The organism is Enterobacter cloacae complex sp. 418I7 (genome assembly GCF_050030705.1).
In the GTDB taxonomy this organism is placed as follows: Bacteria; Pseudomonadota; Gammaproteobacteria; order Enterobacterales; family Enterobacteriaceae; genus Enterobacter; species Enterobacter intestinihominis.
The window spans coordinates 2,066,295-2,122,507 of the sequence record NZ_JBLGUU010000001.1 but is presented as its reverse complement, the minus strand read 5'-3'; the positions used below and the strand labels follow the sequence as shown (position 1 = coordinate 2,122,507).

The window sequence follows — 56,213 nt, the reverse complement described above, 5'->3', positions numbered from 1 at the left end:
CATCTATGCGCTCCAGATCGAGCTGCGGGTAACGCGCCAGCAGCGCACGCAGCGGAACGGCCCCTAAGTCATCGGCACGCAGGCTGGATAATCCTCCACCGTAGCGACCGACCGGGGTACGCACACCCTCACAAATAAATGCGTCACGCATCAGGCTTCTCCTGTCACACTGCCGCCGGTGCGGTGGGATTTCCCGCGAAAAAGAGCGACGGTTTTCTGTTGTTGATTCTGAATTTCAATGTCATAGACGCCGGTCAGTTTGCCCTGATGCTTCACCCGCGCGATAGCGGTCAGCTTATCGCCAGCAAAGCCCGGACGCAGAAAATCGATGGCGCAGCCTGAGGCCACCGCCGCCAGCCCCTGACTGTTGCAGGCGTAGGCAAAGGCGGTATCGGCCAGCGAGAATAGCTGTCCGCCGTGGCAGGTTTTATGCCCGTTAAGCATCTGCGGGGTGATGGTCATGGTCACCACCGCGTAGCCCTCGCCCATCTCGATAATGTCCATCCCCATCGCCTGCGCGCAGGCGTCCCGTTCGTACATCGCGCGGGCGTTATGCCAGGCGTTATGACTCATAACTACTCTCCAGAAGCGCACGCTGGCGCAGCAGTGAACAGGGGCGATAACGTTCCTCGCCGTAGTGACGTTGCAGGTTCTCCAGCAGCGTTAACAGACGCTGCCAGCCAAGGCGCTCGCCCCAGGCGATGGGGCCGCAGGGATAGTTGACCCCTAAGCGCATGGCGGTATCGATGTCTTGCTCACTGGCGACCCCTTTTTGCAGGGCATCCAGCGCTTCGTTGGCAATCATCGCCACCGTGCGCCAGATCAGCAGGCCGGGGTAATCCGCAATCTGGACCACCCGTTTCTCCTGGTGCTGCAACCAGTAAATGGCTTTCTGCGTGGCGGCGTGCGGGTTGCCGGGCGCGGCGGCTATAACGGCCACATCCCGCTCGATGCGGTCGACCACCACCACCGGACAGCCGTGGCGCAGCGCCAGCGACTGCGCGGTTTCACCCTGCGTTTCGATCAACAACAGATCGTCAATTTCCGTGACACCGTCACTTCTTCGCTGTGCGCGCATCGGGCTGAAGCTGTGGCTGACCGGGGCGAGCCAGCTGACGGCGGGTTTGTCCTCCTGCCAGCGGTAAACGCCCTGCCCGCTTTTCTTACCCAGACGCCCCGCCAGCACCAGCTCCTGCTGCACCAGCGACGGCAAAAAACGACGCTCCTGCCAGAAGGCGTTAAATACGGAGCAGGTCACGGCAAAGTTGACGTCCTGACCAATCATGTCCGTCAGCTCAAGCGGCCCCATCGGGAAACCCCCGCCGTCTCGCAGGGCGGCGTCGATCACCTCGGGCGCTGCCACCTGCTCTTCCAGCGCGCGCCAGGCTTCCGAGTAGAAAGGACGCGCTACGCGGTTGACGATAAACCCCGGTGTGGACTGGCAGCGTACCGGCTGCTTTCCCCAGCTCAGCGCCAGCTCGCACAGCGCATCGGCCACTTCGGGTGAGGTCGCCAGCCCGCTGACCACCTCCACCAGCTTCATCACCGGGGCAGGATTGAAGAAGTGCAGCCCGGCGACGCGTTCAGGGTGGTTTATCTCCGCCGCAATCGCGGTAACGGAAATGGACGAGGTATTGCTGGCGAGTAGCGTCTGCGGCGGGCAAACCTCTGCCAGCTGGGTAAACAGCGCCTTTTTCACTTCAAGCCGCTCGGAGGCCGCCTCGATCACCAGATCGGCTTTCGCCAGAGCACCGATATTCGTCACCGGCGTCAGGCGGGCGAGGATCTGTTCCCCGGCGTCGGCAGAGAGTTTTCCGCGCGCAACGCGAGAGGACAGCCGCTGGCGAATGCCGTCGACGGCGCGGGAAATCGCCGCAGCGTCAATGTCGTACACCAGAACCGGATGACCGTGGCTGGCTGCCACTTCGGCAATCCCGGCGCCCATGGTGCCGCTGCCAATGACGGCGACCGTATGGATATTCACCATCTTATTTCCCCGTAAAGTTCGGCGCGCGTTTTGCCAGGAACGCGCTGACGCCTTCCCGGTAGTCGTCGCTGCGTCCGGCCAGACGTTGATAGTCGCGCTCCAGATCAAGCTGGGCGTCGAGGGTGTTGGTTTCGGCGGCGTTGATTGCCTGCTTGATCAAGCCCAGGCCATAGGTCGGCTGCGAGGCAAAATGCAGCGCCATCTGTTGTGCGGTGGCGGAGAGCTGCTCGTCGTCCACCACCTGCCAGATCATTCCCCAGGCCTGTGCCTGCTCGGCGCTGAGCTTGTCGCCCAGCAATGCCAGCCCCATGGCGCGGGCGCGTCCGGTCACGCGCGGCAGCAGCCAGGTTCCGCCGCAGTCCGGTACCAGCCCGAGCTTGCTGAAGGCCATCACAAAGCTGGCTGAACGGCCCGCAATCACCATGTCACAGCCGAGGGCCAGCGTGGCACCTGCCCCCGCCGCCACGCCATTAACCGCGCAAATCACCGGCTTCGGCAGTTTTGCCAGGCGGCGCACCAGCGGGTTGTAAAAAGTCTCAACGGACATGCCCAGATCCGGCGCAGGGCCGTTCGGGTCCACGTTACGGTCGTTGAGATCCTGCCCGGCGCAGAAACCGCGTCCTGCCCCGGTGATCAGCAGGCAGCGGATGGCGTCATCGCGCTCGGCCTGCTTCAGGCATTCGGAAAGCTGCTGGTGCATGACGTCGTTAAAGCTGTTCAGGCGCTCCGGGCGGTTCAGCGTAATGGTCATTACGCCCTGCTCAACATGGCTCAGAATAAATTCCACAATTAGCGTCCTTTAAAGTCTGGGGTGCGTTTTTGTAAAAAGGCGTTGATACCTTCCCGGCGATCGTCGGTGGCCGCGAGCAGCGCAAACAGCTGACGCTCCTGCGCCAGCCCGGCCTGAAGCGGCACTTCCTGCGACTGGCGAAGCGCCTGCTTCGCCGCCTGTAACGCCAGCGGCGAGTGGCGCGCCATCAGCCCCGCCTGCTTCAGGGCGTACTCCAGCGTCAGCGAGGCCGGGTAGACGTCACTGACCAGCCCGGCGCTGTGCGCCTGAACCGCCGTGATGCTTTCGCCCGTCAGCACCATTTTGCTGGCCAGCGATTTGCCCACGCTGCGGATTAGTCGCTGTGTGCCGCCTGCGCCCGGCATGATCCCGAGGGTGATTTCCGGCAGGCCAAAGCGGGCGTTATCACCGGCAATCACCACGTCGCAGAGCAGCGCCAGCTCACAGCCTGCCCCCAGCGCGTAGCCGTTCACGGCGGCAATCAGCGGTTTGGTGAAGGCGTTTATCCGCGCCCACAGCTGCGGGCGGATATCGTTCAGGGTTGCGGGCAGGTCTTTCTCCGCCATTTCGTTGAGATCGGCCCCGGCGGCAAAGCAGCGTTCGTTGCCGTAAATCACACAGACGGCGATCTCCGCATCCGCGGCGGCGGCTTCAAGCTGCTCCGCAATTTGCGTGAGCAGGGCATTGTTGAGCGCGTTGCGCGCCGCCGGACGGTTAAGCGTCAGCTGCAACACGCGGCCATGACGGGTGACAATCAGTTCGCTCATGCCATCCCCTTCGCATCAAAATCGACGATAACGTCAGCGGTTAACGGCAGCGCCTGACAGCTCAGCACATAGCCTGCGGCCAGCTCGTCCGGCTCCAGGCTGTAGTTGGTCGCCATGTCCACCTTCCCGCGAAGCACTTTGCATTTGCAGGTGGCGCACACGCCGCCCTTGCAGGCGTAAGGCAGATCCGCCCCCTGACGCAGGGCCGCGTCAAGAATGCTCTCGTCGTCCGCCGTCAGGGTGATCTCCCTGTCGCGCCCGTCCTGACGGACGGTGACCTTCTGCCCGTCGGCCTGCACGCTGACTGTCCGTTTAACGGGGGTTCCCGGCGTGTTAAAGCGCTCAAGATGGATCGCTTTTTCCGGCATACCCAGCGCTTTCAGCGCCGCCTCAGCCTCGTCCATCATCGCCGACGGGCCGCAGATGAAGGCTTCATCGTACTGGCGGAAATTCACCAGCGTTTTTGCCAGCGCCTGGAGCTTTTCCCCGTCAATACGGCCATGGAGCAGATCGCTGTCGAGCGTCTCCTGGCTGAAGATGGAGATCAGCTGCAAACGCTGCGGGTATTTATCTTTCAGGTCCGCCAGCGCCCGGCGGAACATCATGCTCTGGCTGCTGCGGTTGCCGTAAATCAGGGTGAAGTGGCTGTGGGCTTCAGTGGCCAGCGTAGCGGACATAATCGCCAGCATCGGGGTGATCCCGGACCCGGCGGCAATCGCCAGATAGTGGCCTTCGCGTTCGGCCTGCGGCTGGTAGCCAAAATGCCCCTGGGGAACCATCACCTCCAGCGCCATGCCAGGTTTGATCTCGTCCCGGGCATAGCGGGAAAAACGTCCGCCCTCGATGGCTTTGACCGCCACGCTGATCTCACCGCACGCGGTGCTCCGGCAGATGGAGTAGCAGCGGCGCAGTTCATCCCCGCCAGGACTGGCTTTCAGGGTCAAATGCTGACCGGGACGGAAGCGGTACGCCTCCTGTAACGCCTGCGGCACCGCGAAGGTAATGGTCACCGCGTCGCGGGTTTCGGGTTCCACTTTTGCCACTGTTAATGAATGAAACGTTGTCATGGCAGCCTCAAATACATTTGAAATAGTCGAAGGGCTCACGGCAGGTATTGCAGCGGTAGAGCGCTTTGCAGGCCGTGGAACCAAATTCACTGATGAGCGAGGTATCGGTGCTCGCACAGCGCGGGCAGCTCACCTCCGCAGGAACGTGGGCGTGGCAGCTATGGCCGACAGGCGGGCTGATGCCATATTCCCGCAGGCGCCTGCGGGCATCGTCGGTCATCCAGTCGGTGGTCCAGGCGGGCTCCAGTTGCAGCACAATATGTACCGGGGAAAAGCCGTTCCCGGTCAGAGTTTCGCGGATCGCCCCCAGCAGATGCTCCGTTGCCGGACAGCCCGAATAGGTTGGCGTGAAGCCGATGACCCAGCCTTCCCCCTGTGCCTTCACGCTGCGCACCATGCCCAGGTCGGTGATGGTCAGCACCGGCACTTCCGGGTCGGGGATCTGGCTTAACAGCGCCCAAATCTGCGGGATTTGGGCAGGCGCAATGTCGACGAGGCGTTGCATAGCGTTCTCCTTTACCACTGCTGGTCGGGGTAAACGCGCTGGAGATACTGCATCTCAGCCAGCATCGGTCCGAGGTGTTCAGTATGTAGCCCCTTCTTGCCGCCCGAGCGATACGCCACTTCCTCGGGCACGCGGAGGGTAGCTTCCGCCAGCCCGGCAAACACTTCGCGCTCCCACGGTTCCCGCAGGGCGCGCGGATCAACCGCCACGTCGGTGTCAACCAGCGCCAGCTCGACGTCGTCGGCGTCGAACAATTCAGCCGTAAAGCGCCACAGGCTATCCACCGCCTGCTGCATTTTCTGTGAGGAGGTTTCTGTCCCGTCCCCCAGCCGCACCAGCCAGCCGCGGCTGAAGCGCAGGTGATAGCGCGCCTCTTTAATGGCTTTTGCCGCGATGGCGGCAAGCTGACTGTCGCTGCTGTGGATCAACCGTTCGTACAGCGCTACGTTCCACGCATCCATCAGATACTGACGGGCAATGGTGTCGGCGAAGCTGCCGTTTGGCTGTTCCACCAGCAGCAGATTGCGGAACTGACGCTCATCGCGGCAATAGGCCAGGGTGTCTTCATCGCCCTTACCCTCCCGTTCAGCGGTGTAGGTCAGGAAATTGCGCGCCTGCCCGAGCAGATCAAGGCCGATATTGGCGAGCGCCAGGTCAATTTCCAGCTCCGGCGCATGGCCGCACCAGGCGCCCAGACGCTGTGAGAGCACCAGACCGTTGTCGCCCAGACGCAGGGCATAAGCAGATACGTTGTTCATCCCCAACCTCACATATGCTCAATGCCATCAGGGATGGTGTAAAACGTCGGATGGCGGTAGACCTTGCTTTCCGCCGGATCGAAAAACTCCCCGCTCTCTTCCGGCTGGGAGGCGACGATTTCACTCGCCTTCACCACCCAGATGGAACAGCCTTCGCTGCGGCGGGTATAGGCATCGCGCGCGTTTTCCAGCGCCATGCGGTCGTCGGCAGCGTGAAGGCTGCCCACATGGCGGTGCGACAGCCCCTGCTTCGAACGGACAAAAACTTCGTATAACGGCCAGTAAACATTGCTCATGGTTGATTCCTCTTATGCGGCCTGGCGGGCGCGTTGTTTTTCCGCGTGGGCCAGAGCGGCTTCACGCACCCATGCGCCGTCGTCCCAGGCTTTACGTTTTGCGGCCAGACGTTCGTGGTTGCAGATCCCGCGCCCGTTGATCACCTCGTCAAATTCGTGCCAGTCGATTTCGCCGAAGCGGTAGTGGCCGCTCTCTTCATCGAAACGCAGGTCGGGATCCGGCACGGTCATGCCGAGCATCTCCACCTGAGGCACCGTGTTGTCCACGAAGCGCTGGCGAAGCTCATCGTTGCCAAAGCGTTTGATCTTCCAGGCGAGACTGCGGGCGCTGTTTGGGGAGTTGTCGTCGTTGGGTCCGAACATCATCAGCGCGGGCCACCAGAAACGGTTGATGGCGTCCTGCAACATCTGCCGCTGTGCTTCGCTGCCCTGCGCCAGCGCCATGCAGGCCTCAAAACCCTGACGCTGGTGGAAGCTCTCTTCTTTACAGATTTTCACCATCGCCCGGGCGTACGGGCCGTAAGACGTACGGCACAGCGCCACCTGGTTCACGATGGCCGCCCCGTCCACCAGCCAGCCAATGACGCCGATATCGGCCCAACTCAGGGTCGGATAGTTGAAGATGGAGGAGTATTTCATCTTGCCGTCGAGCATCTTTTGATAGATGTCCTCCCGGGCGCAGCCCAGCGTTTCCGCCGCGCTGTAGAGGTACAGGCCGTGTCCGGCTTCGTCCTGAACCTTCGCCAGCAGAATGGCTTTCCGGCGCAGCGTCGGCGCGCGGGTGATCCAGTTTCCTTCCGGCAGCATGCCGACAATCTCAGAGTGGGCGTGCTGTCCAATCTGGCGGATCAGCGTCTTGCGATAGGCATCCGGCATCCAGTCCTGCGGCTCGATGGCCGTCTCCTGTGCGATGCGTTGCTCAAAGCGTTGTTCTTGCGTCACATAACCACCTTTGTGATTCGTTAAATCACCACAAACAGCAAAATGGTGAATCATTTGGTTTCTTAAAAGTTACACAAAGGTTAAATATAACCCCAAGAAGTGTTTGATTATTTTGTGACGACGCTCGCAAGCCTTTTCATTAAAGGCCGATGACACAAGGCTTTCGGGTGGTCAGGCTAAGCAATAGAGATCACAACGTTAACAATTCATTAAAACTCAGCTTGATTTTTATGATTCGCGATCAAACTATTTATAGTGAAATCACGAAACACCTGGAGAGAAGAAATGCAGCAGTTAGCCAGCTTCTTGTCCGGCACCTGGCAATCAGGCCGGGGCCGCGAGCGCACCATCACCCACGCCATCAGCGGGGAAACGCTATTTGAAGTCACCAGCGAAGGGCTGGATATGGCGGCCGCGCGCCGTTACGCCATTGAACACGGCGGAGAAGCGCTCCGCGCAATGAGCTTTATCGAGCGCGCCGCCATGCTGAAGGCGGTGGCCAAACATCTGCTGAGCCAGAAGGATCGGTTTTATGCCCTGTCAGCCCAGACCGGCGCGACGAAGGCCGACAGCTGGGTGGATATTGAAGGCGGTATCGGCACCCTCTTCACCTACGCAAGCCTCGGCAGCCGTGAGCTGCCGGACGATACCCTGTGGCCGGAGGATGAGCTGATCCCGCTGTCGAAGGAAGGCGGCTTTGCGGCACGTCACGTGTTAACGTCGAAATCCGGCGTGGCGGTGCATATCAACGCGTTCAACTTCCCGTGCTGGGGGATGCTGGAAAAGCTCGCACCCACCTGGCTTGCCGGGATGCCCGCCATCATCAAGCCCGCCACCGCCACCGCGCAGGTGACTCAGGCAATGGTGAAAGCGATCGTCGAGAGCGGACTGGTGCCGGACGGCGCCATCAGCCTGATCTGTGGTGGCGCGGGCGATCTGCTGAACCAGCTCGACAGCCAGGACGTGGTGACGTTTACCGGGTCGGCCAGCACCGGGCAGAGCCTGCGCGTACATCCGAATATCGTCGCGCATTCCATTCCGTTTACCATGGAAGCGGATTCCCTTAACTGCTGCGTGCTGGGTGAGGACGTGACGCCGGAGCAGCCGGAGTTTGCGCTGTTTATTCGCGAAGTGGTGCGCGAGATGACCGTCAAAGCCGGGCAAAAATGTACCGCCATCCGCCGCATCATCGTGCCGGAAGCACAGGTTGAAGCCGTCAGCCAGGCGCTGATTGCGCGGCTGGAGAACGTGGTCGTCGGCGATCCGGCCCAGGAAGGGGTGAAGATGGGGGCTCTCGTCAACAGTGAGCAACGTGCTGACGTGCAGGAAAAAGTCGATCATCTGCTTGCCTCGGGCTGCCAGATCCGTCTGGGTGGTAAAGCCGATATGCAGGCGGCTGGGGCATTCTTCCCGCCCACCCTGCTGTTCTGCCCGCAGCCGGACGAAACTCCGGCCGTTCACGCCACCGAAGCCTTTGGCCCCGTCGCCACCCTGATGCCGTACCGCAACAGTGAACACGCCATGCAGCTGGCGCGGGCGGGCGGCGGCAGCCTGGCGGGAACGCTGGTCACGGCAGATTCAAACGTGGCGCGGCAATTTATTGCCGGTGCCGCGCGCGCCCACGGACGCATTCAGATCCTCAACCAGGAATCCTCGAAAGAATCCACCGGCCACGGTTCACCGCTACCGCAGCTGGTGCACGGCGGCCCGGGACGTGCGGGCGGCGGCGAGGAGCTGGGCGGCCTGCGTGCGGTGAAGCACTATCTCCAGCGCACGGCCATTCAGGGCAGCCCTTCCATGCTCGCCGCCATCGGCAAACAGTGGGTCCGTGGCGCGGAGGTGCTGGAAGATCGCGTTCATCCGTTCCGTAAATACTTCGAGGAGTTACAGCCGGGCGACAGCCTGCTGACCCCGCGTCGTACCCTGACGGAAGCGGATATCGTGAATTTTGCCTGCCTGAGCGGGGATCATTTCTATGCCCATATGGACAAAATTGGCGCGGCGGAGTCGATTTTTGGCGAGCGCGTGGTACACGGTTATTTCCTGATTTCCGCCGCGGCGGGGCTGTTTGTCGATGCCGGGGTTGGGCCGGTCATTGCCAACTACGGCATGGAAAACCTGCGCTTTATCGAGCCGGTCAAGCCGGGCGATACCATTCAGGTGCGCCTGACCTGTAAACGTAAAACGCTGAAGAAACAGCGCACTGCCGAGGAAAAACCGACTGGCGTGGTGGAATGGGCGGTGGAGATCTTCAACCAGCATCAGCAGGCCGTGGCGCTTTACTCCATCCTGACGCTGGTGGTGCGCCAGCAGGGTGACTTTTAATCAAAGCAATGGCATTAACCTTGCTGCCTGGAGTGTTTGAGCGCATCAAAATAAACGGAAGGTAATACAGGGACTGGTTGGCTTTGATTAATCGAACCATCCAGTCTGCCTGGTTTGGATAAGTTACAACCGGAAACACTAAGCAAATTGACCGTATAGTTAGCATAGTTATTATTTATCGCCGGGAATATTCCCGCGTTAAATTACATGGATGATTAACAGACTATGGCAATTCCTGTTTACCTTTTCTTGACTGACGATGGTGGTACAAAAATTACAGGCTCGGTGGATGTTTGTTACCGTGAGGGAAGCATTGAAGTCACTGGCTTTACACACAATCTTCGCCTCCCAACCGATCCATTGACCGGGAAAATTACCAGTAAACGTAACCATGCCCCAGTCGTATTTCAAAAAGAAATCGATTCCTCCTCCCCTTACCTGATGAAAGCCGTTGCGACTGGCCAAACCCTTAAAACGGCCGAGTTCAGGTGGTATCGCATTAATGACGCCGGACAGGAAGTAGAATATTACAATATGCGTCTCGATAATATTCGCGTCGTTTCCGTTACGCCATTGATGCATGACATTAAAGACCCGACGAAAGAAAAACATAATCATCTTGAAGTCGTGGAACTACGCTATGATAAAATAACATGGACATATTGCGATGGTAATATACAGTTTGCAGACTGTTGGGCTGAGCGTTAAATATGCGAAATCCTTCCTATTCAACACCCTATAATATTGCATCCTTTGCACCACCTGGCGTGGACGTCGTTAGCCACATGATAATAGCGCGATTTCATGGTGGCCCCTCATTAATGACCTACATATGGTTTTATCAAATGGTCAGAAACCATGGTCCCTGGGATTATAAACAAGGCCGTGCAGAGTATGCCAATTTTGGCAATTTTCATTACGGTGCCGTTGGTGCGGCAGCAGGCATTCCTGAGGGAATTCTGCTCCGGGGGGCAGGCACTGCACAGATTCTTGCCGGGACAAGCGATCCTGCCGAATTTGCAAAATTCCAGAACAATAATAATTACGGTGATGATCCAGTCGATCAGTTATGGATAAGGGCAGGAATAGATTATGCGCGACGTTCGGGTTTTTAACTGGCGAGCTGGAATTATTATCTTTAGTTTTCTCATATTCATTGCATACCCTTTCCGCGATCTTTTTACCGTGTATGAAAATTTGCAGGAAAAAATCAAGGTTAACGATCGTTTAACTCTTTACATCACCCAGGTTGAGACGGGCTCACTGTCTAAAAACAGGTCTCATATTTATCTCTTTGATGCGAAAAAAAGTCCGGAAGAATTCATGTCTAACATTAAGAATATCAATCCCGTCATGATCACCGATGATGATAAAGCTTCAGTGGCAATTAAAAATGGAGACATTTATCTTCGCGTTCGCGGTACGGTTTATTCGTTCACGACGGTAGGTTTCGATGTCTGCATTCATCTCGACAGTTCACCTTACTGAAGCACACTTTCACTTTCACGGGGTGTGATGCACCCCCGGTCTTTTTTTAACCTGGCAAGACTGACAAACAACCTGGCAGATGCAGGCAAACGCTTTTCGTGCGCGCCTGTCAGGATAAGGCTGACACAACACAATAAACACAACAAGATGAGGTCTGCGATGGGAAGCAATTCTTCTTTTTTTGCCCGTAGAACGACACTGGCCATGGCCGTTGCGCTCTGTTGCGCCTGGCAATCCCCTGTTTACGCTCACGGCAGCGAGGCGCATATGGTCCCGATGGACAAAACGCTTCAGGCGTTTGGCGCGGACGTGCAGTGGGATGATTACGCCCAGATGTTCACCATCGCTAAAGACGGTGCCTTTGTGAAGGTCAAACCCGGCGCCAACACCGCCATCGTTAACGGCAAACCGCTGACGCTCCAGGTGCCCGTGGTGATGAAGAACAATAAGGCCTATATCCCGGAGACTTTTATCAACGATGTCTTTCAGTCCGGTCTTGATCAGACATTCCAGGTTGAAAAAAGCCCCCACCCGTTAAACGCGCTGACGGCTGATGAAATCAACCAGGCCGTAGCAATCGTGAAAGCCTCTACGGATTTTAAACCCAATACCCGCTTTACCCAGATTGCGCTGGCGGAGCCAGAAAAAGCCAAAGTCTGGGACTTCGTGCTTAACGGCACGGCGGTGGATGCGCCGCGCCAGGCCAATATCATTATGCTTGACGGCAAACGCATCATCGAAAGCCGGGTGGATCTGAAGGACAAAAAGATCCTCCGCTGGGAGCCGATCAAAGACGCGCACGGCATGGTGCTGCTGGATGACTTCAATACCGTGCAGCAGATCATCAATGAAAGCCCGGAGTTTGCCGCCGTGCTGAAAAAGCGCGGCATTACCGATCCGAAGAAAGTGATCACCACCCCGCTTACCGTCGGCTTTTTTGACGGCAAGGATGGGCTGAAACAGGAAGACCGCCTGCTGAAAGTGATCAGCTATCTCGACGTGGGTGACGGTAACTACTGGGCGCACCCGATCGAAAACCTGGTTGCGGTGGTGGATCTTGAGCAGAAGAAAATCCAGAAGATTGAGGAAGGCCCGGTCGTGCCGGTGCCGCTCACCCCGCGTCCTTATGATGGCCGTGACCGCGTTGAAACGGTGAAAAAACCGCTGGAGATTATCGAGCCGGAAGGCAAGAACTACACCATTACCGGGGATATGGTGCACTGGCAGAACTGGGATTTTCATCTGAGCCTGGACTCGCGCGTCGGCCCGATGATCTCCACCGTGACCTATAACGACAACGGCAAAAAGCGACAGGTGATGTATCAGGGATCGCTCGGGGGCATGATTGTGCCGTACGGCGACCCGGATATCGGCTGGTACTTTAAGGCCTACCTGGACTCCGGTGATTACGGCATGGGTACCCTGACCTCCCCGCTGGTGCGCGGCAAGGATGTTCCGTCTAACGCCGTGATGCTCAACGAAACCATCCCGGACTATACCGGTGCGCCAATGGAGATCCCCCGGGCGATCGCCATTTTCGAGCGTTACGCCGGGCCGGAGTATAAGCATCAGGAGTTAGGTAAACCCAACGTCAGCACCGAGCGCCGCGAGCTGGTGGTGCGCTGGGTCAGCACCGTGGGTAACTACGATTATATCTTCGACTGGGTATTCCACGAAAACGGCACCATCGGCATTGATGCAGGGGCCACGGGCATTGAAGCGGTGAAAGGCGTGCAGACGAAAACCATGCATGATGCCACCGCGAAGGATGACACCCGATACGGTACGCTGATCGACCATAATATTGTCGGCACCACCCACCAGCACATCTACAACTTCCGTCTGGATATGGACGTGGACGGCATCAACAACAAGCTGGTGGCCATGGATCCGGACGTCAAACCGAACACCGCTGGCGGTCCGCGCACCAGCACCATGCAGGTGAATCAGTATGATATTGATACCGAACAGCAGGCGGCGCAGAAGTTTGATCCGGGCACCATCCGCCTGCTGAGCAACACCAGCAAAGAGAACCGCATGGGCAACCCGGTCTCGTATCAGATCATCCCTTACGCGGGGGGCACACACCCGGTGGCGACGGGCGCGAAGTTTGCCCCGGACGAGTGGATTTATCACCGCCTGAGCTTTATGGATAAACAGCTGTGGGTGACGCGTTACCATCCCGACGAGATGTACCCGGAGGGAAAATACCCGAACCGTTCCACGCATGATACGGGCCTCGGCCAGTACAGCAAAGATAACGAGTCGCTGAACGACCAGGATAACGTCATCTGGATGACCACCGGCACCACCCATGTCGCCCGCGCCGAGGAGTGGCCGATAATGCCGACGGAATGGGTGCACACGTTACTCAAGCCGTGGAACTTCTTTGACGAGACGCCAACGCTCGGTAAGAAAAAAGAGCAGAAATAACACGTTGACCGGGCACGATGCCCGGTTTTTCATTCGCTTTCTTGCTGAATACCACTCCCCGATTATAGTTAATGTTACTTCGCTTAATGCTTTTGCAACATCTGAAACATTTTGTAGATATCGAAGTGTCCATGAACAACGCTATACATAACCGAGAGGTTTTAGGATGAAAGTCAATGAGATAGCAAGAAGCCTTGCGCTGGCCGGTTTTTTCATTTCCGCCAGTTCAGCCTGGGCCGCAGAAGCCCCTAAGGATGCAACCGCAGCAACTCAGCAGGCCAACAACGCACTCTTCAACCAGCTTCCTTTCTCCGATAACACCGATTTTACCAATGCCCACAAAGGGTTTATCGCCCCGCTACCTCAGGAAATTATCAAAGGGGAGCAAGGCAACACCGTCTGGGATCCACAGCAGTACGCCTTTATCAAGGAAGGCGATAAAGCGCCCGATTCGGTTAACCCGAGCTTATGGCGTCAGTCCCAGCTGATTAACATCAGCGGCCTGTTTGAAGTCACCGAGGGCGTGTACCAGATCCGTAACCTCGACCTGTCAAACATGACCATTATTGAAGGTAAAGAAGGCATTACCGTGGTCGACCCGCTGGTGTCGGCGGAGACGGCCAAAGTCGGGATGGATCTTTACTATAAAAATCGCGGCAAGAAACCTGTCGTCGCTGTTATTTACACCCACAGCCACGTTGACCACTATGGCGGCGTGCGCGGCGTGGTGGACGAAGCCGACGTGAAGTCCGGCAAGGTTAAAGTCTACGCGCCAGCCGGATTTATGGAGGCCGCCGTCGCGGAAAATATCATGGCGGGCAACGTCATGAGCCGCCGCGCCAGCTATATGTACGGCAACCTGCTGAAGCCGGATGCGAAAGGCCAGGTGGGTGCGGGGCTCGGCACCACCACCTCCGCCGGGACGGTGACCCTGATTGCCCCGACCAATATCATCGAGAAAGATGGTCAGAAAGAGGTGATCGATGGCCTGACCTATGATTTTATGCTCGCGCCGGGCTCCGAAGCGCCTTCTGAGATGCTCTGGTATATCGAAGAGAAAAAGCTGATCGAATCTGCGGAAGATGTTACCCATACCCTGCACAACACCTACTCCCTGCGCGGTGCGAAAATTCGTGAACCGCTGCCATGGTCGAAATACATCAACCAGGCAATTGTACGCTGGGGTGATAAGGCCGAAGTTATCATGGCGCAGCACCACTGGCCGACCTGGGGCAACGAGAATGTGGTTAACCTGCTGAAAAGCCAGCGCGACCTCTACCGCTACATCAACGACCAGACCCTGCGCATGGCGAATGAAGGGCTGACGCGTGACGAGATCGCCGCCAACTTCAAGCTGCCGAACTCCCTGGCCAATACCTGGGCCAACCGAGGCTATTACGGTTCAGTCAGTCATGACGTCAAAGCCACCTACGTGCTCTATTTAGGCTGGTTTGACGGCAACCCCGCGACCCTGGATGAACTGCCGCCTGAAGAAGCCGCGAAGAAATTTGTGGAGTATATGGGAGGCGCGGATGCCATCCTGAGTAAAGCTAAAACCGATTTTGACCAGGGCAACTATCGCTGGGTGGCTCAGGTGGTCAGCAAAGTGGTATTCGCCGATCCAAACAACCAGGCCGCACGTAACCTTGAAGCGGATGCCCTGGAGCAGTTGGGTTATCAGGCTGAATCCGGCCCATGGCGTAACTTCTACCTGACCGGCGCGCAGGAGTTGCGTAACGGCGTGGTGAAAGGTCCCACCCCGAATACCGCCAGCCCGGATACCGTGCGCGCAATGACGCCAGAAATGTTCTTTGACTATCTGGCGGTGCATATCAACGGTGAAAAAGCAGCGGATGCAAAATCGGTGTTTAACATCGACCTCGGCAGCGACGGCGGCAAATACAAGCTGGAGCTGGAAAATGGCGTGCTGAACCACACGGCGAACGCCGAAGCGAAGGATGCTGACGCGACCGTGACCCTCAACCGCGATACGCTGAATAAAATCATCCTGAAAGAAGTGACGCTTAAACAGGCTCAGGATAATGGCGATATCAAAGTGACGGGCGATGCCGCAAAACTCGATGCCATGCTCGGTTACATGGATAAATTTGAATTCTGGTTTAACATTGTGACCCCGTAAAGGCATGCACTCGCGGGCGGTCTTTCCGCCCGCCACAGGGACATTCTCTCTCATGGAAAAAAGACACAACGCCACTCCGGAGCCCGCGACCTGGCCGACCCGTAACGCCATGGTTGTCCACGGGCTGGCCATGAACCTGCCGTGGCTCGCCTTCGTCAACGCGAGCTTTGCGCTAATGATCCTGCTGCGCAATTCCCTGTTCGGCCAAATTGATACCCTCTTACACGTCAGCCCACCTCTCACACAGATGATTGACGCTTCCATGCTGGGGGTAGTCATCCTTTCCGTGGCGCTGGTAATAATGGCCTGGCGCCACATCCGCGGCGTCAGCACCGTGCTGTTAATGTGTAGCCTGCTATGGTCGATAAGTTGTTACTGGTTTATCAACGTGATACAGCTTCCTCATCCCTGGCCGATATTCGTTACCCTGCTGATGGCCGGTATGACCGCGCTCTATTTTCATCCGGTGGGGCTGGTGTGCTTTATCGCGCCGCTGTGGATCACCATGCCCGTTGCCAGCATGCTGCTGAATCAGGAGATGAACCTTCGCTTTGCCGGGCTGTGGGTGGTGTTCACGTTCATTCTCGTTTGCGGACGCTACATCCTCTTAAGCTGGTTTGAAGAGGCCTGGCGTCGCAACCAGCAGAATCAGCGTTTAATTTCGCGGCTGGATGCGCTGGCCCATCAGGATCCGCTGACGAAAACGGCCAACCGCAGGGCGATGGAGCTGGTGCTGGAAAACGCGGTGGAGCAAGGCAAACGCTTCACGGTCCTGATGCTGGATGTGGACTACTTCAAACTGTATAACGACACCTATGGTCACCAGGCGGGAGACGCGTGTCTCGCGCGGGTCGCGGAGGTGCTGAACACCTCGGTGCGCACGCCAGAGGATGTGGTTTCGCGCTACGGTGGTGAGGAGTTCGTCGTGATCCTCTTTGACTGTGAAGAAAGCGTTGCTGAGAAAGTCGCCGCGCGGATCCAGGCTGGCCTGCGCACCGCAGCCATTGCGCACAGCGCGTCGAAGGTGAGTGAATGTGTGACGGTGAGTATGGGCATTGCCGGCTATACCCCAGGACTGGCCGGCCCGGAAATCATCGCCCGCGCCGATGCGGCGTTGTATCGGGCGAAGGAGTCCGGGCGGGATAGGTGGTCGCGTTAAATAATGCCGGGTGCTGGCTTCGCCTTACCCGGCGTTTTATTAATACCGCACACACACCGACTTGGTTTCACACCAGCCATCCAGCCAGTCGGGGCCGAAATCGCGCCCGGTGCCAGACTGCTTCATGCCGCCGAACGGCAGGTTGGCGTCTATCAGCGTGTGGCTGTTCACCCACACGGTTCCGGCCTGTAGTCTGTCGGTGTACTCCAGCGCTTTACTGATGTTCTGCGTCCAGACGCTGGCCGTTAAGCCGTATTCAGTGTCGTTCGCCAGCTGAAGCGCCTCTTCCCCGTCAGCTACACGGACCAGATTCACCACCGGCCCGAAGACCTCTTCACGCGTCAGTCGCAGATGATTATCCGGGTTGACCACCAGCGTTGGCGAAACGTAATAGCCTTTGCCGTCTGGCCCCCGGTTCCCGGCGATCAGCTCCGCATTGTGCGCCTTCGCCTCATCCAGAAACGCCTGGACCTTATCGCAGTGGGCGCGCGACACCAGCGGGTTGATAAACGCATCCGGCGACATGCCCGGCCCGACGCTCAGGGATTTCACGGCCTGTTCAAAGCCGCTGACCAGCGTGTCGAACAGCGGAGCTTCAATATATATACGTGAACTGGCCGCGCAGACCTGCCCCTGATTCAGGAAGCTGCCGGTCATCAGCCCTTCAATCACCCACGCCGGATCGGCATCTTTCAGCACGATGGCCGGGTTTTTGCCGCCCAGTTCCAGCGTCACGCCCGTTAGCGTATCCGCCGCCGCGCGGGCAATCTGCTTGCCCGTCGCCGTCGATCCGGTAAAGCTCACTTTGGCAATGCGCGGGTGCGAGGTCAGTGCCGCGCCACAGACGGCGCCACTGCCGGTCACCACGTTGAAAACGCCATCCGGGATCCCCGCCTCGCTCGCCAGTTCCGCCACCCGTAACAGGGTGAGCGGCGTGGTTTCCGAGGGTTTGATCACGATGGAGCAACCTGCCGCCAGCGCGGGCATCACTTTCCACATGCCAATCATCAGCGGGAAGTTCCACGGCACAATCCCCGCCACGACCCCAACCGGCTCTTTACGCGTCCACGCCTGATAACGCGCGCCCTGCGGCAGTGGAATCGAGAGATCGAGGGTTTTACCGGCAATTTTGGTGGTCAGCCCTGCCGTGTAGCGCATCCAGTTCAGGGTGCAGCCCACCTCGAAGGCGCGGGAAATGTTAATCGATTTCCCCTGCTCCAGGGTTTCGAGCTGTGCCAGCTCTTCGCCATGCTGTTCCACCAGATCCGCAAACCGCAGCAGGATGCGTTCCCGCTCTGCCGGAAGCCGCCCGGCCCAGCTTCGGGCGACAAAGGCGCGCCAGCCAGACATCACCGCACGATCGACATCATCAACGCTGGCATCGGCGGTGGAGGCAATGACCTCTCCGGTCGCCGGGTTATAGACGTTCAGACGCTTTTCGCTATCGGATGCCGCCTGACGCCCTTCGATCCACAGGCCGTGCTGGCGATCTAAAAACTGCTGCACGCCAGGCAGGACGGCGACGTGTGATTCGGACATAGGATACTCCTTCGTTATGCTTCGCAGGGTGTGTATGCAGTCTAAGAGGGGATTCGCATTCCTGCTTTTGTCTGTGTGACATTCGCTTTGCCAGCTGTGACAGGCTCCGCAAATCGTGATAATTCCCGCTTATATCGCTGTAACCGTTGAGTGTTCTTTCCTATAGTCAGCCTCGTAGCCCTGACAAAATGCAACATAAATGCAACAATGCGAAAACAGTGACGGTGCAGCGAGAACATCAATGGCATGTGCAAGCGAACAGGACAATTTTCAGCAGTGGCTGGCGCAAATTAACCAGGTTTGTGGGCGCTTTGCGGCACGTCCGTTAGAGGGGACGTTTCTCGGCGAACTGGAAACCAGCTATACCCAAAGTCTGAAGCTGAGCACGGTGACCGCCGCAGGCGTTAACCTGTTTCGCACCCGTCAGGAGATCAAAAACGGCAACGATGCCTGGTTCTACACCGTGTTTCAGCTGGAAGGCAGCGCCGGAATCGAACAGGACGACCAGCGCGCGCTGCTGAAAGCCGGGGATATCACGCTGATTGACGCCTCCCGCCCGTGCTCCATTTACTGGCAGGAGCGTTCCCGCCAGATTTCGCTGCTGCTCCCGCGACAAATCATTGAGCAACACGCGCGTTTTCAGGAAGTGAGGTGCGCGTTGCCCCTCTCCCGCAGTTTGCCTACCGTACAGCTGAGCTACCGACTGTTACAGGAGAGCATGGGCAATGCCGATCTCAGCGCCAGTGAAAGCGAAGCGGCGCTGGAGGCGATGGTGTGTCTGCTGCGTCCGGCCTTCCAGCAGCATGACGAGGTGCTGCCGCGCAAGGAGCGTCAGTTCCGCCACGTTCTGTCCCTGATTGACGATCATATTCAGTCGGAGGCGTTAAGACCGGAGTGGATAGCCTCAGAGAGCGGCATGTCCGTGCGTAGCTTGTACCGCATGTTTGCCGGGAAAGGGCTGGTGGTAGCGCAGTATATCAAGAACCGTCGCCTCGATTTATGCGCTCAGGCGCTGCGTTCCATCGGCGATGACGAAAAGCTGGCGGGCATTGGCTACAGCTGGGGCTTTACCGACCATAGCCATTTTTCCACCGCCTTTAAGCAGCGTTTCGGGGTTTCGCCGGGCGAATACCGTAAGCGTTACCGCTAGTTACTTTTTCAGCCATTTGCCGTTAATCCCCTTCACGTACTCACCCGGCTGCGCGCGGGCCACCAGCTTTTGCCCCGCCATTTTCGCCACCTCGTCGACGGGCAAATTATTGCTGTCAGCAAGCTGCTGGTAACTTTCCGTGCGTGCGGCGTTGATACGGTTCACCAGCGCCAGGGTTTCAGCGTCGTGCTGAACGGGCGCAAGATAGCCGCTCAGGGTTTCCCCTACGCGCCCCTGGGTGCGCGCATCGTTGAGCGTAAGCGTGGCGGCGTGAACGTTCATCCCCAGCGCCAGTAACATCAGAGCTAATCGTTTCATGGCATCCTCAGAACAGATCGCTGCGGGATTTCAGCAGGGCTTCGACGTCTTTATCCACCTTGATATGGATTTCATGCTCGATTTTCACGTTCATGTTGATGGTGATCGGCTCTTTGGGCGCCGCCACTTCAATGCGCGGCGTGCAGCCTGACAGCAGCGCGACGACGGCCACGGTGAGTACACCAGCCCTCTTTTTCATTGTTGTTCCTCACTTTCCTTGCCTGTCGAACTGCGGAGAAGGGGTATCGCCGCATGTTGCTCAAACCATGTTTGCAGATTGTCCCCAAAGCGCAGGCTGCGCCAGAGGGTAAAAATGTTCTCTTCATGGGTGTAATTCAGGTTAACGAAACTGCTTTTGCCCTCGACGCGGCTGGTGCCTTTAATGGCCGCCTGCATGGTTAACACACCCAGATTATCCACATTGAGTTTTGTCCACGACTGCGAAATTTCCATATAGCGGAGCCAGTTGATCGCCGCCCCGGCAACCACGTTGTCTTTCACAATGGCATCCGCCGTGTCCTGGTCGATGCGCAGTGTCATCGGCCCCGGGTTGGTCAGCCAGCCATCTTTAATGATCCATTTCTCATTGTCCAGCCAGAACGGCAGCGCGCCGCTCACCGGGCCGGACATGGCAAACTGCTTCGGATTTACCGCGCTTATCAGTTCGCTGGAGGAAATATTATCCACGCGCAGTAAAGCCGGATCGTGCTGCGGCATTCTCAACTGCTGCATGGTGATTTTCCCGCCGAGTGCTTCCACCTTCACGTTGGTGAGCAGGAGCGGGTTCGCTTCGGTCCAGGGATAATCGCCCTGAAGATCCGCGGTGATATTTCGGGCTGTGACCAGGTTTTTCACCTCGTCAATTCGTAACGTTACCGGTCCGCGCGTGCCCAGTGACCAGGTGCCCTGGCTTAAGCGGAACGGCAGAACAAAATCAACGCCGTTGATTTCGTTATCCGGCATCCACGCGCTGCCCGCTTTCAGCACCCCGTGCCCCCCGGCCTCAAACCCCTGGTCGGGGGCCGCTGAGAAAGCCACCTGCGCGTACATTTCGCCGCCGCGCAGGGTCATTTTCCAGTCTGGCGGGATCAGCGGCTGGAACACTGTAAGAGACTGTTTTGGCCACCAGGCCTGACCGCGGAGGCGTTCGCCGTCCCAGCGTCCATTCACCTGGACCGGGCCGATGTCATCCGCATGAAGATTCCCTTTAAACTGGAACACCGTCGGGTCTGTCCCGTCAACGCTGAAGGTCAAAACGGACGGCGGCAGCACGCTTCCGCCTGAAAAGCTTGTTTGCCCGGCATTGAGCGCGAGCGCGCCGCTAAAGGTGGGGTTATCCGGGTCCCGCGACCAGCGCACCGGGTGATCCAGCACCAGGCGCGGTTTGCTGACCAGCATCGTGCCGTACTGCAATTTGTCGAACCCCGTGGAAAGATCGGTCAGTTCGATAACGTTGTCGCGCCACTCCCCGGTTCCCCGGACATCCCAGCGCGCGTTCATCGGCGTGAAGTTCCCTTTACCCCAGTAGCGCCACTGCCACAAACCGTTGTCCGGTAAAAAGTCGTTAGCCTGGCCGTCCAGATGCAGCTCAAAATTGCCCATCTCGTTTTCATGCGCCCGCAGAATGGCTTGCAGGCGGCCGTCCACGCCCTTTTGCGTGAGCTTCACGCCCGCCAGCGGCCAGCGGATCTCATCGATATCCAGCGAGTCAATGATGCGTCCGCGCGAGCGCAATAGTGCGCCGGGTTCAAACGTAAGCTGCGGATCGTAAAGGCTGCCGGTCAGCTTCGCCGGGAGTCTGGCATACAGGATCAGATCGTTTTGCTTGGCTTCCCCGCTCAGGTGCAGCGGCATAGCGCTGTTTTCCATACTGAGCGAGCCGGGACCGATATTCAGTACCGCGTTGCCCTTACCCGCATCTCCCTGGGTCAGCACGTTGAGCCGCCCCGTGAAGGTGGCTTTCTCCAGCCCCTGCTGCCAGTTATCCACCTTCAGGCCGATGCGACCGCTCATCGGCATACCGGAGGCTGACCAGTTCCAGCGCCCGTCGCTGATGGTCAACTGCTGAGCGGTGATCTGCCACGGTAAATCGAGCAGCGGATCGGGGTTGTCCCGCGCCATGACCACCAGCTGGCCCTGATTATCCTCCCAGTCCAGATCGGCATCGACCAGCGAGGATAACTGTGGCACGTTAAAGGTCGCGACCGTATGCCCTTTCACCGGTACGCCGTCCGGCACCAGCGGCAGGGTAAATTCACCGACCAGCTTCACGGGCTGCGACTGGTCCGGCAGCTGCACATCGAACTGGCTGATGGAGAGCGTCTGGCCGCGCAACTGCCCCTTAATGCTCACCTGCTCGCCTTTATAGGTGATGTCCTGGCGGGCTGGCGTCAGTGAGGCATGCAGCTCACCCTCCCACTGCTGCCAGGGAGAAAGGGTAAAACGGTGGATGGTCAGCCAGGTGTTGGGCAGGATGGCCTGCCACTGCGCCAGCGTTTTCGGCGCCACCGTAGACGGCGCCGATTGCGGTAATTTGCTCAGGCAGACAGAGTTAAGTTCAAGTGCGCCAATATCCAGATCCCAGCGGCTGGGGTGTGACAGGGTCACGTTTTCCACGCGGGCAATTTCGCACTCTTCTACCAGATAACGGAGATCGGGGATGATCAGGGCGTGGCGCATGAGCCGTGGGCTTTTTTCAAACGCGATGCGTGTTCCAACGGGAAGCCAGATCCCCGCGAGCGTGGGCACCCACTGGGCGAGCGTCATCAGCAGCGTCAGCGGCACAAGAAATAGCAGCAGTAATAGCGCGATTGCGGCTTTGTATTTACCCTTCATGGGCAGTTAATATCCTGATTTTGCGAAATAAATAAGCCGTTCTTGCCGCTCATTGTCGCATGTTTAGCCAGTCAGTTGAAGGTAATGCCATTTTTAAGAGTAGATGCTCTACAATAATTCATAGAACTTATTGATTTCAATGAATTTTGAAAAATTGTAAGATAATTTTAAACATGCTAACGTGGTTCCAAAATCACTGGAGAAAGTCTTATGAAACTCGCGGTATATAGCACAAAGCAGTACGACAAAAAGTATCTGCAACATGTTAACGAGACGTACGGTTTCGATCTTGAATTTTTCGACTTTCTGCTGACTGAAAAGACGGCTAAAACCGCCCACGGCTGCGAAGGCGTGTGTATCTTCGTTAACGATGACGGTAGCCGACCGGTACTGGAAGAGTTGAAAAAACAGGGCGTGAAATACATTGCCCTGCGCTGCGCGGGCTTTAACAACGTCGATCTCGATGCCGCCAAAGAGCTGGGTCTGAAGGTCGTTCGCGTTCCGGCTTATTCTCCGGAAGCCGTGGCAGAACATGCCGTCGGGATGATGATGTCGCTCAACCGTCGTATTCACCGTGCTTATCAGCGTACCCGTGATGCCAATTTCTCTCTGGAAGGGCTGACTGGCTTTACCATGTACGGTAAAACCGCAGGCGTGATCGGTACCGGCAAAATTGGTGTGGCCGCCCTACGCATCCTGAAAGGATTTGGCATGCGCCTGCTGGCGTTTGATCCGTACCCAAGCGCCGCTGCGCTGGAGCTGGGCGTGGAGTATGTCGATCTGAAAACGCTCTTCTCGCAGTCTGATGTTATCTCCCTGCACTGTCCGTTGACCCCGGAAAACTATCACCTGCTTAACCAGTCGGCGTTCGACCAGATGAAAGACGGCGTGATGATCATTAATACCAGCCGCGGCGGACTGATCGACTCTCAGGCCGCTATCGAAGCGTTGAAAACGCAAAAAATCGGCGCGTTGGGTATGGACGTGTATGAGAACGAACGCGATCTGTTCTTTGAGGATAAATCTAACGACGTGATTCAGGACGACGTGTTCCGTCGCCTGTCGGCCTGCCACAACGTGTTGTTCACCGGCCACCAGGCGTTTCTGACCGCCGAAGCGCTGATCAGTATTTCGGAAACCACGCTGGGGAATTTACAGCAGCTTGATAAGGGCGAAGCGTGCCCTAACGCGATCGTTTAAGACCGTCAGGCCGGGTGGCGGTAACCTCTGCCCGGCCAATAATAAGCCCATCAGAAAAATAAGCACAGGTTAACTATTAAGATGGCTAACGTTCATCGTAAATATAACAATCAAGGATATGACTGTTCCGGTGTGACCATATCAGAATGAGGCTCTGCTGAAGGCTGCGTGATTTGCTGCACTATCGTAACCAGTTGTTCAAAAACAGCTCTCATTTGCGTCGGGTAGGTTAAAGACAACCAGGTTGCCAGCACTGCTCCAGCCAAAAAGCCCAACTTCATACACCATCCCTAATAAATTTAGCGAGATACAAGCTTTAACGTATGTGTGGTGCCGGGTGCCTCCCGGTGAGTCGTTGGTCAGCCACCTTGACCCGCTACTGATTGCCTAAGCTACACGTGCTGTTTAGCCCCTCCGCACAGGGGGATTCACCACGCGAGAAAAATAACACAGTGCCCCGGCTGGTTTAGGGGATATTTCGTTTAAAAATAAATAATGACCATACAAAATTAATCTATAACTGTTTTCAGGAACCCTTCTACACTTTAAGCGGATATATCAGTAATAAGATTAATATAAGTCAGTTTTATTACGTCCCTAAATGCTGGGCTATTTACTTAGCCTTCACACATGTTGCCATTAGCAGAGGAGTCTGAAATATGGCATTCGTAACAACGAAAGATGGTGTCAGTATTTATTACAAAGACTGGGGTCCGAAGGATGCGCAGCCGATCGTTTTCCATCACGGCTGGCCGCTGAGCGCCGATGACTGGGATAACCAGATGCTCTTTTTCCTTGCAGAAGGCTTCCGCGTCATCGCCCTCGACCGTCGTGGTCATGGTCGTTCCGATCAGGTAAGTGAAGGTCATGATATGGATCATTATGCCTCCGACGCATCAGCCGTGGTCGAAAGCCTTGATTTGCGTAATGCCGTGCACGTCGGCCACTCCACCGGCGGAGGCCAGGTCGCCAGATACGTTGCGAAGTACGGCCAGCCTCAGGGGCGGGTGGCCAAAGCGGTACTGGTCAGCGCCGTTCCTCCGCTGATGGTAAAATCAGACACGAACCCCGGCGGTACGCCCATTGAAGTGTTCGACGGCTTCCGCCAGGCGCTGGCCGCTAACCGCGCCCAGTTTTACCTCGACGTCGCCAGCGGTCCTTTCTATGGATTTAACCGAGACGGAGCAGAGGTTTCGCAGGGAACAATCCAGAACTGGTGGCGTCAGGGTATGATCGGTAGCGCCAAAGCCCACTATGATGGCATTAAGGCATTTTCAGAAACCGACCAGACGGACGATCTCAAAGCCATCACGGTTCCCGTCCTGGTGTTGCAGGGTGATGACGATCAGGTCGTCCCGTATAAAAATGCCTCCCTTCTGCAGGATAAGCTGCTCGCAAACAGCGAGCTTAAAATCTATCCAGGCTTCCCGCATGGGATGCATACCACGCATGCAGATACCATAAATGCCGATATCCTGACGTTTATTCGCTCATAAAGACGTTGATTATCCATAAAACAACCGGGCACCACGCCCGGTTCTCTTTTGCGGCAAGAATTGAGCGACCATTTCAGGAAGAAACGCTTACAGGAGTTTGATTTTTACTTCATACCCCTCCAGGCCTGTCATGGCCTCACGAGCGATAAACTCAATTTCAGATACTTCCTGCCCTGTTTTTTTTCGTAATTCTGCAATTTTTTTGGCTATAAGCGCTGAAATTTCTTCCTCTGCCTTTTGCGTCATTGCGTCAACTTTCATATTTACCTCTTGCGGCCGTTTACTGTTTCCAGTATCTAACTGGTTTTAACCATAACCCTATGTAAAGCGTAGACTATCTGCGTTACGTATGCTGCCTTCACCTTGAGATGAGCAGCAGATGGGGCCATTGCATTTAAATATGCATTTAGATTGCATTATTTGAATAAGCTGTTATTGTGCCAACGCCTTAGAGCACATAAACATAAGAAAAGATTTGACTCAAACTCGCCCCGCACCAGGGGCATTTTTTTTGCTCTCTATAAAGCAAAAAACCCGCTATGAGCGGGTTTCTGCGTTATTCGGAAAGATTATTTGAAGACTTCTGCTACGGCCTGGAAGTTAGGGCCATGCTCTCGAGCGGCGATGATGACATAGTATTTCCCGCCCTTCTCATCTGCCAGTTTCGAGAGTTTTTGATGAAGATCTGAAGGTGAAGAAATTTGTCCACCTGAAGCCCCTACAGATACATTGCCCAGGTATTCAAGTTTGAAGTGGTGCGCTTCATCTTTGGAAATCATATCTGCCGCAGATGCGCCAAAGCTTGCAACTGTTAAAGCCAATACACTCCCTAATAGTGCTTTTTTCATATCACTCCTCCTGTTGATGAATCTATATATTTAACATTAGCACCAAATATGTAAATGATCCGTATCAATATTGTAGAAGGATTGAGCATCACTTCCAGCCATCACTGACCTGAACAGCGGGTGCAGCAGGTTCATCTACTATACTGACCCATGTAGTGAGCATTTATCTGCCCGGTTGCGCCTGAAGCAACCGAAACTTACCTGTACCATGACCATCAGGAGAACAATATGCACACGAGTAAAACCCTGAAAAGGCTGCTAGCCGTATCAGCAGTTGCAGCAATGTTCAGCACCGTTGGCGTACAAGCCCAGACGACAAGCGCCGCGCAAACTAACGCTGCGGGCCAGGCTCAACCGGACGCCAGACTCAGCTCCGGCGACGAGAAAGCGTTGAAGGACATGGCGCAGGCCAATATCAACGAAGTCGCCGCCGCCAGGCTCGCCCTGGACAAGGCCCAGACCAGTGAAGTGAAAACATTCGCCCAGAAAATGGTCGACGACCACGGCGCCGCCCTGACCAAAGTGCAGGCCGTTGCCCAGAAAAAGGGCGTAGAGCTGCCGACCGAGCCAGACGCCGCCCATAAAGCCCTGAACTCAAGGCTTGAAAACCAGCGCGGTGACGCTTTTGACAAAATGTATATGGAATATGCTGGCGTGAAGGACCACGAGAAGGTGCTGTCGAAGCTTAAGAGCGACGCCAGTAAAATCGACGATCCGGATGTGAAGGCTTTGGCCAACGAGCACACGCCGGTCGTTGAGCAGCATCTGAAGTCCGCCGAGCAGATGTCAACGCGTGCTGGCGCATCAGCCGATAAATAACGCGTCGGTGAAACGACTACTGCAAAATAAAGTGGGGCCCGCAGGCCCCACGCTTATTTCACCTTCCTGATGAATTATTCCGGCAACGCGTAGACAACCACCTGATCGCCTACCTGATCCTTCAGGATCGTGTTCCCGCCAGCCACGAAGGCCACATACTGCCGACCCTTATATTCATACACGGACGGGTTCGCTACCGCTGGCGCTTCTGCCTGATCGGACCACAACTCTTCTCCGCTCTCTACCGAGTAGGCACGCACTTTGGCATCCATTGAAGCACCGATGAAGATCACGCCACCCGCCGTCACTGCCGGGCCACCAATGGTAGGCGAACCCCAGCTTTCCGGCATGAAGAAGCCATACTGCTGTGAGGCGCCAACCGGACGACGCCATTTCACATCGCCCGTGTGCATGTCTATCGCCACGATTTCACCAAACGGCGGTTGCCAGCACGGCATGCCCAGCCAGTTGCTCGCCACCAGCAGACGCATACCGTACGGGGCGCCTTCCTGTGGGGCAAAGCCGCTTTCGTTGCCGGAGTCTTTGTCCGCGTTATCGTAATCCTCACGGCTGTAGAGCTTCACGTACTGAACGATATGCGAGGTGTTGACGATGGCGATCTGTTTTTGCGGATCGAACGCCACCCCGCCCCACTGCACGCCGCCGGCGCTATCGGGATAGGTGAGCGTACCTTCGCCTTTGGTGGTAGGCGGAGTATACATTCCCTCATAGGTCAGGTTATCCCACAGGCGAGAGCACTGGCCGCCACCGACGATATCCGCCAGCTTCCAGATTTCCGGCTTTTTCGACTGGTCGAGCAGCGGCGCAGGTTTGGTCGGGAACGGCTGTGTAGGCGAGAGAACTTCGCCCTGGACCGAACCATCACCCTGCGGAACCGGACGCTCTTCGATTGGCCATACGTCCTCCCCGGTCAGGCGGTTAACCACAAACAGGAAGCCCTGCTTGGTGGCCTGAACCAGCGCCGGGATCTGCTTGCCGTCTACGGTGATATCCATCAGCGTCGGGGCAGAGTTGATGTCGTAATCCCAGACGTCGTGGTGTACCCACTGACGGGACCAGACCACTTTACCGGTGTTGATGTCCAGCGCGGTGGTGGAGGTGCCAAGCGGAATTGCGTCGACGCGGTTGCCGCCCCAATAGTTGGGAGACGGCGATGAGACCGGGAGATAGACCAGCCCATTGGCCTCATCGGCGGACATGTGCGTCCAGACGTTGGCGGTACCGGTACGCTTGCGGATCTCTGCCGGTATCGCCTCAAAGGTCCATTCAAGCTTGCCGGTCTGGGCGTTGACAGAAAATACGGTACCCGGAGGCGCTTCGGCATAGGCCCAGTCTTTCCCGGCCCAACCCACCAGCAGATGGTTGCCGACGACGGTTGGCGGTTGCAGGACAGAGAGCGGATACTTGGCGTTAATGGTGTTCCACTGATTCAGATCCAGCACCCCATTGTCCGCAAAGCCGCTGCACGGTTTGCCTGAATCGGCGTCCAGCGCAAAGAGCTTGCCGTCAACGGTGCCCATATAGACCATCTTCTGGCACGCCTCTCCCTTCACCGGATTTTTGGCCTGCCAGTAGGAAACGCCGCGGTTTTTCAGCACCGGTTGGGTCAGTGCCTTGCGCGACGATTTGGTGTCATAGTGCCACTTCTCTTTACCCGTGCCCGGCTCCAGCGCAATCAGGCGATCGAAAGGGGTGCCGATGTAGAGCGTGTCGTTAGCGAAAATGGGCGTTGCGGACCACACGGTCGCTGGCGTATCACCTTTACCATCCGAGACGTCGCCGGTATGGAACTCCCAGACTTTCGTTAATTTACTGACGTTATCCGCCGTGATCTGGGTAAGCGGGCTGTATTTCTGCGCGTTAAGCTGGCCGTGGAAGCTGTCCCAGGTTGGCGTGCCGGGCACCAGCGGCGTCGCTGGCTGGCTGGCCGAGGCGACTTTCTTTCCGTCACCGCTACCGGTTGAGGCATCGTCTGTGGTTTTTGTGGTTCCAGGCGCCTGCTGATCGGCCGCATCAATATTCAGTGATTCCTGGGTCCCCTGAGAGGCCTCAGCGGCTTTATCCTGCGCCTGCAGCGCGAACGGGGTGACCAGCAGCGCCAGCGCCGTCATGCTGACTTTTATGAAGGGATAATGCTTATCGTTATGCACGGGCGGCTCCTCAGGTTCTGACGGAATGGTTGTAACGGGCGGAATGGCTGCTCAGCATAATCAGACCAATCAGGCCGACCACCATGGCTGCCGTTATGATGTACTGGTGCAGCAGCGCGGCGGCAAAACCAATACCCGCCAACACCACCAGGGTGACAATAATCAGGAAAACACGCGCCCCGCGCCCCGATGCCGCACGTAACACAAAGATCAGTATCGCCAGCACCGCGCTGGCAATGGCCACGCCCAGTGCGCCAATGGTGCCTGTGACGCCGGTAAGCGGCGTCCACCAGGCGTATAGCGCCACCGCGAAGCCTATAACCGCGGCCAATAGCAGCAAAATAGTGCCGACGCGCGAAGATTGAGAATGCAACATACCAGGAATCCCCCTCTAAAAAATGCAAAATGGACCAACATTAAGGCGTTTTCGTGGATATATGTCCCTGCTGTTCGCGCGTGCAATGGCTATTAAAACAACGCGACGTGAAAAACGGCGGCATATTTCCCTAAACGTAACTGAGTATAGAAGAGGATTTTTTAAAGGGGCGTTTATCCGGCGAGTACCCTTCCTCACGTTGAGCCCATAAGGCAGTGTGTTTCGCTAAAAACGCACGGGCGAGGTTTATTGTCTGCTTTGAGCGAGGGACAAACGCTGGGGTGTAAAAAAAATCGCCAGATGGGGTAGTAAAGGCTAGATTTAATTCAGGCATAACTGGTATGACCACATAAATAAGGCTCTATGAATGCGTTCAGTCATAATACCCGTAAATGAAGGTGGATTTCTGGCAGCCACAATTTGGGAAAGAAGCGATGCCAAAGCGATAGTGCTCCTTCATCCGGCAACGGCGGTTGTACAGGGGTTTTATAAGGGATTCGCAGAATATCTTTTTAACAGAGGATTCAACGTCCTCACATACGATTATCGCGGCACCGGCCTCTCTAAATCCGGGCTGGTCCGTACTTACCGCGTTTCTATGTCTGACTGGATCGACCAGGACGTCGGATGTATAACCGCCTGGGCTAAAGCACATTTTCCAGGGCTTAGCCTGTTGGCGGTAGGACACAGTGTGGGCGGGCATGCCGTTCTGCTTTCAACAGCCACCCACGCCCTGCAAGCTGCGGTCATTGTAGCCTCACATGCCGGGGTGACGAGCACCATCAAACGCACCACAGAAAAGGTGCGTGTCTGGTGCGTATTACGTGTTCTGGCTCCGATTCTGTGCCGTATTTTCGGTTACATGCCTGCCAGGCGCCTGGGGCTGGGTGAAGATTTACCGGCGCCAGTCATGCTTCAATGGGGGCGCTGGAGCGCAATGCCTGGATATTTTTACGATGATCCACACTGGAATGCACGCCAACGGGCTAGTGAGATCACCCTACCCGTGCTGGTAATGGGATTTGATGACGATCCCTGGGCTAACCGTGAAGCTATTGCGCGGCTGATGGAGCCGGTGCAACAAGCAAAAATAGAACGCTGCGAGATACGGCACGCAGAGTTTGGTCTTTCGTCCATTGGGCATATGGGATTTTTTCGTACGCGATGTGCGGAGAAATTATGGCCCGTCGTCGGTCAATGGCTGGAGAGTCAGTGCCCGGATTGAACGACGCGTGAACATGACCTTTCTGAGTATTCAACATATTAAAACCTGCCGGCATAAAAATTTGGAAATTTAACGGAAATGGTTAAGCTTCTTAGACACATGCTTAAGGGATAGTCAGGAAATGATTGTTAACTGTATGGTCTACCGTTCAGGCCACCCCGCCGAAACCGTAGATATTGAGGATATCAGCGAAATCATCCAGGATACCGATGCGTTTATCTGGCTGGGGCTTTGGCAGCCTGAACCTGCTTTTATGTACAAAGTCCAGGAGGAGTTCGGTCTGCACGATCTGGCCGTTGAGGATGCGCTTAATGCACATCAGCGGCCTAAAATAGAGCGTTATGGCAGCTCGGCATTTATCGTTGTAAAAACCGTCAGTGGACAGGACGACAATATTGAGTTTGGCGAAACGCATTTGTTTGTGGGCCGAAACTTCCTTATTACGGTGCGCCATGGTGCTTCAGTGAGCTATGCACCTATACGAGCCCGTGCTGCTGAGGCCCCGGACATGCTTTCGTACGGTCCGGCTTATCCTCTTTACTGTATTCTGGATTTTATTGTTGACAGTTATGCAGAGCTGACTGCGCGCCTCAACACCAAAATTGGTGATATAGAAGCGACACTTTTTCACAGTGAATTTGACCGTGAAGCTATTCAGGACGTGTATTCCCTCCGCCGTAATCTACTCGGGCTTCGCAACGCCGCTCAGCCAGTAGAAGAAATCTGTACAGAGCTTATCCGCATTCATGAAGAACTTATTCCAAAACCCCTCAGGGCGTATTTCAGAGATATTCAGGATCACGCAAGCCATGTAGTAACGGATGTAAATGACATGCGTGAGCTGCTAAGCAGCGCGATGCACGTTAACCTGGCACTGGTTTCAGTGCAGCAAAACGAAGTCGTGAAGAAACTGGCCGGTTGGGGGGCCATCCTCGTGATCCCGACGGTAGTCTTTAGCATGTATGGTATGAACTTCGACCATATGCCGGAACTGAAGACGCTCTTTGGTTATCCGGCTACGGTCGCTGTCACGCTGGGAGCCTGTGTATTACTGTGGCTTCGGCTCAAACGCTCTCGCTGGCTTTGATTGATAAGCGATCTGATAGTTTTTGGTGTCGTGAAGTACAGTAAAGCCTCACGCTTATGTCGATTATGCCACGACACCATACCCTATCCGTTATTTCCCCTGCATATGTCGGTACATTCCTGTTCACCGGGACCCGGTTTCTCAATCTGGGATCGCCCGCTCCACCGTTTATAAAATCCTGAAAAACGAGGCTATCACAGGGCAAGGTCACTCGTTATTCTAAATTATCAAACCACATCGATAATTATTATATTTGTTTATGATTCATTGAGCTCAGATGTGAATTTATATTGACGGACGTAAACATTATTTTTTCACACAAGGATGGTTAATATGAAAAGGGTTTTTATGACGGCTGCATTAACGGGTTTATTTGTCAGTAATAATCCGTATGCAGGAGAAAGCTATCTGGTCTATAACCCACATAATATTGCGGTATTTGAAGTGCGTTTCTTTAATGTTGGCGATGGCCCCTTTATGCCGGACTGGCCGAATGCGTCTGAGTCAACCTGGGATCTTGGCCAGCAACAAAAAGAAAAAATACTCGATGCTATGCGTTACTGGGCTGAGGTTATTACCCCCAGCCCAGGGCAACTGCCTGCCATTATCAATGTGGGGACGTTTAACGACGAGAATGCCGCAGGTTCCAGCGATTCAGTTACCGACGGCATTATAAGTCTGACGCAGTTGCAAGGCGCATTGAACGGTATTGATACCGGAGAGCTGACCTTTGGCTCCCACGCCCAGTTCATCATGGGCAAACTGGATTTTGATAACGTTCCCTATGTGCCCGCGCAATTGCCGCGCACTGGAAAGGCCGATCTGGTCAGCGTCGCTGTTCATGAGCTGGCCCATGGACTGGGAATATCCAATATGGTTACCGATCTGCAAGGAAGTGGCACATTCACGCCCGCTTTCGATACCGTGCCTTTTGGCTCCTGGACCAGCCATCTGCGCGATGACCGTGGCAATCCTGCCCGGACAGGGCAAGTAATATTGTGTAATGGATGCAATAACAGATGGGATCCACAAGGCTTTGATGTACGGCTTGATAAAGGCTATTTCACCGGCAGGCATGTGGATGAAGTCCTTGCAGGCGCCATGCCTGGCGTGCCGGTGAAAATGTTAGCAGACGACGGCTCGGTCGATGATAACTACATGAGCCATATCGAGCTGAAAAACAGCATGATGAGCCATCAGAACTACCGCAATTACACCACGTTTATGGAAGCGGAACTGGCGTTGCTGCAGGATATGGGATATCAGATTGACCGGCGTAACTTTTTCGGTTTTTCGCTATATGGCAACGGGCAAACGCTCGTTAACCGCAATGGCTATTTTCAGCGTAATCAGCAGGCGGATGGCTATCTGGCTGGTCAATACAATACCGCTAATCTGGGAGTTGGCCTGCATGTGTATGGCAGTAATAACCATATCTTTCAACAAGCGGACCTGTTGACGTCAGGGGCTGGCGGCGCGGGCATCCGTATAGATGGGCAAAATAACACCCTGAGCATCGATCCCGGTGTACGGATATACGCCGATGGCGTTAATGGCCGTGGGGTGATGTTTGCCTACGGTAAACAGCACAGCCTTATTCAACGTGGCGACGTTCAGGCACTGGGAGCCAGTGGCGTCGGTATCAGTTTTGATTTTGGCAATAACCTCCTGGGTAACGAGGTGGACTATCGCGGATCCTGGCTTCATATCGTGGACGGCTATTACGATGCGTTATTACCCGAGTTGCAGGGAGCGCTGGTAGACAATGCCGACATCAGCGGACGGGTTGCCGGTAAAGGCGCGGCGATTTATATATCACCGAACGCGCTGGTCGGTAATATAAATATATTAACGGGTGCCCGGCTGGAGGGTGATATTTATTCGGACTACGCCCAGCGGGATGACTATGGCCAACAGCGGTTAACGCTGCTTACCTTCGGTCGGAAGGCCAATGCGTACGGGCAAGCGACGGAAGCTGCCGATGCTGATTTCAGCTTTACGTACCGCGGAAACATTGAAGGTATCAATAATCTGGCACTGGACGCGCACGGAGGGAAAACCTCGCTTAATGGCGATTTCCAGATTTACAGCATGACTATCGCGCCAGGTGCCAGCCTGTCCGGCAACGCCAGCTATACGCTTAATGAGGAAGGCCGCTTTGTAAATAACGGGATCCTTGCGCCGGGTAATTCACTTGGGCAAATCAATATATCCGGTGCTTATCAACAGGGGAATACCGGGCAGTTGTTGTTGGAAGTCGACGGGCGCGGCAGGCATGATACTCTGCGAGTGGACGGTCACGCACAATTTGACGGTCAACTGACGTTTGCGCCGCAGCCGGACTGGTACGCAACAAACTGGCGTCTGAATACGCAAGATTTGCTAAAAACGGACGCTTCCGACGGCAATTTCAGTGCGGTGAACAGCGTGCTCCGTTCACCCACGCTAACGCTGCAAACAACGCCACAGGGAAAGAATGGCTGGCAGCTCTCAATGCTGCGCGCTTCAAACGCATACAGCCGGTATGCGCAGGACGCTAATGCGCGTCAGGTAGGGCAAGCGCTGGATAAAATTGTGGCGGAAGCTAAGTCGGATATACAACCGCTGTACCGTACTCTGGATTTCTCAGCCACTGATGGCGGGAGTATCAGCAATGCCTTGCCGCAACTTTCTGCGGGCGCCTACAGCGCCATGTTCGCAAGTTCCCTGCAGCGTGAACAGCAGATAGCGCGGATCGTTGGCGGGCCAAATCCTGTGGTTATGCCGAAGCAACTGACGGAAGGCGAATGGCGCAGCTTTGCCATACCCTTTGGCGGCGGCTTCTGGCAACAGCGTCAGGGTGACAGTGTAGGGTACGACGCCAGCAGTTATGGCATTGTATTCGGTGCTGAAAAACAAAACGATGAGAATCACAACTGGATGTATGGCTTTCATGGTGCGGTCAGCGGTCAGTCGGTGACGGTGAAATCACCAGAAACCGCAACCGGGAAAACCACTGCTTTCGATCTGGGTATTCATGCTCGTTACGGCGCTGAAAGGTCCGAAGGAATGTATTTATTCGGCACTGGCCGATTGGGTATTGAAGACAGCTGGCTGGACAGAAACATTAATGTAGAAACTTACGGAGCAAGCCACCATGCCACCTGGACCGGATTGTCAGGTTCTGTTACGGCCGGCGGAGGCTATCGATGGGCGCTGAATAATAATGTGAACGCCGGACCGGTAACGTCATTGAATTACACCACATTACATCGTCCCGGCATGAAGGAAAGCGGCAATGACGGCAGCCGACTGATGCTGGGTTCGCAGACCTTCGATTCTCTGAGATCAAGTATCGGGGTGAATGGTAACTGGAATGTACCCCTCGCTTCAGGGGCATCGTTCGCAGCTGAGCTGCAGCTCACCTGGGATCATGAACTGCTTGATGGCAACGTAGTGCAACAAGCCTCTTTCGCCAACTATCGAAGCACAGGGTTTAGTTCCAGGAATCAGGTGACTGGTCGTGACACTCTGGGTGTTAAGGCAGGTATGAGCTATAAAATCAACGCTGATGTCGAATTGGGCATCGGGGTTGAAAGCGAAATGTTTCGTTCTGGCTATGACTCGATTGCAGGTAATCTTTCAGCCACCTGGCGTTTCTGATGTCTGAGGACGAGAAAATAATAGGACTGGCCCTGTCCCCGGCGTTGCCGGGGTATTCCTGAAGGCTTTTGATATCAAAAATGGCTTGTGTCGCCCTGGCCATGCTCACCTGAACCTTTAACCCGCTTAAGCTGGATCTCTTCACCACGTTGCCAGGCATCCGCTCCCTTAGCAACTGGGTGCGCCACAATATCCTTACGTTCTTCTTTGATGGCTTGCGTGCTCACGTCAAAGCGTCGATCTCTGTCCGCCAGAAGTTTAGGGTCTAACTGCCCTTCCCCGGTAAAGCCCATCATCAGTGCCGGAATGCCGAGCGGCAGCTTTTTATCGCGGTCGGTGTGCCAGGTATGCCAGGTCTTGCCGTAGGTATTCACAATTTTGCTCATCAATGCTTTGTCAGCCACTGCAGGTAAACCTGGAGCAATCAGGCTGCCGGATTTCACTTCATATTGATGGCTGTGCCACAATTTTTTTTCTTCCGGCGGCAGTGTGTTAAACAAACGCTCACTAATGATGTACTCAACGCCCATTAAACGGGCATCTTTGGTGTTACCGTCGTAGATCACCGCCTGCATCACGTCTTCATTCAACACGGTTACATAATGATGGGCTTCCATCTGGCCATTTTTATCCCCGCTATAAAAATGGAAACCGTCAAGGTAGGCACTCATTGCATCAATGGGCGGACGGGACTGGATAAGCTGAGCACCGGCTTCAAGCGTGCTCGTCCCGACGGAGGTTTTTACACCCGGAACAGGCGTATTTGAAGGGGTATTGTTCGCGCCACAACCCACTAACGTCAGGCTCGACAATAATAAAAGCGATAATGGTTTCATTGACCCTCCCTGTAAAAGTCACTTTACTGAAAGTAGTACATTCGCGCAGACACGCCAGGAGAGTTTTTATTAAACCATCCGGCAAACTGGCGTACGTTCCGTTTAAGAACACCATTTAAATACTGGCAGAAAGAGCATCAGAGATTTTTCAGCCGCGAAGGCCATTTTTCTGAAGATATGGAGTTGATCGCAGAAGAGTTTGAAGTGGTTGAGATCCTGTAGGACAAAGTAAAGGGGCTGGCGTTTGATCAATTGCCATTTATATCAGTGCCCGCTTCTGGCACAAAACAGCCATTAACATTCATCGAATTCTCAGTAAATCTGAATACCGGGTCGTATACCGCGGTGAAAGCATTTCACGCTTCATCTGCCATTGCTGCTGTATGCCCTGCCCGGCAAAATAAAGCGTACCCTTTCCATCTTTCGCGTTCAGACGATCCAGCACTTCCATCAGCTTTTCACTTCCGGCACGCGGCGCGCTGTTGTCAAACAAATTGAGCTGGGCAACGCCCTGGCTGAAGAAGTCCCCGAGCATAATGCCGGCTTTCTGGTAGCGGTGGCCCTCCTTCCAGATTTTGTCGAGGCACTTTACCGCGGCGTTGATAATGTCGCGGGAGTCCTGAGTGGGTGTGAGAAGCGTCATTGAGGCACTGTTGCCGTAATAGGGTTCGTTCAGAGCGAACGGAGAGGTCTTTACGAACGCCGAGATAAAGCGGCAATACTGGTGCTCGCCACGTAACTTCTCAGCGCCACGGGCCGCATAGCTGCATATAGCCTGGCGCACCTGCTCGTATTCTGTCACGCGCTCACCGAATGACCGACTACAGACGATCTCCTGCTTTGTCGGTGCAAACTCTTCCAGATCGAGGCACGGCTCGCCGCGCAGCTCCCGGACCGTTCGCTCCAGCACTACATTGAAGTGCTTGCGGATAATCCACGTGCTCTGCTCTGAGAGATCCAGCGCCGTTTTGATACCCATCGCATTGAGCTTCTTGCTGATGCGCCTGCCCACGCCCCATACGTCCTCTACAGGCACGATAGCCAACAACCGGCGCTGGCGGTCGATATTGGATAAATCAACCACCCCACCCGTCTGCTGCTGCCATTTCTTCGCCGCGTGATTTGCCAGCTTCGCCAGCGTCTTCGTCTGGGCTATGCCAACGCCGACCTTCAGGTGCGTACGCTTCAAAACCGTTTCGCGGATCTCCTTGCCAAAATCAGTCAGGTCCCGGCAATTACGAACCCCGGTGAGATCACAAAAGGCCTCATCAATGGAATATATTTCGACGCGAGGGCTTATTTCTTCCAGCGTGGTCATTACCCGGCTGGACATGTCAGCGTAAAGTTCGTAGTTACTGCTGAAGCAAACCACGCCGGCGCGCCGGAACAGGTCTTTCTGCTTAAAGTATGGCGCCCCCATGGTAACGCCAGCGGCTTTGGCCTCTGCGCTGCGCGCTATCACGCAACCGTCGTTATTTGAGAGGACAACCACCGGTCGGCCTCTCAAATCTGGCCTGAATACCGTCTCGCATGATGCATAGAATGAATTCACATCACAGAGCGCAAACATATCAGCTGGCCGATTTAACAATAAAAGTGACCACACCAAAAACGTCCAGCGTGTCTTCACTGCCAACGATAATCGGTGAATAAGCGCTGTTCATCGGATTGAGTTGAACATTAGGCCGCAGTTGCAGGCGCTTAACGGTGAATTCCCCTTCCACCGCGGCGATGACGATATCGCCGTGCTCAGCCGTTCGGGAACTATCGACCACCAGTAAATCGCCGTCGCTTATTCCCCCTTCAATCATTGAATCACCCGCGGCTTTAACGAAATACGTCGAGCTGGGGTGGGCAACCAGAAGTTCATTAAGATCAATGCGCTGCTCCACATAATCGGCAGCCGGGCTTGGGAATCCGCACTGAACTAAATCACTGAAAAGTGGAAGCGCGATAATCTCACGCAGTTCTGTAGGTCTGATAAATTCCATTACGCATACCTCTAATACTGTTTTTATATACAGTAGTTTTGTTTTGAAGCACGCGCAAGGCAGCTGAACCGTAGCGACTGTTTAAACCTTCACCGTTTCGTTTGTAAGTTTCTCTCTGGCTTCAAATTATGGTTTTTGTAAATTTTACGATTAAACGCTTCGACTGCTCGTTTTAAAGGCTAAATGAATAGATTGTCATCAACATAAACAAGGTGAAGGGCGGCATGGCATTTCTTTAGCCGGAATGCCGTTTGACTGTACCCATATACAGTAGTATTTTTACGTGCAGACAGAATCGCACAATTAATATTCATAGGGAAAAAATAATGTTTGTTGAACTGGTTTATGACAAGCGAAACGTACAGGGGCTGGAGGGAGCCAGGGAGATAATTCTGGCTGAACTGACAAAACGTGTGCACCGGATTTTTCCTGATGCCAGCGTGACGGTTAAGCCAATGCAGGCGAATGGCCTGAATAGCGATGCCAGCAAAAGCGACCGGGAAAAGCTGAACCGTATGCTTGAGGAAATGTTTGAAGAGTCGGACATGTGGCTGACGCAAGAGTAACAAGGTTAACAAATACCAGCCCACCGGGGAAAAACCGGGCGCAATGCCCGGTTCTGTTTTCAGCCAGTAATGCCTTTAATCACTCACCCGCGGTTCTCCAGCATCGGTTCATTTCTCGGATCGTGCCCGCAAGATAAAAACGCCTCCCGGAATTTCTGCCCATTTTCTCGCGTTATCTTGTACAAAATACAGCTTTTGCATGTCGATCAAGTCACTTATCCCTGCCCTATACTTTGAGTATGACATCCGACTGGAGGTTTCTATGTGTGGACGCTTTGCACAAGCCCAAACCCGTGAAGAATACCTGGCCTACCTTGCCGACGAAGGCGATCGCGACATCGCGTATGACCCGGCCCCCATTGGCCGGTACAACGTCGCGCCCGGTACCAAAGTCCTGCTGCTGAGCGAACGCGACGAACTACTGCACCTCGATCCGGTGTTCTGGGGCTACGCACCTGGATGGTGGGACAAAGCACCACTGATTAACGCACGTGTAGAAACCGCGGCCACCAGCAGAATGTTTAAACCTCTGTGGCAACATGGCCGGGCGATCTGTTTTGCCGATGGATGGTTCGAATGGAAGAAGTCAGGTGACAAGAAACAACCCTACTTCATCCACCGGGCCGACGGTCAGCCAATCTTTATGGCGGCGATCGGAAGCACACCGTTTGAGCGCGGCGATGAAGCCGAGGGATTTCTGATTGTGACGTCTGCGGCTGATAAAGGCCTCGTCGACATTCATGACCGCAGGCCACTGGTTTTGTCACCAGAAGCGGCACGCGAGTAGATGCGACAGCATGTTGGCGGGAAAGAAGCTGAAGAGATAGCTTCAGATGGTGCAGTGCCCGCCGATAAGTTCGTCTGGCATGCGGTAACGCGTACAGTAGGAAATGTAAAAAACCAGGGAAGGAATTTGATAGAGCAAATAGAAATCAAATCTGATCTTAGTTAGACCTGCACTTTTTAGATGGGATAATAAAACCCTTCCCTCTATTGAAGTCAAAACCTTTGACAACTCCTGTCATTTTACGGGACAAATTATTTCCTTGCTGTAAATCAAATTTGACGACACAGGAAAAATTTGGATTGGCTAATCTAATCTGTATGGCCTCCCAGATGGCTAAAATAAGATTTGCTTAAAAGATCTACACGTGCCTTAATGATGCGGTTGGTTCGATGCAATGTGAATCTGACTTTTCCAAAGTAGTCCTCATAACCAGGTGCTATCTCTGATATCCCCTCCTCTTGAGTCCATACGTATGCCATCATGCGTTTCTTTTCATGAACTTGTAACTTTTAAGTGTTCAAGTGGAGTTTTTATGTCATCAAAAATGATAGGTCTTGTTAAGTGGTTTAACGATGATAAGGGCTTTGGCTTCATCTCCCCACTCGATGGAAGTAAAGATATCCTTGTTCACTCTTCTTCTCTACAGGGAGAGACATTCAAAACTCTTTTTGAAGGCCAAAAAGTTAAATTTGCTGTCATTGCCGGTACCAAAGGTCCGACAGCTGCAAATGTTACGCTTTGCGATAAATAACCCCCTCAATGACCGCTTAAGCTTCTGTGAATTAAATAATCAGAAGCGTCATTTATCGTTTGCGAATATCATTACAACAGGCCAGCATATTTACAGCACCGTCAAATTTGCTGACCGATGTGATGAAATGCAGGACTGCTGCATGAATAGTCTCAAAGCAGAAACTAACTGCTTATAAAATATTAAAGTGCGTAAGAGGTTAGGCAGCCTCCAAAAGCATCACTTCTTAGTTATTATATGAGATTTTTTAGTAATGTTGAGGGGATTTGAACAACGCGTTGCAGTAAGGGCAAACCAGTTGAGCTCCCTTTTGTACACGATTGTAACTATGCTCCGAGTCTCTTGTGCAGTTTGGACAAGGGCATTTGACTAAATAATTTCGGCGGAATTGCGTGTTTTTACGTGCAGACATAAGCTTCTCCAGTACAAATGGACTGCTACAGTACACGTTAAGGCAGAATATTGCTTGTTTTAATTTCGAAAGAGGTAACTAAACGTCAATAAATCAACCCCTTTCGAACAACCCCGGGCCATAAAACCCCCTGAAATACATGGTGATACATGAAAAAAGTAATTATTTTCTTTAATGGTAAACCAGGTAAAGTAATCACCGTACTTAAGGGCGTGACATCAATACGCGAACAATACCCTAATGGAGAAGGGATAAACCTTCCGATAATGTCAGCCGGTTTTCCCTCTTTAACAGGTGACCATGAAGTTATCTATGTTGCATCAGATCGAGAGCTTACATCTCAGGAAATATTAGATGCAGCCAGGAAGTATCTATAAGCTTCAATATCTTCTACCAACACTGCAGATAACCTTTAGTAACAAGCATTATTAAAACAATTAGGAATTATCAGTATTGCCTACCTGGCGTAGGCTTTTTTTTCATTTAGCAGACGATACATTCCTGTCTAATGTCATATATTTTTTAGGACTCGGAACATTTTTTGATTCAAACAGTCTAAAAGATATACTCACAAAGGGGGCCTTTATGACAACGCTTATCATCTCTACTATCGTGGCAATGGTACTGGCATTGATGATTTTAAGTCTGATCAAGATCGGGATCAGCGTATCGAACAATCCTGATGAACTGTAATGTATTCAAGTTTCCATAACCTCTTTATTTACTGGGCAGCCTATTCACCTTTCCTCGCAGGCAGCGCCACTCCAGCCCCGGGTACGTTCCACAATTAATTCCCTCTCCATTGGCGCAGCAGGAAGCTGCCCAGTCGTTCGCCCTGATATATAGGGTCAGCCATAAGAAAGTTATCCTGCAAATTTCGCAGAATTCAAGGATTCATTTTGGGGAGGAATTTGGAGGAGTTTCGGGGAAGAAAAAATCGAACAAAAAACCGGGCATCGCGCCCGGTTCTGTTTCCACACTAAAAAGCCCTTAAGCACTCAATCCACGATTCTCCAGCATCGGTTCGATCCTCGGATCGTGCCCGCGCCAGTTCCGGTAAAGTTCAGCTAAATCAGAGCTGTTCCCGCGGGACAAAATCGCCTCGCGGAATGTCTGTCCGTTTTCGCGCGTTAAACCACCCTGCTCGACAAACCACTGATAGCCATCGTCCGCCAGCATCTGCGTCCAGAGATAGGCGTAATAGCCCGCCGCGTAGCCGCCGCCGAAGATATGAGCAAAATAGCTGCTGCGATAGCGCGGCGGTACGGCTGGAAGATCCAGCCCTTCTTTTTTCAACGCGGCGGCTTCAAAGGCTTCCACGTCTTCAATGGGCTCATGAATGCCGTGCCAGTTCATATCCAGCAGCGCGGCGCTCAGCAGTTCCGTCATGTCATAACCCTTATTAAACTGGGTCGCATTGAGCATTTTTTCCCGCAGCGCATCCGGCATCGGCTCGCCGGTTTGATAATGGCGGGCAAAGTGCGCAAACACCTGCGGATGGCTGGCCCAGTGTTCATTGATCTGCGACGGGAATTCAACGAAATCACGTGGCGTGTTGGTGCCTGAAAGCGTGGCATAGCGCTGGCTGGCAAACAGGCCATGTAGCGTATGGCCAAACTCGTGGAACAGGGTAATCACATCATCCCAGGAGATCAGCGCGGTCTGCCCGTTCGCTGGTTTTTGATAGTTGCAGACGTTATAAATCACCGGACGCGCGGCAAACTCGTAAGACTGCTCAACAAAATTCCCCATCCACGCCCCGCCCGCTTTGGAATCACGCGCGAAAAAGTCGCCGTAGAACAACGCCATGCCTTCACCCGTGTGGTCGAAAATCTCCCACACGCGAACGTCCGGGTGATAAACCGGAATATCGAAACGCTCGACAAAACGGATACCGAACAGCTGCGTGGCGGTCCAGAATACGCCATCTTCCAGCACGGTATTGAGCGCGAAATAGGGTTTGATCTGCGACTCATCCAGCGCGTATTTCGCTGAACGCACGCGTTCGGCATAAAACGCCCAGTCCCAGGCCTGCACCGTAAAACCGCCCTGCTCGTCGTCAATGACCTTCTGAATATCCGCCTGCTCCAGCGCGGCTCTGCTGCGCGCCGCAGGAACTATCCCGCGCATGAATTCGAGCGCGGCATCCGGCGTTTTCGCCATCTGATCGGCAATGCTCCAGCTGGCATAGTTGTCAAAGCCGAGCAGCTGCGCCTGTCTTGCCCGCAACGCGGTAAGCCGACGGATCAGGTCGCGCGTATCGTTTTCGTCGCCTTTTTGAGTGCGTTCCCAGCCCGCGCTAAACAGCTTTTTACGGGTCTCGCGCAGAGACAGCGCCGCCAGCGCGGGCTGTTGCGTGGTATTCAGAAGCGGGATCAGCCAGCGATCCGTCAGCCCTTTTTCTGCGGCAGCATGAGCCGCGGCAGCCATCTCCTCCGCACTGAGTCCGTCAAGCTGGTGAACATCATCCACCACCAGCCCTCCCGCCTTATTCGCCGCCAGCAGGCGCTGGTTGAACTGGCTGGTCAGGGCGGCGGCTTCGGTATTCAGGGCTTTCAGCTCGGCTTTTTCATCGGCGTTCAGACGCGCGCCCGCAAGAACAAAGTGCTGATACGTCACCTCCGTCAGTCGGCGGGATTCGGCATCCAGCGTGTCGCGATCCTGCCAGACGGCTTCCACGCGGGCGAAAAGCGTATCGTTTAGCCAGATATCGTTCGCCAGCCCGGCCAGTTCGGTGGAGAACTGCTCGTCCAGTGCCTGAAGATAATCGTTGGTGTGTGCGGACGTCATGGCGAAGAACACGCTGCTGACGCGCGACAGCATGGCCCCGCTCTTTTCCAGCGCCAGCACGGTGTTGTTGAAGTCCGGCACGGCGCTCTGCGCGATAATCGCGTCAATATCTGCACGCTTGAGGCGCATTGCTTCATCAAACGCCGGGCGATAGTGGCTGTCTTCTATCACATCAAAACGCGGAGCCTGATAAGGCAGCAGGCTAACGTCAAAGAAAGGGTTGTTGACCGACATCGTTTACTCCTGAGCACGGTATTTCTCACCAGAGTAGGCCAGCCTGCTCCGGCCTGCAATGGCGTCATACAAATGTTGCCTTAACGATGTGCCCGAGTGCGTGCTATGGTAGTACAACACAAAAAGCGTTGAGGAACAGTGAGATGATTATATTAGTTACCGGGGCGACAGCAGGTTTTGGTGAAAGCATCACGCGTCGCTTCGTCGCCAACGGACATAAGGTGATTGCAACGGGTCGTCGTCAGGAGCGTCTCCAGGAGTTGAAAGACGAGCTGGGCGACAGCATCCTGACCGCACAGCTGGACGTGCGCAACCGCGCCGCCATTGAAGAGATGATTGCCAACCTGCCTGCCGAATGGCGTGAAATCGACGTGCTGGTCAATAACGCTGGCCTGGCGCTGGGCATGGAGCCTGCCCACAAAGCCAGCGTGGAAGACTGGGAGAACATGATCGACACCAACAACAAAGGCCTGGTGTACATGACCCGCGCCGTGCTGCCGGGCATGGTTGAACGTAACCGTGGTCATATCATTAATATCGGTTCCACCGCAGGCAGCTGGCCTTACGCGGGCGGCAACGTCTATGGCGCAACCAAGGCCTTTGTACGCCAGTTTAGCCTGAACCTGCGCACCGACCTGCACGGTACCGCGATCCGCGTGACCGATGTTGAGCCGGGCCTGGTCGGTGGAACGGAATTCTCCAACGTGCGTTTCAAAGGCGATGACGCGAAAGCGGATAAAACCTATGAAAATGCGAATGCGCTGACGCCGGAAGATATCACCGAAACCGTCTGGTGGGTCGCGACGCTGCCGAAGCATGTCAACATCAACACGGTTGAGATGATGCCCGTCAGCCAGACCTATGCCGGACTCAGCGTGCATCGCGGGTAATTCACCCTTCCCGGCCTGCGGGCCGGGTATGTGATGACGGGTAAAAGAATGGTAGTATGTTCAGGTTAACTCTCTGAGAAATCACAACCCATGGCCGCTGAATCGCAACTTAATCCTACCCAGCCTGTAAATCAGCAAATTTATCGCATCTTACGCCGTGATATCGTTCGCTGCCTGATCCCACCGGGAACGCCACTCTCAGAAAAAGAGGTTTCGGTACGTTTTGACGTTTCCCGTCAGCCCGTGCGCGAGGCGTTTATTAAGCTCGCAGAAAACGGCCTTATCCAGATCCGCCCTCAGCGCGGCAGCTATGTAAATAAAATTTCGCTTTCGCAGGTACGGAATGGCTGTTTTGTTCGCCAGGCCATTGAGTGCGCCGTTGTGCGTCGCGCCGCGTCGCTCATCAACGATAACCAGTGCTACCTGCTGGAGCAAAACCTGCATCAGCAACGCATTGCCATCGACCGCAAACAGTTAAACGACTTTTTCCAGCTGGACGACGAATTTCACCAGAAACTGGCGCAGATCGCCGAGTGCCAGCTCGCGTGGGATACCGTCGAAAACATCAAAGCTACCATCGACCGCGTGCGCTACATGAGCCTCGACCATGTTTCTCCGCCAGAGATGTTGCTGCGCCAGCATCACGATATTTTCAGCGCACTGGAAAAACGCGACGTGGAAGCCGTAGATAAAGCGATGACGCTTCACCTCCAGGAAATTAGCGAGTCAGTTCAGTTAATTCGTCAGGAAAACCGCGAGTGGTTCAGCGAAGAATAAAACCTCGCCGCCCCCTTTCGGTTGCGGCGAAGTGATTAGCGGACCACTAACACCGGAATAGTGGCGTAGCGCAGGATAGTTTCAGCATTCGAGCCCAGCAGATGTGTTGTCATGCTCGGGTTTCTTGATCCAATAACAATAACGTCATATTTCCCCTCTTTGCTGAGCTGGATGATTTCATCGCGTACGTTGCCGAAACGTACTTCACAATCAATATTTTCCGGGGACATATCAAAGAGCCGTTTCAGTGCCTTCATCTTCTTATCCGACTCGGCGGTCATATACTCTTCGAACTTCTTAATATCGGCATTGAACCCCCGCAGTAACGAACGGCTGCTGTTAGGGAGAATGTTGACCAGGGTGATCGTCGCGCCTTCCGATTTCGCGAGGTTGACCGCGTGGCGTACCGCTTTATCGCTTAGATCCATTTCAAACACGTCAACAGGCATCAAAATTTTCTTATACATAAGCCTGACTCCTTTTCCGATGAAGGGTTATTTTCTGCCTCCAGAATGGCATTGTGGATATAAACAAAGCCTAAACACTTGCGTCTGGAAACTATCAATTAAGGAAAATAACTGTCCGCTTTGTAAAGCGGTGTCCTGAACCGTCAACGCCATCAGGAAATAAGAAAAAAGTGTGAGCTTGATCAAAAGCAAATAATTCTGTTTAAGAGAGGCGTATTAATAGTGCCCCGTGAACGGCAGCCGTTGAATTAGCGCCGTAACGGATAAGTGCGAGAGGAGAAAATACCATGATGACATACGACCGTAACCGAAATGCAATCACCACTGGCAGCCGCGTCATGATTAGCGGCACAGGTCAGTTCGGCGTGATTAAAGCGATCCACAGCGACGGCCTTAATGCCGAGCAGGTGCGTCGTGGTAAAACGGTTGAAGTGGAAGGATGCGAAGGTAAGTTCGAACCGATTGAGCTGATTCGCCTGGGGATGCACTAAGCTGTGCCCCGACATGCCGCCGCGAACGGCGGCATGTCAAAGCGTTAAAGCCGGGTGGCGTACTCAGCAACCGTGGCCTTCGCGCCTTTTTGCAGCAACGTTTGATAGGCCTGCATGACGGCAGCCACGAATACCGTGTCCTTCGGCAGCTCGTTACCGAAAATAGCCTCAATGCCCAACAGCGCGCTAACGCGGCTTTCACCTTCAGCGCTACCGTTTACCGCCGCCTGAATCACCGCCAGCTGCGGATCGCTCACCTCAATCGCGTTACCCTGCTCATCCACACCGCCGACATAACGCATCCAGCCCGCCACGCCGAGGGCCAGCAGCGGGAAGGGTTTCTGGTGGACAAGGTGCCAGCGCACGGAATCGAGCATGCGCTGCGGCAATTTCTGGCTACCGTCCATGGCGATTTGCCAGGTGCGGTGACGCAGGGCCGGATTGCTGTAACGCGCAATCAACTGGTCGGCATAACGACCCAAATCCACGCCCCGCACTTTCAGCGTCGGCGCCTGCTCTATCAGCATCAGCGCATGCGCGGCTGCGCGATAATGTTCATCTTCCATGCAGTCGTTAATGTGCTGATAACCGGCAAGATAGCCGAGATAGGCCAGGAACGAGTGGCTGCCGTTAAGCATTCGCAGCTTCATCTCTTCAAACGGAATGACATCAGAAACCAGCTCCGCACCGGCCTTTTCCCACTGGGGACGTCCGGCAACAAAATTATCTTCCACCACCCACTGGCGGAACGGCTCGCAGGCGACACCTGCCGGATCGCGTACGCCAGTCAGCTGTTCGATTTTATCCAGCGTATCAGCCGTGACGGCGGGCACAATGCGGTCCACCATGGTTGACGGGAAGGTGACGTTCGCTTCGATCCAGTCCGCCAGATCGCCGTCTACGGCGCGCGCGTAGGCACAGGTCACATTGCGCATCACGTGGCCGTTCTCCGGCATGTTATCGCATGACATCACGCTGAATGCCGGTAGCCCCGCCGCCTTGCGACGCGCCAGCGCCTCAACCACCACGCCCGGCGCAGATTTAGGCTGATGCGGGTTTTGCAGGTCGGCAACGATAAACGGATGATCGAACATCAGTTGTCCGGTTGCCGGGGAGTGGCAATATCCTTTCTCGGTGATGGTCAGGGAAACAATGGCGACCTGCGGCTCGCACAGCGCCGCCAGCACGGTTTCCAGCCCGTCGATCTGCGCATGCAGCGCGTTTTTGACGACGCCGACCACGCGCGCCGTCCACGCATCGGCAGACATCTCTGCCACGGTATAAAGGTTATCCTGTGCCTTCAGATCGGCGATCTGCTGTTCGCCGCCAATCAGGTTAACTTCGCAGTAACCCCAGTCGCTGCCCTGTTCTGCGGCGAGTATATCGGTGTACACCGCCTGGTGCGCACGGTGAAACGCGCCAAACCCTAAATGAACAATGCGTGCCTTGAGGCTGTCGCGATCGTATTGAGGATGCGTTGCCTTCGCCTGTAATAACCGGTTTTCCATGATTGAGACTCGTTAATTAATGAAAGCTGTGATCCACTGCCGCTTCCTTTTAAGAGCGGCAGCGCCTGCTGACTACACCAACTAGAATGGCAGTCGGAGTCAAAAAACGCTGCCATTAACCATACTGATACATCGTTTTCAGATCTTGATTTACATTAACTTTTCGCCATGTGGTGTGACATCAGTAAAAAGTTGTGTGACAGGTAACGCAAGATGTAAACCACTAGCGGCGTGAAGAGAGCGCGCCGTAGGCTACCGAGTCCTTATGAGGAGCCTCCGCAGCATCTTCGGCTTCACTCAAATCGCGGTCGCGCACTTCCGGCATCAGCAACGCGGAGACCAGCCCAATCAGCGAGTACGCCACCAGCATCACCACAATCGGCCACCAGGACCCGGTCATGTTGCAGAAGATCCCCGCCAGCACCGGACCAAAGCCTACAGCTACCAGCCCGCCCGCCTCTTTCGAAATGGCCATGCGGGTAAAGCGGTTCCGCGAACCAAACATCTCTGCCATGGTGATGTTTTCCAGCGCGAACAGCCCGAGCACCGCAAAGTTATGAATAACGATGATAGAGAGCATAATCACGCCCGGCGCGTAACTCTTATCGACGATAATCGACAGCATCGGGTAAGCCAGAATAATGGCTGAAATGTTAAGGAGGATATACGGCAGACGGCGCCCCACTTTATCGGACAGCCAGCCCAGCAGCGGGATGGAGAGGAAGCCGAGAATCGAACTGATCATCAGCGCATCGGTTGGGATCGCCTTATCAAACAACAGCGTCTGCACCAGATATCCGGCAAGGAAAGTCTGAATCAAACCTGAGTTGCCGGCCTGACCAAAGCGCAGCCCCGTCGCCAGCCAGAACGATTTGCTCTTAAACATCGCGCCTAATGAGGTATCCTGCGCAGCAACCGGCGCAATGGTTTCAGCGTCGTTAACCTTCTCAAACACCGGGCTCTCTTTAAGGTTCATACGCAGCCAGATGGCGAAGATCATCACCACCACGCTGGCGAGGAACGGCACGCGCCAGCCCCAGGCAATAAGTTCTTCACGATCGAGGGCAAAGAACATCACGGCCCAGATCGCCGTGGCGCTCAGCGTCCCGCAGTTGGTTCCCATGGCCACCAGCGAGGAGATGATGCCGCGTTTACCCTTCGGCGCGTACTCCGCCAGCATGGTACCTGCGCCGGAGATTTCTGCCCCCGCGCCCAGCCCCTGAATAATACGCAGCGTCACCAGCAGCACCGGTGCGAAAATCCCGATCTGCGCGTAGGTTGGCAGGACGCCGATTAAGGTGGTGCAGATCCCCATCATGGTGATGGTGATAAACAGCACCTTTTTGCGGCCAATTCTGTCTCCCATTCTGCCGAAGATAAATGCCCCGACGATACGCGCGATGTAGCCTGCCCCATAGGTCCCCATCGCCAGGATCAGCGCCATGGCCGCGGATTGTTCAGGGAAGAAAATTTCATGGAATACCAGCGCGGCGCCAAGGGAGTAAAGCTGAAAATCCATAAACTCCAGGGCGGTGCCCAGCCAGCCGGATACGGCGGCTTTCACCAGGTCTGACGTACTTCTTTGAGGTTGTGCTTGAGTCATAATGGCTATCTCTGCAAGGTAAGATGCGTACCACTGAGAGCCTGTCTTCGCAGGCTCTTAACCGCGTGAATTATTATTGGTCGAACGTGAGCAAGACTTTGCAGCACTGCCGCTGGTCTTTTTCAAACAGTTCGATGGCGTCTGTAACGTGGTGATAGTCAAATGTATGGGTGACCAGTTTTTCAGGGTCGATCAGCCCTTTTTCCAGCCAGTCAATGACCACCGGGAATTTGTTGGCATTCAGGCGCGAAGAGAAGATCGACAGCTCTTTGCCGGTGATCCCCTGCTGCACGATCTGACTCGGGTCGCTGGAGAAGCCCATCAGCACGATGCGCGCCGCCGGAGACGCCAGCGTAATCGCTTCCTGCAAAATGGACGGATGACAGGCAGCATCGATGATTAACGTCGGCTTGATGCCTTTTTCATCCAGCGCGGCCTGTAACGAGTGCTCGCTGTTGTTGAAGACCCAGTCTGCGCCGCTGCGTTGCGCCATCCCCAGCCGCTCATCAATCCGATCCACCACGATGACCTGCTTCACCTTGTAAACGCCCTTTAGCGCCTGCACGGTGACCAGCCCCATCGGGCCTGCGCCGTAGATCAGCGCCACGTCCTGTTCGGTGGGTTTCGCCTGCCCCGTCACGTTGGCGGCAATGGTGAAGGGCTCAACCATCACCGCGTGTTTGTCAGGGATCGCATCCGGAATGTGCCAGGCATTTTTCGCCGGCACGACGGCGTATTCGCTGAAGCCGCCGTCACGGTGGACGCCCAGCACCACCAGCGAGGTGCAAACGTTCGGTTTTCCGACGGAACACGGGTAGCAGTGTCCGCAGTTGATCACCGGATCCACAGACACGCGCTGGCCCAGTCGGGTGCTCTCCACGCCTTCGCCAACCGCGTCTATTTCGCCAAAGAACTCGTGACCGATTACCCGCGGGTATTTCGCAAACGGGTTATGCCCGCGATAGATATGGCTGTCTGAACCGCAGATACCGGCGAGCTTAATTCTGACGCGGACGTCGCCTGCGCCCGGCAACGGGAGAGGACGCTCCTCAATCACCAGCGTATTCGGCTGTTGGATCACTACGCTTTTCATTATTCGCTCCTCGTTTACCAGTTCCAGAGGGTGCCGTCTTCCAGACGGGCCACCGGCAGACAGGCCGGTTCGTACGGGTATTTCGCTGCCAGCTTCTCATCAAACTCAATGCCCAGCCCTGGCTTGTCGCCCGGGTGCATATAGCCGTTATCGAAGCGCCAGCTGTGCGGGAACACTTCCAGCATCTGCTCTGAATACCCCATATACTCCTGCACGCCAAAGTTCGGTACCCACAGGTCAAAATGCAGCGCCGCGGCGTGGCAAATCGGCGACAGATCCGACGGGCCGTGTGAGCCGGTACGCACCTGGTAGAGTGAGGCAAAGTCAGCAATGCGACGCATCCCGGTGATGCCGCCCGCATGGGTTATGGTGGCGCGGATATAGTCAATGAGCTGCTCTTCAATCAGCTGCTTGCAGTCCCAGATGCTGTTGAACACTTCCCCCACCGCAATGGGCGTGACGGTGTGCTGGCGGATCAGGCGGAAACACTCCTGGTTTTCAGCGGGAGTCGGGTCTTCCATCCAGAACAGGCGGTACTCTTCAATGCTTTTGCCGAATCGCGCCGCTTCGATGGGCGTCAGACGATGGTGCATGTCGTGAAGGAGATGTTCGTTGAAGCCGAACTGACTGCGCACTGCGTCGAACAGTTTCGGCGTGAAGTCGAGGTATTTCTCGGTGGACCAAAGCTGCTCGTCCGGCCAGTCGCCCTTGGTTGCAGGCTCATACGCCAGCCCTTTTCCTTTAGACATACCATAGGTGGTTTTCATCCCCGGCACGCCGCACTGCACGCGAATAGCCTTGAAGCCCATCTCTTTATGACGGGCATAATCTTCCAGTACGTCGTCAATGGTGTGCCCGGTGGTATGACAATAAACCATCACCCCTTCCCGGGAGGCTCCGCCCAGAAGTTGATAGAGCGGCATGTTCGCGGCTTTCGCTTTGATGTCCCACAGCGCCATATCCACGGCAGAAATCGCTGACATGGTGACCGGGCCACGACGCCAGTATGCGCCTTTATAGAAGAATTGCCAGATATCTTCGATGCGGTGCGCATCGCGGCCAATCAGCTGAGGGCACAGGTGATCTTTCAGGTAGGAGGCAACGGAAAGTTCACGTCCGTTAAGCGTGGCATCACCCAGGCCGACAATGCCCTCATCGGTGGTGATTTTAAGGGTGACAAAGTTACGCCCCGGGCAGGTGACAAATACTTCAGCCCCGACAATCTTCATAATCCATTTCCTTACATCGCTCGTTGTGATGCAGGAAATTTACGCAACTACACTACTACCATACAAGTATAACGATCGAAAAATCAGCGGGCGATCACACTATGAGGACGACTATGCGCGTCCCCAGCCGGCCACGATGATCAACATGCCGCACAGGGCAACCAGCGCGCCTGCCCAGTCATACAGGCTTAGCCTGATGCCATCGACAAAGCGCAGCCACAGCAGCGCAGTACAGACGTACACCCCTCCGTAGGCCGCATAAACCCGCCCGCTAGCGGCCGGATGCAGGGTGAGCAGCCAGACGAAAAGGACCAGGGACACACCCGCCGGGATCAGCAGCAGCGCGGAAGCGCCCCGCTTTAGCCAGAGCCACGGCAAAAAGCATCCGATGATTTCACACAGCGCGGTCGCGAAAAAAAGCAGCGTCGTTTTGAACATTTTTCTCGTTTCGTGAGGATTGATTTAGACATCATACGCGATAATGCTCTCATCGTTCCCATACCTGCCGCGCGGGTATGACACCCTTTCGGATTGGTGTAGAATCCAACGGGGTAATCCGATTGTCTGCACCCGTTTAAAGGAAACGCTATGACTACATTAAGCAAACGCCTTTGTCTGACAGCCGCACTGGCGCTGTCCTCGTTCGCCTTCACCGCAACGGCATCAGCCGAAACCAGCAAACTCATCATTGAGTCTGGTGACAGCGCGCAAAGCCGTCAGAACGCCGCCATGGACAAAGAACAATGGAATGACACCCGCAGCCTGCGTCAGAAAGTGAATAAGCGCGTGGAAAAAGAGTGGGATAAAGAAGACGTCGCGTTTGATGCCCGCGACAAATGCCAGCAAAGTGCCAACGTCAACGCTTACTGGGAGCCTAACACCCTGCGCTGTCTGGATCGTCGCACTGGCCGCACGGTAGCACCGTAATGTCGATGCCGTGTGACGTAAAGCTCCGTCCGCTGGAGCGCGAAGATTTACGCTTTGTCCACCAGCTCGACAACAATGCCAGCGTGATGCGCTACTGGTTTGAAGAGCCTTACGAGGCCTTCGTCGAGCTGTCCGATCTCTACGATAAGCATATCCACGATCAGAGTGAACGCCGGTTTGTGGTGGAGTGCGAAGGTGAGAAAGCCGGGCTGGTTGAGCTGGTTGAGATCAACCATGTTCACCGTCGGGCGGAATTTCAGATCATTATTTCACCGGAGCACCAGGGGAAAGGTCTTGCGTCGCGGGCGGCAAAGCTGGCGATGGATTATGGGTTTAACGTCCTGAATCTCTACAAGCTTTACCTTATCGTCGACAAAGAGAACGAAAAAGCGATTCATATCTACCGTAAGCTCGGCTTTATGGTGGAAGGTGAACTGATCCATGAGTTCTTTATTAATGGCGAATACCGTAACACCATCCGCATGTGCATTTTCCAGCATCAGCATCTGGCCGGGCATAAATCCTCCTCCGCCAACCTGCTTAAACCCACCGCGCAGTAACCTGCGCGGTATTATTCTTAATAATATTCAATGCTGTTTTTGATGGTGTACTTGCGCTCAATGGCAGGTCTAACGCTGTCATCGACGATAACCAGCTCGCAGCTCACCGGGTTGTTGTGGCGATCGTAATCGCAACTCTGCTTTACATTGCCCATCGGTTTATCGTTCAACAGGCTTACCGCCGTATAATCCATGCGCTTACGCAGATCTTTCGACGGCATCGATTTGACCGATAAACGCTGGTCGCCGGAGACCGTGGTTTTACCGAGCGGGTAGCCGTCGGTATCATACTGGTACTTCACTTCCATCTCTTTGCTGTGCGCGGCAACCACAAACCCGTTATCGTCGGTGTCCCACGTCAGGCCGGCAGACGGCAGTTCCGCCAGCTGACATTTTCCCTGCAACTTCACCTTCTGCTGCTGGGTTTCCGCATCGACGTAGTAGTTAGCATCCAGCACCAGCGCAACGCCCGTGTTAGCCTCCAGATCGTGCAGTTCAAGGGTATCGAAACACCCCTCCGACGACATCGTTCCGGTCACGCGTTTAGAGACTTCACCCTTATCGTTCAACAGCGTCTGGGTAAAATCTTTCACCGGCCCGCGCAGAGGGTCAAAGTCAAACTCGTTCGAAAAGCTCGCCATCTCTGGCGTAAATGACAGCGGCGCGGTGTTGTTGTCACATCCCACCAGTACCGTTGCCAGTAGCGTTATCGCTGCGTATTTATTCACATCATTTACCGTTCAGAGAGAGATACAATCATATTAGCAAATACAGCAACTTACATAACAGCACTTCATTTGACTCTTTACGCTGTATAAATCCGTCATTTGCATTGACGAGACCTGCCAAAGTGGCTACTTTGGGCGCGGAAAATTCCACATTATTATAAAATTAGATTCTTAAATTTTCGGGTTAATATCATGATTTACGACTGTTTTTTGTACTATGACGAAGATATGTTGCTCGACATCAGATTACATACGCTCGCTGATGTCGTTGACCGTTTTGTCATTGTAGAAGCAACACACTCTTTTACGGGCATACCGCGAGAATTACATTTCGATATTACGAAGTTTGGCAAATTCAGAGACAAAATTATTTACGTGCCTTTTGACGCGCAGCCTATTTTAAACAGTGCTGACAATAACCAGGTTGATGCCTGGGCAAATGAAGCAGCGCTTCGCAACTCCATTATGAATGGGTTAAAAGACGCGGCAGACGACGATCTGATTCTGGTGTCAGACGTTGATGAAATTTTCTCTCCCGAGACGGTCAGGGCCATTAATCCACGCGCGCTCTGCACGACTATTCATCAAAACGTGTTCAACTATCAGTTTAATCTTCAGGTTCACAACATGGATGGTACGCCGAGAAAATGTACCTTGCCCCGCGCGACGTCCTATTACAACCTTAAGCATTTCTTCCACGGTGAGCCTGAATCTTTCAGAAACTGGAAGCGGGCACGCAAAGATAAAAACTGGTCATGGTTTAAATGGAACTGGCTAAAAATCAATAATAAGGTTGTGAAAGATGGCGGCTGGCATTTCTCCTGGGTAATGACCCCAGAAAGAATTTCCGAAAAAATGTCTACCATTTCTCATACCGAATACGATCTGCCGGAATTTAATAACCCGGAACATATTATGAAGGTTATCACCAACGCCGAAGATATCTGGGGACGAGACCGAAAACTGGTCAGGCAAGAGGTATCAAAACGCACCCTGCCTTCTTATCTGGTAGACAATCAGCACCATTATTCGCAATTTATTTTATGACGCAGGCGGGGCTCCAGGACAATTCAGAAAGAGAGACACAAAAACAAAAGCTTACCCTAACCCTGCTATGCTTACAGTCTACACAGTGAAAAGGAGCTACAGATGAAACGGTTACCCTGGATTACCGCCCTGCTGTTAATGAGTGCTTCACCTGCTATTCTTGCGGCCCCGGACTCCTGCGAGCGCGTGAAAAGCGACATTCAGCAGAAGATTATCAACAACGGCGTACCGGAGTCTGGCTTTACCCTGAACATCGTGCCGAACGATCAGGCCGACCAGCCGGATGCGCAGGTCGTTGGGCATTGCGCCAACGATACTTTCAAAATTTTGTACACTCGCACCAGTAGCGGAAACTACCCGGTAAGCGGTGCAGGTACGCAGGAGAATGCACCCGCTGAGCCGCAATGATTTTCCCACTCAATTCCCCTGAGTTGACGAGGATTAATATTTAATACCTCTAAATAAGTAACACTCCCCCCATCATTAGCCCGGTTGTAGTCACGGGTGAAAATAATTATTAACAATGATGGGGTGAGTTATGTCCGAAGTTGAACATCACGACGGGATAAGCCGTCGAACTCTGGTTAAATCTACTGCCATAGGATCTCTGGCGCTTGCCGCCGGTGGGATCGCATTGCCTTTTGGTCTGAAAAGCGCCGCCGCCGCAGTGCAGACCGCTATTCAGCCAGCGGAAGATAAAGTCGTCTGGGGCGCCTGCTCGGTAAACTGCGGTAGCCGCTGCGCGCTGCGTCTGCACGTTCGCGATGACGAAGTCTATTGGGTTGAAACGGATAATACCGGCGAGGATGTTTACGGCAACCATCAGGTTCGCGCCTGCCTGCGAGGCCGTTCAATTCGCCGTCGCATTAATCATCCAGACCGTCTGAACTATCCGATGAAACGCGTGGGCAAACGCGGAGAAGGCAAGTTTGAACGTATCACCTAAGCGCTGGACACCATCGCCGCGAGCCTGAAAAGCGTGGTCGAAAAATACGGCAACGAAGCGGTCTACATTAACTACTCCTCCGGAATTGTCGGCGGCAATATCACCCGCTCCTCCCCTTACGCCTCGCTGGTGGCACGCCTGATGAACTGCTACGGCGGCTTCCTCAGCCACTACGGCACCTACAGCACCGCGCAGATCGCCTGCGCAATGCCCTACA

The 56,213-nt window shown here is 54.6% G+C and carries 55 protein-coding genes and 3 pseudogenes (2 of these 58 cut by a window edge); 28 read left to right on the top strand and 30 right to left on the bottom strand.

The window, feature by feature from the left end; translation table 11 throughout:
* The 10 genes in view from pcaF to paaA are tightly spaced (at most 12 nt apart) and all read right to left on the bottom strand, a layout consistent with a single transcriptional unit that may run on beyond the window.
* Window positions 1–151, bottom strand: the 5' portion of a protein-coding gene (gene pcaF / locus ACQG0S_RS10320) for a 3-oxoadipyl-CoA thiolase (RefSeq protein WP_048965988.1). 1,055 nt of this gene lie to the left of the window's left edge; 151 of the gene's 1,206 nt are visible here — the first part of the coding sequence; it begins with the start codon at window positions 149–151; its stop codon lies beyond the left edge, outside the window.
* The gene (gene paaI, locus ACQG0S_RS10315) at window positions 151–573 is read right to left on the bottom strand and encodes a hydroxyphenylacetyl-CoA thioesterase PaaI (protein ID WP_048965987.1); all 423 of its coding nucleotides are present in this window, start codon (window positions 571–573) and stop codon (window positions 151–153) included. Before paaI ends, pcaF begins: the two co-directional genes overlap by 1 nt.
* Window positions 563–1,987 carry a 3-hydroxyacyl-CoA dehydrogenase PaaH gene (gene paaH / locus ACQG0S_RS10310; protein ID WP_048965986.1) on the bottom strand — a complete coding sequence of 475 codons (1,425 nt, stop codon included), beginning with the start codon at window positions 1,985–1,987 and terminating at the stop codon, window positions 563–565. Before paaH ends, paaI begins: the two co-directional genes overlap by 11 nt.
* Window position 1,988: 1 nt before the next feature.
* Window positions 1,989–2,777, bottom strand: coding sequence for a 2-(1,2-epoxy-1,2-dihydrophenyl)acetyl-CoA isomerase PaaG (gene paaG, locus ACQG0S_RS10305; RefSeq protein ID WP_096216773.1), 789 nt, complete (start codon window positions 2,775–2,777; stop codon window positions 1,989–1,991).
* The gene (gene paaF / locus ACQG0S_RS10300; protein ID WP_022648023.1) at window positions 2,777–3,544 is read right to left on the bottom strand and encodes a 2,3-dehydroadipyl-CoA hydratase PaaF; all 768 of its coding nucleotides are present in this window, start codon (window positions 3,542–3,544) and stop codon (window positions 2,777–2,779) included. The genes paaG and paaF overlap by 1 nt, the downstream gene beginning before the upstream one ends.
* Window positions 3,541–4,611 (bottom strand): 1,2-phenylacetyl-CoA epoxidase subunit PaaE, encoded by a 1,071-nt coding sequence (paaE, locus tag ACQG0S_RS10295; RefSeq protein WP_022648022.1) that lies wholly within the window; start codon window positions 4,609–4,611, stop codon window positions 3,541–3,543. Before paaE ends, paaF begins: the two co-directional genes overlap by 4 nt.
* A gap of 7 nt (window positions 4,612–4,618) precedes the next feature.
* Window positions 4,619–5,116 (bottom strand): 1,2-phenylacetyl-CoA epoxidase subunit PaaD, encoded by a 498-nt coding sequence (gene paaD / locus ACQG0S_RS10290; protein WP_003857347.1) that lies wholly within the window; start codon window positions 5,114–5,116, stop codon window positions 4,619–4,621.
* An 11-nt stretch (window positions 5,117–5,127) separates the two neighbouring features.
* Entirely contained in the window at window positions 5,128–5,874 is a 747-nt protein-coding gene (gene paaC / locus ACQG0S_RS10285) for a 1,2-phenylacetyl-CoA epoxidase subunit PaaC (RefSeq protein WP_048965976.1), read from the bottom strand.
* 8 nt (window positions 5,875–5,882) lie between these two features.
* The gene (gene paaB, locus ACQG0S_RS10280) at window positions 5,883–6,170 is read right to left on the bottom strand and encodes a 1,2-phenylacetyl-CoA epoxidase subunit PaaB (RefSeq protein ID WP_003857353.1); all 288 of its coding nucleotides are present in this window, start codon (window positions 6,168–6,170) and stop codon (window positions 5,883–5,885) included.
* Between the two features lie 12 nt (window positions 6,171–6,182).
* A complete protein-coding gene (paaA, locus tag ACQG0S_RS10275; protein ID WP_022648019.1) occupies window positions 6,183–7,112 on the bottom strand; it encodes a 1,2-phenylacetyl-CoA epoxidase subunit PaaA in 930 nt (309 codons plus the stop codon).
* Between the two features lie 285 nt (window positions 7,113–7,397).
* Here paaA and paaZ point away from each other — a divergent pair, with 285 nt between their 5' ends.
* From paaZ to ACQG0S_RS10240, 7 genes are all read left to right on the top strand, one after another.
* Window positions 7,398–9,437 (top strand): phenylacetic acid degradation bifunctional protein PaaZ, encoded by a 2,040-nt coding sequence (gene paaZ, locus ACQG0S_RS10270; RefSeq protein ID WP_426750290.1) that lies wholly within the window; start codon window positions 7,398–7,400, stop codon window positions 9,435–9,437.
* 225 nt (window positions 9,438–9,662) lie between these two features.
* Window positions 9,663–10,145, top strand: a complete 483-nt coding sequence (locus ACQG0S_RS10265; RefSeq protein ID WP_022648017.1) for an Hcp family type VI secretion system effector — start codon at window positions 9,663–9,665, stop codon at window positions 10,143–10,145.
* Between the two features lie 113 nt (window positions 10,146–10,258).
* Entirely contained in the window at window positions 10,259–10,552 is a 294-nt protein-coding gene (locus ACQG0S_RS10260; RefSeq protein WP_223825170.1) for a polymorphic toxin type 44 domain-containing protein, read from the top strand.
* The gene (locus ACQG0S_RS10255; RefSeq protein ID WP_022648016.1) at window positions 10,530–10,925 is read left to right on the top strand and encodes a hypothetical protein; all 396 of its coding nucleotides are present in this window, start codon (window positions 10,530–10,532) and stop codon (window positions 10,923–10,925) included. Before ACQG0S_RS10260 ends, ACQG0S_RS10255 begins: the two co-directional genes overlap by 23 nt.
* A gap of 159 nt (window positions 10,926–11,084) precedes the next feature.
* Window positions 11,085–13,358: a primary-amine oxidase gene (tynA, locus tag ACQG0S_RS10250; protein ID WP_063138215.1), complete on the top strand. Its 2,274-nt coding sequence runs from the start codon at window positions 11,085–11,087 to the stop codon at window positions 13,356–13,358.
* Between the two features lie 166 nt (window positions 13,359–13,524).
* A complete protein-coding gene (locus ACQG0S_RS10245; RefSeq protein WP_048966596.1) occupies window positions 13,525–15,498 on the top strand; it encodes an alkyl/aryl-sulfatase in 1,974 nt (657 codons plus the stop codon).
* Window positions 15,499–15,550: 52 nt separating this feature from the next.
* A complete protein-coding gene (locus ACQG0S_RS10240; RefSeq protein WP_048966597.1) occupies window positions 15,551–16,657 on the top strand; it encodes a GGDEF domain-containing protein in 1,107 nt (368 codons plus the stop codon).
* A 39-nt stretch (window positions 16,658–16,696) separates the two neighbouring features.
* On the opposite strand, the gene ACQG0S_RS10235 is transcribed toward ACQG0S_RS10240, so the two are convergent.
* Window positions 16,697–18,196, bottom strand: coding sequence for an aldehyde dehydrogenase family protein (locus tag ACQG0S_RS10235; protein ID WP_022648012.1), 1,500 nt, complete (start codon window positions 18,194–18,196; stop codon window positions 16,697–16,699).
* Window positions 18,197–18,437: 241 nt separating this feature from the next.
* On the opposite strand from ACQG0S_RS10235, the gene feaR reads away from it, so the two are divergent.
* The gene (gene feaR / locus ACQG0S_RS10230) at window positions 18,438–19,346 is read left to right on the top strand and encodes a transcriptional regulator FeaR (RefSeq protein ID WP_048966598.1); all 909 of its coding nucleotides are present in this window, start codon (window positions 18,438–18,440) and stop codon (window positions 19,344–19,346) included.
* Here the strand turns inward: feaR and ACQG0S_RS10225 are convergent, their stop codons facing one another.
* The 3 genes from ACQG0S_RS10225 to ACQG0S_RS10215 are packed head-to-tail and all read right to left on the bottom strand — an operon-like array spanning window position 19,347 to window position 22,499.
* Window positions 19,347–19,664, bottom strand: a complete 318-nt coding sequence (locus ACQG0S_RS10225) for a YdbL family protein (RefSeq protein ID WP_022648010.1) — start codon at window positions 19,662–19,664, stop codon at window positions 19,347–19,349. It abuts the gene before it with no gap.
* Window positions 19,665–19,671: 7 nt separating this feature from the next.
* A complete protein-coding gene (locus tag ACQG0S_RS10220; protein ID WP_003857369.1) occupies window positions 19,672–19,863 on the bottom strand; it encodes a YnbE family lipoprotein in 192 nt (63 codons plus the stop codon).
* Window positions 19,860–22,499: a YdbH family protein gene (locus ACQG0S_RS10215; RefSeq protein WP_063138216.1), complete on the bottom strand. Its 2,640-nt coding sequence runs from the start codon at window positions 22,497–22,499 to the stop codon at window positions 19,860–19,862. The genes ACQG0S_RS10220 and ACQG0S_RS10215 overlap by 4 nt, the downstream gene beginning before the upstream one ends.
* Before the next feature lie 210 nt (window positions 22,500–22,709).
* Between ACQG0S_RS10215 and ACQG0S_RS10210 the strand changes: the two genes are divergently transcribed.
* Together ACQG0S_RS10210 and ACQG0S_RS10205 are read left to right on the top strand one after the other, a co-directional pair.
* Window positions 22,710–23,699 (top strand): 2-hydroxyacid dehydrogenase, encoded by a 990-nt coding sequence (locus ACQG0S_RS10210; RefSeq protein WP_003857375.1) that lies wholly within the window; start codon window positions 22,710–22,712, stop codon window positions 23,697–23,699.
* 659 nt (window positions 23,700–24,358) lie between these two features.
* Window positions 24,359–25,195 carry an alpha/beta fold hydrolase gene (locus tag ACQG0S_RS10205; protein WP_022648007.1) on the top strand — a complete coding sequence of 279 codons (837 nt, stop codon included), beginning with the start codon at window positions 24,359–24,361 and terminating at the stop codon, window positions 25,193–25,195.
* An 87-nt stretch (window positions 25,196–25,282) separates the two neighbouring features.
* Here the strand turns inward: ACQG0S_RS10205 and ACQG0S_RS10200 are convergent, their stop codons facing one another.
* Both ACQG0S_RS10200 and ACQG0S_RS10195 read right to left on the bottom strand, forming a co-directional pair.
* Entirely contained in the window at window positions 25,283–25,456 is a 174-nt protein-coding gene (locus ACQG0S_RS10200) for a GnsA/GnsB family addiction module toxin (protein ID WP_022648006.1), read from the bottom strand.
* Window positions 25,457–25,764: 308 nt separating this feature from the next.
* Window positions 25,765–26,043 carry a DUF1471 domain-containing protein gene (locus tag ACQG0S_RS10195; RefSeq protein ID WP_003857380.1) on the bottom strand — a complete coding sequence of 93 codons (279 nt, stop codon included), beginning with the start codon at window positions 26,041–26,043 and terminating at the stop codon, window positions 25,765–25,767.
* Window positions 26,044–26,271: 228 nt separating this feature from the next.
* Here ACQG0S_RS10195 and ACQG0S_RS10190 point away from each other — a divergent pair, with 228 nt between their 5' ends.
* Window positions 26,272–26,862 carry a DUF4142 domain-containing protein gene (locus ACQG0S_RS10190; RefSeq protein WP_022648005.1) on the top strand — a complete coding sequence of 197 codons (591 nt, stop codon included), beginning with the start codon at window positions 26,272–26,274 and terminating at the stop codon, window positions 26,860–26,862.
* A gap of 74 nt (window positions 26,863–26,936) precedes the next feature.
* Here ACQG0S_RS10190 and ACQG0S_RS10185 read toward each other — a convergent pair whose 3' ends face one another.
* A complete protein-coding gene (locus tag ACQG0S_RS10185) occupies window positions 26,937–29,033 on the bottom strand; it encodes a pyrroloquinoline quinone-dependent dehydrogenase (protein ID WP_048966600.1) in 2,097 nt (698 codons plus the stop codon).
* A gap of 10 nt (window positions 29,034–29,043) precedes the next feature.
* The gene (locus ACQG0S_RS10180; protein ID WP_023300020.1) at window positions 29,044–29,409 is read right to left on the bottom strand and encodes a hypothetical protein; all 366 of its coding nucleotides are present in this window, start codon (window positions 29,407–29,409) and stop codon (window positions 29,044–29,046) included.
* A gap of 367 nt (window positions 29,410–29,776) precedes the next feature.
* On the opposite strand from ACQG0S_RS10180, the gene ACQG0S_RS10175 reads away from it, so the two are divergent.
* From ACQG0S_RS10175 to ACQG0S_RS10165, 3 genes are all read left to right on the top strand, one after another.
* Entirely contained in the window at window positions 29,777–30,634 is an 858-nt protein-coding gene (locus tag ACQG0S_RS10175) for an alpha/beta hydrolase family protein (protein ID WP_038415997.1), read from the top strand.
* Window positions 30,635–30,755: 121 nt separating this feature from the next.
* On the top strand, window positions 30,756–31,721 hold the full coding sequence (locus tag ACQG0S_RS10170; protein ID WP_048966601.1) for a magnesium and cobalt transport protein CorA: 966 nt from the start codon (window positions 30,756–30,758) through the stop codon (window positions 31,719–31,721).
* Window positions 31,722–32,054: 333 nt separating this feature from the next.
* Window positions 32,055–35,363 carry an autotransporter outer membrane beta-barrel domain-containing protein gene (locus ACQG0S_RS10165; protein WP_063138218.1) on the top strand — a complete coding sequence of 1,103 codons (3,309 nt, stop codon included), beginning with the start codon at window positions 32,055–32,057 and terminating at the stop codon, window positions 35,361–35,363.
* 74 nt (window positions 35,364–35,437) lie between these two features.
* Here ACQG0S_RS10165 and ACQG0S_RS10160 read toward each other — a convergent pair whose 3' ends face one another.
* On the bottom strand, window positions 35,438–36,199 hold the full coding sequence (locus tag ACQG0S_RS10160; protein WP_023300017.1) for an OBAP family protein: 762 nt from the start codon (window positions 36,197–36,199) through the stop codon (window positions 35,438–35,440).
* Window positions 36,200–36,316: 117 nt separating this feature from the next.
* Here ACQG0S_RS10160 and ACQG0S_RS10155 point away from each other — a divergent pair.
* Window positions 36,317–36,421 (top strand): annotated as a pseudogene (locus ACQG0S_RS10155) (ASCH domain-containing protein); the annotation flags it as partial.
* A 79-nt stretch (window positions 36,422–36,500) separates the two neighbouring features.
* On the opposite strand, the gene ACQG0S_RS10150 reads toward ACQG0S_RS10155, so the two are convergent.
* Both ACQG0S_RS10150 and ACQG0S_RS10145 read right to left on the bottom strand, forming a co-directional pair.
* Window positions 36,501–37,769: a Y-family DNA polymerase gene (locus tag ACQG0S_RS10150; RefSeq protein WP_032622206.1), complete on the bottom strand. Its 1,269-nt coding sequence runs from the start codon at window positions 37,767–37,769 to the stop codon at window positions 36,501–36,503.
* Between the two features lies 1 nt (window position 37,770).
* The gene (locus tag ACQG0S_RS10145; RefSeq protein ID WP_022647996.1) at window positions 37,771–38,190 is read right to left on the bottom strand and encodes a translesion error-prone DNA polymerase V autoproteolytic subunit; all 420 of its coding nucleotides are present in this window, start codon (window positions 38,188–38,190) and stop codon (window positions 37,771–37,773) included.
* 326 nt (window positions 38,191–38,516) lie between these two features.
* Here ACQG0S_RS10145 and ACQG0S_RS10140 point away from each other — a divergent pair, with 326 nt between their 5' ends.
* From ACQG0S_RS10140 to ACQG0S_RS10130, 3 genes and pseudogenes are all read left to right on the top strand, one after another.
* Window positions 38,517–38,756: a DinI family protein gene (locus ACQG0S_RS10140; RefSeq protein WP_006808847.1), complete on the top strand. Its 240-nt coding sequence runs from the start codon at window positions 38,517–38,519 to the stop codon at window positions 38,754–38,756.
* Window positions 38,757–39,018: 262 nt separating this feature from the next.
* Window positions 39,019–39,708: pseudogene (locus ACQG0S_RS10135) on the top strand (SOS response-associated peptidase).
* Window positions 39,709–40,075: 367 nt separating this feature from the next.
* Window positions 40,076–40,294: a cold shock domain-containing protein gene (locus ACQG0S_RS10130; RefSeq protein ID WP_022647994.1), complete on the top strand. Its 219-nt coding sequence runs from the start codon at window positions 40,076–40,078 to the stop codon at window positions 40,292–40,294.
* 247 nt (window positions 40,295–40,541) lie between these two features.
* On the opposite strand, the gene ACQG0S_RS10125 is transcribed toward ACQG0S_RS10130, so the two are convergent.
* Window positions 40,542–40,706 (bottom strand): YnfU family zinc-binding protein, encoded by a 165-nt coding sequence (locus ACQG0S_RS10125; RefSeq protein WP_213083702.1) that lies wholly within the window; start codon window positions 40,704–40,706, stop codon window positions 40,542–40,544.
* Window positions 40,707–40,855: 149 nt separating this feature from the next.
* Between ACQG0S_RS10125 and ACQG0S_RS10120 the strand changes: the two genes are divergently transcribed.
* Both ACQG0S_RS10120 and ACQG0S_RS10115 read left to right on the top strand, forming a co-directional pair.
* Window positions 40,856–41,083: a hypothetical protein gene (locus tag ACQG0S_RS10120; protein ID WP_071881491.1), complete on the top strand. Its 228-nt coding sequence runs from the start codon at window positions 40,856–40,858 to the stop codon at window positions 41,081–41,083.
* A gap of 208 nt (window positions 41,084–41,291) precedes the next feature.
* On the top strand, window positions 41,292–41,399 hold the full coding sequence (locus ACQG0S_RS10115; protein ID WP_022647993.1) for a YnaM/YnfT family protein: 108 nt from the start codon (window positions 41,292–41,294) through the stop codon (window positions 41,397–41,399).
* Window positions 41,400–41,696: 297 nt separating this feature from the next.
* Here the strand turns inward: ACQG0S_RS10115 and dcp are convergent, their stop codons facing one another.
* A complete protein-coding gene (dcp, locus tag ACQG0S_RS10110; protein ID WP_048965803.1) occupies window positions 41,697–43,730 on the bottom strand; it encodes a peptidyl-dipeptidase Dcp in 2,034 nt (677 codons plus the stop codon).
* A gap of 143 nt (window positions 43,731–43,873) precedes the next feature.
* Here dcp and ydfG point away from each other — a divergent pair, with 143 nt between their 5' ends.
* Window positions 43,874–44,620, top strand: coding sequence for a bifunctional NADP-dependent 3-hydroxy acid dehydrogenase/3-hydroxypropionate dehydrogenase YdfG (ydfG, locus tag ACQG0S_RS10105; protein WP_022647991.1), 747 nt, complete (start codon window positions 43,874–43,876; stop codon window positions 44,618–44,620).
* A gap of 90 nt (window positions 44,621–44,710) precedes the next feature.
* A complete protein-coding gene (locus ACQG0S_RS10100) occupies window positions 44,711–45,397 on the top strand; it encodes a GntR family transcriptional regulator (RefSeq protein ID WP_003857403.1) in 687 nt (228 codons plus the stop codon).
* A 35-nt stretch (window positions 45,398–45,432) separates the two neighbouring features.
* Here ACQG0S_RS10100 and ACQG0S_RS10095 read toward each other — a convergent pair whose 3' ends face one another.
* Window positions 45,433–45,864, bottom strand: a complete 432-nt coding sequence (locus ACQG0S_RS10095; protein ID WP_023300013.1) for a universal stress protein — start codon at window positions 45,862–45,864, stop codon at window positions 45,433–45,435.
* A 287-nt stretch (window positions 45,865–46,151) separates the two neighbouring features.
* On the opposite strand from ACQG0S_RS10095, the gene ydfZ reads away from it, so the two are divergent.
* On the top strand, window positions 46,152–46,355 hold the full coding sequence (gene ydfZ / locus ACQG0S_RS10090; RefSeq protein WP_003857405.1) for a putative selenium delivery protein YdfZ: 204 nt from the start codon (window positions 46,152–46,154) through the stop codon (window positions 46,353–46,355).
* Window positions 46,356–46,399: 44 nt separating this feature from the next.
* Here the strand turns inward: ydfZ and ACQG0S_RS10085 are convergent, their stop codons facing one another.
* The 5 genes from ACQG0S_RS10085 to ACQG0S_RS10065 form a co-directional block, all read right to left on the bottom strand.
* The gene (locus ACQG0S_RS10085; RefSeq protein ID WP_063138219.1) at window positions 46,400–47,863 is read right to left on the bottom strand and encodes a mannitol dehydrogenase family protein; all 1,464 of its coding nucleotides are present in this window, start codon (window positions 47,861–47,863) and stop codon (window positions 46,400–46,402) included.
* A gap of 223 nt (window positions 47,864–48,086) precedes the next feature.
* Entirely contained in the window at window positions 48,087–49,466 is a 1,380-nt protein-coding gene (locus tag ACQG0S_RS10080; protein ID WP_045621671.1) for an MFS transporter, read from the bottom strand.
* A 73-nt stretch (window positions 49,467–49,539) separates the two neighbouring features.
* Window positions 49,540–50,559 carry a Zn-dependent oxidoreductase gene (locus tag ACQG0S_RS10075; protein WP_063138220.1) on the bottom strand — a complete coding sequence of 340 codons (1,020 nt, stop codon included), beginning with the start codon at window positions 50,557–50,559 and terminating at the stop codon, window positions 49,540–49,542.
* 14 nt (window positions 50,560–50,573) lie between these two features.
* A complete protein-coding gene (manD, locus tag ACQG0S_RS10070; RefSeq protein ID WP_023300009.1) occupies window positions 50,574–51,788 on the bottom strand; it encodes a D-mannonate dehydratase ManD in 1,215 nt (404 codons plus the stop codon).
* A 111-nt stretch (window positions 51,789–51,899) separates the two neighbouring features.
* A complete protein-coding gene (locus ACQG0S_RS10065; RefSeq protein ID WP_023300008.1) occupies window positions 51,900–52,226 on the bottom strand; it encodes a YnfA family protein in 327 nt (108 codons plus the stop codon).
* A 150-nt stretch (window positions 52,227–52,376) separates the two neighbouring features.
* Here ACQG0S_RS10065 and ACQG0S_RS10060 point away from each other — a divergent pair, with 150 nt between their 5' ends.
* Together ACQG0S_RS10060 and speG are read left to right on the top strand one after the other, a co-directional pair.
* On the top strand, window positions 52,377–52,715 hold the full coding sequence (locus ACQG0S_RS10060) for a DUF1283 family protein (RefSeq protein WP_022647984.1): 339 nt from the start codon (window positions 52,377–52,379) through the stop codon (window positions 52,713–52,715).
* Window positions 52,715–53,275, top strand: a complete 561-nt coding sequence (speG, locus tag ACQG0S_RS10055; RefSeq protein ID WP_023300006.1) for a spermidine N1-acetyltransferase — start codon at window positions 52,715–52,717, stop codon at window positions 53,273–53,275. Before ACQG0S_RS10060 ends, speG begins: the two co-directional genes overlap by 1 nt.
* Before the next feature lie 17 nt (window positions 53,276–53,292).
* Here speG and ACQG0S_RS10050 read toward each other — a convergent pair whose 3' ends face one another.
* Window positions 53,293–54,003: a YnfC family lipoprotein gene (locus ACQG0S_RS10050; protein ID WP_048965754.1), complete on the bottom strand. Its 711-nt coding sequence runs from the start codon at window positions 54,001–54,003 to the stop codon at window positions 53,293–53,295.
* Window positions 54,004–54,195: 192 nt separating this feature from the next.
* Here ACQG0S_RS10050 and ACQG0S_RS10045 point away from each other — a divergent pair, with 192 nt between their 5' ends.
* The 3 genes and pseudogenes from ACQG0S_RS10045 to ynfE form a co-directional block, all read left to right on the top strand.
* Complete coding sequence (locus ACQG0S_RS10045; protein WP_045621664.1) at window positions 54,196–55,050, top strand: benzoate transporter; 855 nt, start codon at window positions 54,196–54,198, stop codon at window positions 55,048–55,050.
* A 102-nt stretch (window positions 55,051–55,152) separates the two neighbouring features.
* A complete protein-coding gene (locus ACQG0S_RS10040; protein ID WP_006808860.1) occupies window positions 55,153–55,458 on the top strand; it encodes a DUF1161 domain-containing protein in 306 nt (101 codons plus the stop codon).
* A 130-nt stretch (window positions 55,459–55,588) separates the two neighbouring features.
* Window positions 55,589–56,213 (top strand): annotated as a pseudogene (gene ynfE / locus ACQG0S_RS10035) (selenate/tellurate reductase subunit YnfE) (it continues 1,808 nt past the right edge of the window).

Coding starts and splice junctions, on each gene's coding strand:
- paaI (WP_048965987.1), bottom strand. CDS start 573: ATGAGTCATAACGCCTGGCATAACGCCCGCGCGATGTACGAACGGGAC.
- paaH (WP_048965986.1), bottom strand. CDS start 1,987: ATGGTGAATATCCATACGGTCGCCGTCATTGGCAGCGGCACCATGGGC.
- paaF (WP_022648023.1), bottom strand. CDS start 3,544: ATGAGCGAACTGATTGTCACCCGTCATGGCCGCGTGTTGCAGCTGACG.
- paaE (WP_022648022.1), bottom strand. CDS start 4,611: ATGACAACGTTTCATTCATTAACAGTGGCAAAAGTGGAACCCGAAACC.
- paaD (WP_003857347.1), bottom strand. CDS start 5,116: ATGCAACGCCTCGTCGACATTGCGCCTGCCCAAATCCCGCAGATTTGG.
- paaC (WP_048965976.1), bottom strand. CDS start 5,874: ATGAACAACGTATCTGCTTATGCCCTGCGTCTGGGCGACAACGGTCTG.
- paaB (WP_003857353.1), bottom strand. CDS start 6,170: ATGAGCAATGTTTACTGGCCGTTATACGAAGTTTTTGTCCGTTCGAAG.
- paaZ (WP_426750290.1), top strand. CDS start 7,398: ATGCAGCAGTTAGCCAGCTTCTTGTCCGGCACCTGGCAATCAGGCCGG.
- ACQG0S_RS10265 (WP_022648017.1), top strand. CDS start 9,663: ATGGCAATTCCTGTTTACCTTTTCTTGACTGACGATGGTGGTACAAAA.
- ACQG0S_RS10260 (WP_223825170.1), top strand. CDS start 10,259: ATGACCTACATATGGTTTTATCAAATGGTCAGAAACCATGGTCCCTGG.
- ACQG0S_RS10255 (WP_022648016.1), top strand. CDS start 10,530: ATGCGCGACGTTCGGGTTTTTAACTGGCGAGCTGGAATTATTATCTTT.
- tynA (WP_063138215.1), top strand. CDS start 11,085: ATGGGAAGCAATTCTTCTTTTTTTGCCCGTAGAACGACACTGGCCATG.
- ACQG0S_RS10245 (WP_048966596.1), top strand. CDS start 13,525: ATGAAAGTCAATGAGATAGCAAGAAGCCTTGCGCTGGCCGGTTTTTTC.
- ACQG0S_RS10240 (WP_048966597.1), top strand. CDS start 15,551: ATGGAAAAAAGACACAACGCCACTCCGGAGCCCGCGACCTGGCCGACC.
- ACQG0S_RS10235 (WP_022648012.1), bottom strand. CDS start 18,196: ATGTCCGAATCACACGTCGCCGTCCTGCCTGGCGTGCAGCAGTTTTTA.
- feaR (WP_048966598.1), top strand. CDS start 18,438: ATGGCATGTGCAAGCGAACAGGACAATTTTCAGCAGTGGCTGGCGCAA.
- ACQG0S_RS10225 (WP_022648010.1), bottom strand. CDS start 19,664: ATGAAACGATTAGCTCTGATGTTACTGGCGCTGGGGATGAACGTTCAC.
- ACQG0S_RS10220 (WP_003857369.1), bottom strand. CDS start 19,863: ATGAAAAAGAGGGCTGGTGTACTCACCGTGGCCGTCGTCGCGCTGCTG.
- ACQG0S_RS10215 (WP_063138216.1), bottom strand. CDS start 22,499: ATGAAGGGTAAATACAAAGCCGCAATCGCGCTATTACTGCTGCTATTT.
- ACQG0S_RS10210 (WP_003857375.1), top strand. CDS start 22,710: ATGAAACTCGCGGTATATAGCACAAAGCAGTACGACAAAAAGTATCTG.
- ACQG0S_RS10205 (WP_022648007.1), top strand. CDS start 24,359: ATGGCATTCGTAACAACGAAAGATGGTGTCAGTATTTATTACAAAGAC.
- ACQG0S_RS10200 (WP_022648006.1), bottom strand. CDS start 25,456: ATGAAAGTTGACGCAATGACGCAAAAGGCAGAGGAAGAAATTTCAGCG.
- ACQG0S_RS10195 (WP_003857380.1), bottom strand. CDS start 26,043: ATGAAAAAAGCACTATTAGGGAGTGTATTGGCTTTAACAGTTGCAAGC.
- ACQG0S_RS10190 (WP_022648005.1), top strand. CDS start 26,272: ATGCACACGAGTAAAACCCTGAAAAGGCTGCTAGCCGTATCAGCAGTT.
- ACQG0S_RS10180 (WP_023300020.1), bottom strand. CDS start 29,409: ATGTTGCATTCTCAATCTTCGCGCGTCGGCACTATTTTGCTGCTATTG.
- ACQG0S_RS10175 (WP_038415997.1), top strand. CDS start 29,777: ATGCGTTCAGTCATAATACCCGTAAATGAAGGTGGATTTCTGGCAGCC.
- ACQG0S_RS10170 (WP_048966601.1), top strand. CDS start 30,756: ATGATTGTTAACTGTATGGTCTACCGTTCAGGCCACCCCGCCGAAACC.
- ACQG0S_RS10165 (WP_063138218.1), top strand. CDS start 32,055: ATGAAAAGGGTTTTTATGACGGCTGCATTAACGGGTTTATTTGTCAGT.
- ACQG0S_RS10160 (WP_023300017.1), bottom strand. CDS start 36,199: ATGAAACCATTATCGCTTTTATTATTGTCGAGCCTGACGTTAGTGGGT.
- ACQG0S_RS10150 (WP_032622206.1), bottom strand. CDS start 37,769: ATGTTTGCGCTCTGTGATGTGAATTCATTCTATGCATCATGCGAGACG.
- ACQG0S_RS10145 (WP_022647996.1), bottom strand. CDS start 38,190: ATGGAATTTATCAGACCTACAGAACTGCGTGAGATTATCGCGCTTCCA.
- ACQG0S_RS10140 (WP_006808847.1), top strand. CDS start 38,517: ATGTTTGTTGAACTGGTTTATGACAAGCGAAACGTACAGGGGCTGGAG.
- ACQG0S_RS10130 (WP_022647994.1), top strand. CDS start 40,076: ATGTCATCAAAAATGATAGGTCTTGTTAAGTGGTTTAACGATGATAAG.
- ACQG0S_RS10125 (WP_213083702.1), bottom strand. CDS start 40,706: ATGTCTGCACGTAAAAACACGCAATTCCGCCGAAATTATTTAGTCAAA.
- ACQG0S_RS10120 (WP_071881491.1), top strand. CDS start 40,856: ATGAAAAAAGTAATTATTTTCTTTAATGGTAAACCAGGTAAAGTAATC.
- ACQG0S_RS10115 (WP_022647993.1), top strand. CDS start 41,292: ATGACAACGCTTATCATCTCTACTATCGTGGCAATGGTACTGGCATTG.
- dcp (WP_048965803.1), bottom strand. CDS start 43,730: ATGTCGGTCAACAACCCTTTCTTTGACGTTAGCCTGCTGCCTTATCAG.
- ydfG (WP_022647991.1), top strand. CDS start 43,874: ATGATTATATTAGTTACCGGGGCGACAGCAGGTTTTGGTGAAAGCATC.
- ACQG0S_RS10100 (WP_003857403.1), top strand. CDS start 44,711: ATGGCCGCTGAATCGCAACTTAATCCTACCCAGCCTGTAAATCAGCAA.
- ACQG0S_RS10095 (WP_023300013.1), bottom strand. CDS start 45,864: ATGTATAAGAAAATTTTGATGCCTGTTGACGTGTTTGAAATGGATCTA.
- ydfZ (WP_003857405.1), top strand. CDS start 46,152: ATGATGACATACGACCGTAACCGAAATGCAATCACCACTGGCAGCCGC.
- ACQG0S_RS10085 (WP_063138219.1), bottom strand. CDS start 47,863: ATGGAAAACCGGTTATTACAGGCGAAGGCAACGCATCCTCAATACGAT.
- ACQG0S_RS10080 (WP_045621671.1), bottom strand. CDS start 49,466: ATGACTCAAGCACAACCTCAAAGAAGTACGTCAGACCTGGTGAAAGCC.
- ACQG0S_RS10075 (WP_063138220.1), bottom strand. CDS start 50,559: ATGAAAAGCGTAGTGATCCAACAGCCGAATACGCTGGTGATTGAGGAG.
- manD (WP_023300009.1), bottom strand. CDS start 51,788: ATGAAGATTGTCGGGGCTGAAGTATTTGTCACCTGCCCGGGGCGTAAC.
- ACQG0S_RS10065 (WP_023300008.1), bottom strand. CDS start 52,226: ATGTTCAAAACGACGCTGCTTTTTTTCGCGACCGCGCTGTGTGAAATC.
- ACQG0S_RS10060 (WP_022647984.1), top strand. CDS start 52,377: ATGACTACATTAAGCAAACGCCTTTGTCTGACAGCCGCACTGGCGCTG.
- speG (WP_023300006.1), top strand. CDS start 52,715: ATGTCGATGCCGTGTGACGTAAAGCTCCGTCCGCTGGAGCGCGAAGAT.
- ACQG0S_RS10045 (WP_045621664.1), top strand. CDS start 54,196: ATGATTTACGACTGTTTTTTGTACTATGACGAAGATATGTTGCTCGAC.
- ACQG0S_RS10040 (WP_006808860.1), top strand. CDS start 55,153: ATGAAACGGTTACCCTGGATTACCGCCCTGCTGTTAATGAGTGCTTCA.